The 57,671-nt window shown below is 46.1% G+C and carries 56 protein-coding genes and 2 riboswitches (1 of these 58 running past the window's edge); of the genes, 44 read left to right on the forward strand and 12 right to left on the reverse strand.

Annotation, left to right across the window (positions count from 1 at the left end; genetic code table 11):
- The first annotated feature begins 255 nt into the window (after nt 1-255).
- From thiL to tsaD, 5 genes are read left to right on the forward strand one after another with little or no spacing between them, the layout of a single operon-like run.
- Entirely contained in the window at nt 256-1,233 is a 978-nt protein-coding gene (gene thiL, locus G9F50_RS17520) for a thiamine-phosphate kinase (protein ID WP_060562936.1), read from the forward strand.
- A 15-nt stretch (nt 1,234-1,248) separates the two neighbouring features.
- Nucleotides 1,249-1,725, forward strand: a complete 477-nt coding sequence (tsaE, locus tag G9F50_RS17525) for a tRNA (adenosine(37)-N6)-threonylcarbamoyltransferase complex ATPase subunit type 1 TsaE (protein WP_007408853.1) — start codon at nt 1,249-1,251, stop codon at nt 1,723-1,725.
- Nucleotides 1,706-2,395, forward strand: a complete 690-nt coding sequence (gene tsaB, locus G9F50_RS17530; protein ID WP_060562937.1) for a tRNA (adenosine(37)-N6)-threonylcarbamoyltransferase complex dimerization subunit type 1 TsaB — start codon at nt 1,706-1,708, stop codon at nt 2,393-2,395. The genes tsaE and tsaB overlap by 20 nt, the downstream gene beginning before the upstream one ends.
- 10 nt (nt 2,396-2,405) lie before the next feature.
- Complete coding sequence (gene rimI, locus G9F50_RS17535; RefSeq protein ID WP_003155993.1) at nt 2,406-2,861, forward strand: ribosomal protein S18-alanine N-acetyltransferase; 456 nt, start codon at nt 2,406-2,408, stop codon at nt 2,859-2,861.
- Nucleotides 2,854-3,894 carry a tRNA (adenosine(37)-N6)-threonylcarbamoyltransferase complex transferase subunit TsaD gene (gene tsaD / locus G9F50_RS17540; protein ID WP_020955419.1) on the forward strand — a complete coding sequence of 347 codons (1,041 nt, stop codon included), beginning with the start codon at nt 2,854-2,856 and terminating at the stop codon, nt 3,892-3,894. The genes rimI and tsaD overlap by 8 nt, the downstream gene beginning before the upstream one ends.
- Before the next feature lie 222 nt (nt 3,895-4,116).
- On the opposite strand, the gene G9F50_RS17545 is transcribed toward tsaD, so the two are convergent.
- Nucleotides 4,117-6,045, reverse strand: coding sequence for an ABC-F family ATP-binding cassette domain-containing protein (locus G9F50_RS17545; protein WP_043021609.1), 1,929 nt, complete (start codon nt 6,043-6,045; stop codon nt 4,117-4,119).
- Between the two features lie 139 nt (nt 6,046-6,184).
- Here G9F50_RS17545 and moaC point away from each other — a divergent pair, with 139 nt between their 5' ends.
- From moaC to tatC, 4 genes are read left to right on the forward strand one after another with little or no spacing between them, the layout of a single operon-like run.
- Nucleotides 6,185-6,697 carry a cyclic pyranopterin monophosphate synthase MoaC gene (moaC, locus tag G9F50_RS17550; RefSeq protein ID WP_003155986.1) on the forward strand — a complete coding sequence of 171 codons (513 nt, stop codon included), beginning with the start codon at nt 6,185-6,187 and terminating at the stop codon, nt 6,695-6,697.
- The gene (locus G9F50_RS17555) at nt 6,694-7,341 is read left to right on the forward strand and encodes a redox-sensing transcriptional repressor Rex (protein ID WP_003155984.1); all 648 of its coding nucleotides are present in this window, start codon (nt 6,694-6,696) and stop codon (nt 7,339-7,341) included. Before moaC ends, G9F50_RS17555 begins: the two co-directional genes overlap by 4 nt.
- A gap of 18 nt (nt 7,342-7,359) precedes the next feature.
- Nucleotides 7,360-7,530, forward strand: a complete 171-nt coding sequence (locus tag G9F50_RS17560; protein WP_003155981.1) for a twin-arginine translocase TatA/TatE family subunit — start codon at nt 7,360-7,362, stop codon at nt 7,528-7,530.
- A 6-nt stretch (nt 7,531-7,536) separates the two neighbouring features.
- A complete protein-coding gene (gene tatC / locus G9F50_RS17565; protein ID WP_101536304.1) occupies nt 7,537-8,298 on the forward strand; it encodes a twin-arginine translocase subunit TatC in 762 nt (253 codons plus the stop codon).
- 37 nt (nt 8,299-8,335) lie between these two features.
- Here the strand turns inward: tatC and G9F50_RS17570 are convergent, their stop codons facing one another.
- Both G9F50_RS17570 and G9F50_RS17575 read right to left on the reverse strand, forming a co-directional pair.
- The gene (locus G9F50_RS17570) at nt 8,336-8,527 is read right to left on the reverse strand and encodes a YdiK family protein (protein WP_003155975.1); all 192 of its coding nucleotides are present in this window, start codon (nt 8,525-8,527) and stop codon (nt 8,336-8,338) included.
- Complete coding sequence (locus tag G9F50_RS17575) at nt 8,524-9,258, reverse strand: CPBP family intramembrane glutamic endopeptidase (RefSeq protein WP_003155972.1); 735 nt, start codon at nt 9,256-9,258, stop codon at nt 8,524-8,526. Before G9F50_RS17575 ends, G9F50_RS17570 begins: the two co-directional genes overlap by 4 nt.
- A 236-nt stretch (nt 9,259-9,494) precedes the next feature.
- Here G9F50_RS17575 and groES point away from each other — a divergent pair, with 236 nt between their 5' ends.
- The 5 genes from groES to G9F50_RS17600 all read left to right on the forward strand — a co-directional run bounded on the left by groES (nt 9,495) and on the right by G9F50_RS17600 (nt 15,835).
- Nucleotides 9,495-9,779 carry a co-chaperone GroES gene (groES, locus tag G9F50_RS17580; RefSeq protein ID WP_003155970.1) on the forward strand — a complete coding sequence of 95 codons (285 nt, stop codon included), beginning with the start codon at nt 9,495-9,497 and terminating at the stop codon, nt 9,777-9,779.
- Between the two features lie 41 nt (nt 9,780-9,820).
- On the forward strand, nt 9,821-11,455 hold the full coding sequence (gene groL / locus G9F50_RS17585) for a chaperonin GroEL (protein WP_003155941.1): 1,635 nt from the start codon (nt 9,821-9,823) through the stop codon (nt 11,453-11,455).
- A gap of 324 nt (nt 11,456-11,779) precedes the next feature.
- Entirely contained in the window at nt 11,780-14,065 is a 2,286-nt protein-coding gene (locus tag G9F50_RS17590; protein ID WP_060562939.1) for a glycoside hydrolase domain-containing protein, read from the forward strand.
- Between the two features lie 85 nt (nt 14,066-14,150).
- On the forward strand, nt 14,151-14,723 hold the full coding sequence (locus G9F50_RS17595) for a hypothetical protein (RefSeq protein WP_172587000.1): 573 nt from the start codon (nt 14,151-14,153) through the stop codon (nt 14,721-14,723).
- 722 nt (nt 14,724-15,445) lie between these two features.
- Nucleotides 15,446-15,835, forward strand: coding sequence for a hypothetical protein (locus G9F50_RS17600; RefSeq protein ID WP_007408864.1), 390 nt, complete (start codon nt 15,446-15,448; stop codon nt 15,833-15,835).
- Between the two features lie 196 nt (nt 15,836-16,031).
- On the opposite strand, the gene G9F50_RS17605 is transcribed toward G9F50_RS17600, so the two are convergent.
- Entirely contained in the window at nt 16,032-18,509 is a 2,478-nt protein-coding gene (locus G9F50_RS17605; RefSeq protein WP_060562942.1) for an NB-ARC domain-containing protein, read from the reverse strand.
- A 200-nt stretch (nt 18,510-18,709) separates the two neighbouring features.
- Here G9F50_RS17605 and gutB point away from each other — a divergent pair, with 200 nt between their 5' ends.
- From gutB to G9F50_RS17645, 8 genes are all read left to right on the forward strand, one after another.
- Nucleotides 18,710-19,771, forward strand: coding sequence for a sorbitol dehydrogenase (gene gutB / locus G9F50_RS17610; RefSeq protein WP_060562944.1), 1,062 nt, complete (start codon nt 18,710-18,712; stop codon nt 19,769-19,771).
- 73 nt (nt 19,772-19,844) lie between these two features.
- Nucleotides 19,845-21,221: an MFS transporter gene (locus tag G9F50_RS17615; RefSeq protein ID WP_060562960.1), complete on the forward strand. Its 1,377-nt coding sequence runs from the start codon at nt 19,845-19,847 to the stop codon at nt 21,219-21,221.
- 101 nt (nt 21,222-21,322) lie between these two features.
- On the forward strand, nt 21,323-22,285 hold the full coding sequence (locus tag G9F50_RS17620; protein ID WP_014417073.1) for a carbohydrate kinase family protein: 963 nt from the start codon (nt 21,323-21,325) through the stop codon (nt 22,283-22,285).
- A gap of 232 nt (nt 22,286-22,517) precedes the next feature.
- Nucleotides 22,518-22,835: a YjdJ family protein gene (locus G9F50_RS17625; protein ID WP_038463695.1), complete on the forward strand. Its 318-nt coding sequence runs from the start codon at nt 22,518-22,520 to the stop codon at nt 22,833-22,835.
- Between the two features lie 114 nt (nt 22,836-22,949).
- Entirely contained in the window at nt 22,950-23,636 is a 687-nt protein-coding gene (locus G9F50_RS17630) for a PspA/IM30 family protein (RefSeq protein ID WP_060562946.1), read from the forward strand.
- A 50-nt stretch (nt 23,637-23,686) separates the two neighbouring features.
- On the forward strand, nt 23,687-24,712 hold the full coding sequence (locus G9F50_RS17635) for a TFIIB-type zinc ribbon-containing protein (RefSeq protein WP_060562947.1): 1,026 nt from the start codon (nt 23,687-23,689) through the stop codon (nt 24,710-24,712).
- A complete protein-coding gene (locus G9F50_RS17640; RefSeq protein ID WP_014417077.1) occupies nt 24,712-25,473 on the forward strand; it encodes a TPM domain-containing protein in 762 nt (253 codons plus the stop codon). The genes G9F50_RS17635 and G9F50_RS17640 overlap by 1 nt, the downstream gene beginning before the upstream one ends.
- A 26-nt stretch (nt 25,474-25,499) precedes the next feature.
- Complete coding sequence (locus G9F50_RS17645; protein ID WP_014417078.1) at nt 25,500-26,504, forward strand: SPFH domain-containing protein; 1,005 nt, start codon at nt 25,500-25,502, stop codon at nt 26,502-26,504.
- A gap of 41 nt (nt 26,505-26,545) precedes the next feature.
- On the opposite strand, the gene G9F50_RS17650 is transcribed toward G9F50_RS17645, so the two are convergent.
- The 4 genes from G9F50_RS17650 to G9F50_RS17665 form a co-directional block, all read right to left on the reverse strand.
- Nucleotides 26,546-28,477, reverse strand: coding sequence for an acyltransferase family protein (locus tag G9F50_RS17650; protein ID WP_060562948.1), 1,932 nt, complete (start codon nt 28,475-28,477; stop codon nt 26,546-26,548).
- 271 nt (nt 28,478-28,748) lie between these two features.
- Nucleotides 28,749-29,609 carry an anti-sigma-V factor RsiV gene (gene rsiV / locus G9F50_RS17655; RefSeq protein ID WP_053285260.1) on the reverse strand — a complete coding sequence of 287 codons (861 nt, stop codon included), beginning with the start codon at nt 29,607-29,609 and terminating at the stop codon, nt 28,749-28,751.
- On the reverse strand, nt 29,609-30,106 hold the full coding sequence (locus G9F50_RS17660; RefSeq protein ID WP_003155802.1) for an RNA polymerase sigma factor SigV: 498 nt from the start codon (nt 30,104-30,106) through the stop codon (nt 29,609-29,611). The genes rsiV and G9F50_RS17660 overlap by 1 nt, the downstream gene beginning before the upstream one ends.
- A 188-nt stretch (nt 30,107-30,294) precedes the next feature.
- Nucleotides 30,295-31,335: a 2,3-butanediol dehydrogenase gene (locus tag G9F50_RS17665; protein ID WP_007408876.1), complete on the reverse strand. Its 1,041-nt coding sequence runs from the start codon at nt 31,333-31,335 to the stop codon at nt 30,295-30,297.
- A gap of 363 nt (nt 31,336-31,698) precedes the next feature.
- Between G9F50_RS17665 and G9F50_RS17670 the strand changes: the two genes are divergently transcribed.
- Together G9F50_RS17670 and G9F50_RS17675 are read left to right on the forward strand one after the other, a co-directional pair.
- Entirely contained in the window at nt 31,699-32,067 is a 369-nt protein-coding gene (locus tag G9F50_RS17670) for an RlpA-like double-psi beta-barrel domain-containing protein (protein ID WP_007408877.1), read from the forward strand.
- Between the two features lie 65 nt (nt 32,068-32,132).
- Entirely contained in the window at nt 32,133-33,179 is a 1,047-nt protein-coding gene (locus tag G9F50_RS17675; protein WP_060562949.1) for a TolB family protein, read from the forward strand.
- 30 nt (nt 33,180-33,209) lie between these two features.
- On the opposite strand, the gene G9F50_RS17680 is transcribed toward G9F50_RS17675, so the two are convergent.
- From G9F50_RS17680 to gabP, 4 genes are all read right to left on the reverse strand, one after another.
- Nucleotides 33,210-33,368 (reverse strand): hypothetical protein, encoded by a 159-nt coding sequence (locus G9F50_RS17680; RefSeq protein ID WP_003155794.1) that lies wholly within the window; start codon nt 33,366-33,368, stop codon nt 33,210-33,212.
- Nucleotides 33,369-33,466: 98 nt separating this feature from the next.
- Nucleotides 33,467-33,676 carry a cold-shock protein gene (locus G9F50_RS17685; RefSeq protein WP_007408879.1) on the reverse strand — a complete coding sequence of 70 codons (210 nt, stop codon included), beginning with the start codon at nt 33,674-33,676 and terminating at the stop codon, nt 33,467-33,469.
- A 204-nt stretch (nt 33,677-33,880) separates the two neighbouring features.
- Nucleotides 33,881-35,419, reverse strand: coding sequence for an outer spore coat copper-dependent laccase CotA (gene cotA, locus G9F50_RS17690; protein WP_060562950.1), 1,539 nt, complete (start codon nt 35,417-35,419; stop codon nt 33,881-33,883).
- A 108-nt stretch (nt 35,420-35,527) separates the two neighbouring features.
- Nucleotides 35,528-36,913: a GABA permease gene (gene gabP / locus G9F50_RS17695; RefSeq protein WP_007408881.1), complete on the reverse strand. Its 1,386-nt coding sequence runs from the start codon at nt 36,911-36,913 to the stop codon at nt 35,528-35,530.
- Nucleotides 36,914-37,299: 386 nt separating this feature from the next.
- Here gabP and G9F50_RS17700 point away from each other — a divergent pair, with 386 nt between their 5' ends.
- From G9F50_RS17700 to purF, 20 genes are all read left to right on the forward strand, one after another.
- Nucleotides 37,300-38,172, forward strand: coding sequence for a cation diffusion facilitator family transporter (locus G9F50_RS17700; protein ID WP_043021620.1), 873 nt, complete (start codon nt 37,300-37,302; stop codon nt 38,170-38,172).
- Nucleotides 38,173-38,310: 138 nt separating this feature from the next.
- A complete protein-coding gene (locus G9F50_RS17705; protein WP_007408884.1) occupies nt 38,311-39,273 on the forward strand; it encodes an AAA family ATPase in 963 nt (320 codons plus the stop codon).
- On the forward strand, nt 39,273-40,457 hold the full coding sequence (locus G9F50_RS17710) for a DUF58 domain-containing protein (protein ID WP_015239308.1): 1,185 nt from the start codon (nt 39,273-39,275) through the stop codon (nt 40,455-40,457). Before G9F50_RS17705 ends, G9F50_RS17710 begins: the two co-directional genes overlap by 1 nt.
- 18 nt (nt 40,458-40,475) lie before the next feature.
- On the forward strand, nt 40,476-42,683 hold the full coding sequence (locus tag G9F50_RS17715) for a DUF4129 domain-containing transglutaminase family protein (protein WP_060562951.1): 2,208 nt from the start codon (nt 40,476-40,478) through the stop codon (nt 42,681-42,683).
- Nucleotides 42,684-42,846: 163 nt separating this feature from the next.
- Nucleotides 42,847-44,388 (forward strand): glutamine-hydrolyzing GMP synthase, encoded by a 1,542-nt coding sequence (gene guaA, locus G9F50_RS17720; RefSeq protein WP_007408887.1) that lies wholly within the window; start codon nt 42,847-42,849, stop codon nt 44,386-44,388.
- A 103-nt stretch (nt 44,389-44,491) separates the two neighbouring features.
- A complete protein-coding gene (locus G9F50_RS17725) occupies nt 44,492-45,025 on the forward strand; it encodes a sigma-70 family RNA polymerase sigma factor (RefSeq protein ID WP_021495186.1) in 534 nt (177 codons plus the stop codon).
- Nucleotides 45,007-46,449, forward strand: a complete 1,443-nt coding sequence (locus G9F50_RS17730; RefSeq protein ID WP_060562953.1) for a DUF4179 domain-containing protein — start codon at nt 45,007-45,009, stop codon at nt 46,447-46,449. Before G9F50_RS17725 ends, G9F50_RS17730 begins: the two co-directional genes overlap by 19 nt.
- Before the next feature lie 123 nt (nt 46,450-46,572).
- Nucleotides 46,573-46,674: riboswitch (purine riboswitch) on the forward strand.
- 131 nt (nt 46,675-46,805) lie between these two features.
- Entirely contained in the window at nt 46,806-48,128 is a 1,323-nt protein-coding gene (locus tag G9F50_RS17735) for an NCS2 family permease (RefSeq protein ID WP_007408891.1), read from the forward strand.
- A 197-nt stretch (nt 48,129-48,325) separates the two neighbouring features.
- A complete protein-coding gene (locus G9F50_RS17740; protein ID WP_014304542.1) occupies nt 48,326-49,108 on the forward strand; it encodes a hypothetical protein in 783 nt (260 codons plus the stop codon).
- Between the two features lie 138 nt (nt 49,109-49,246).
- Entirely contained in the window at nt 49,247-49,420 is a 174-nt protein-coding gene (locus G9F50_RS17745) for a Fur-regulated basic protein FbpA (RefSeq protein WP_003155777.1), read from the forward strand.
- A 122-nt stretch (nt 49,421-49,542) separates the two neighbouring features.
- Nucleotides 49,543-50,097 carry a DUF2179 domain-containing protein gene (locus G9F50_RS17750; RefSeq protein ID WP_014469850.1) on the forward strand — a complete coding sequence of 185 codons (555 nt, stop codon included), beginning with the start codon at nt 49,543-49,545 and terminating at the stop codon, nt 50,095-50,097.
- Nucleotides 50,094-50,291 (forward strand): NETI motif-containing protein, encoded by a 198-nt coding sequence (locus G9F50_RS17755; protein ID WP_003155772.1) that lies wholly within the window; start codon nt 50,094-50,096, stop codon nt 50,289-50,291. Before G9F50_RS17750 ends, G9F50_RS17755 begins: the two co-directional genes overlap by 4 nt.
- 78 nt (nt 50,292-50,369) lie before the next feature.
- Nucleotides 50,370-50,471, forward strand: a riboswitch (purine riboswitch).
- Nucleotides 50,472-50,603: 132 nt separating this feature from the next.
- Entirely contained in the window at nt 50,604-51,092 is a 489-nt protein-coding gene (purE, locus tag G9F50_RS17760) for a 5-(carboxyamino)imidazole ribonucleotide mutase (protein ID WP_007609846.1), read from the forward strand.
- Nucleotides 51,046-52,227: a 5-(carboxyamino)imidazole ribonucleotide synthase gene (purK, locus tag G9F50_RS17765; RefSeq protein WP_059366750.1), complete on the forward strand. Its 1,182-nt coding sequence runs from the start codon at nt 51,046-51,048 to the stop codon at nt 52,225-52,227. The genes purE and purK overlap by 47 nt, the downstream gene beginning before the upstream one ends.
- The gene (purB, locus tag G9F50_RS17770; protein ID WP_007408896.1) at nt 52,227-53,519 is read left to right on the forward strand and encodes an adenylosuccinate lyase; all 1,293 of its coding nucleotides are present in this window, start codon (nt 52,227-52,229) and stop codon (nt 53,517-53,519) included. The genes purK and purB overlap by 1 nt, the downstream gene beginning before the upstream one ends.
- A gap of 75 nt (nt 53,520-53,594) precedes the next feature.
- Nucleotides 53,595-54,314: a phosphoribosylaminoimidazolesuccinocarboxamide synthase gene (gene purC, locus G9F50_RS17775; protein WP_060562954.1), complete on the forward strand. Its 720-nt coding sequence runs from the start codon at nt 53,595-53,597 to the stop codon at nt 54,312-54,314.
- Nucleotides 54,314-54,568, forward strand: a complete 255-nt coding sequence (gene purS, locus G9F50_RS17780) for a phosphoribosylformylglycinamidine synthase subunit PurS (protein ID WP_003155758.1) — start codon at nt 54,314-54,316, stop codon at nt 54,566-54,568. The genes purC and purS overlap by 1 nt, the downstream gene beginning before the upstream one ends.
- Nucleotides 54,565-55,248, forward strand: coding sequence for a phosphoribosylformylglycinamidine synthase subunit PurQ (purQ, locus tag G9F50_RS17785; RefSeq protein WP_007408898.1), 684 nt, complete (start codon nt 54,565-54,567; stop codon nt 55,246-55,248). Before purS ends, purQ begins: the two co-directional genes overlap by 4 nt.
- Nucleotides 55,232-57,460 (forward strand): phosphoribosylformylglycinamidine synthase subunit PurL, encoded by a 2,229-nt coding sequence (purL, locus tag G9F50_RS17790; protein WP_060562955.1) that lies wholly within the window; start codon nt 55,232-55,234, stop codon nt 57,458-57,460. The genes purQ and purL overlap by 17 nt, the downstream gene beginning before the upstream one ends.
- Nucleotides 57,436-57,671: the start of an amidophosphoribosyltransferase gene (gene purF / locus G9F50_RS17795; protein WP_007408900.1), read on the forward strand. The gene runs 1,195 nt beyond the window's last position; the window shows 236 of its 1,431 coding nt (coding positions 1-236); the start codon lies at nt 57,436-57,438; the stop codon falls past the right edge of the window. Before purL ends, purF begins: the two co-directional genes overlap by 25 nt.

The following is a 57,671-nucleotide window of genomic DNA, read 5'->3' on the forward strand; positions in this document are numbered from 1 at the left end:
CGGTAGTTCAGTTGGTTAGAATGCCTGCCTGTCACGCAGGAGGTCGCGGGTTCGAGTCCCGTCCGGACCGCCATTTTTATTGTAAACGAAACGATCATGTTTTCGTTTTTTTTGTGTTTTCTTTTAAATGCTGGCAGCTTGGTATCTAACCAAGCTTTCTTTTATATCGTTAAAGTCTTGGATATTGAAACATAATCCGATACACTAGAAAGAGCTGTATTTCACAAGAGCGTCATAAAGGGAGACGGGAGATATATGGATGAGTTTGATTTGATTCACAGTATTACGCCGCATTCGCATTATCATCCTTCCGTCGATGTAGGGATCGGTGATGATGGTGCGGTTTATACAGCATCACCCCATATGCAGCAAATTGTCTGCCTTGATACAATGGTGGAGAATGTCCATTTTAAATTAGAGTATTCCTCTCCTCATGATATCGGTTATAAGGCGCTTGCTGTTAACATTAGTGACGTGGCGGCGATGGGAGGCATTTCGAAGTTTTATTTGGTTTCTCTAGCGGTTCCTTCTTGCTGGCAGAAAGCTGACGTCCAGGCAATGTATGAAGGAATGGCGGAACTGGCGAAACTATATCAAATGGATTTGATCGGGGGAGATACCGTCTCCGCTTCCGGTCAAGCCGTAATAACCGTTACTGTCATCGGAGAAGTTGAGAAGGATCGCGCTTGTCTGCGAAGCTCGGCAAGACCCGGGGATGTTGTGTTTGTTACGGGGGATATCGGCTCGTCCGCAGCAGGACTGTCTCTTTTGTTGGGAGAAACACTCCCTTCTGCTTTTCATACGAGTGATTATTTTATCCGAAAACATAAACGGCCCGTTCCGAGAGTTCAGGTCGGCCGCTTCTGCTCTCAGCTTCAGCGCGCGGCTCTGAATGATATCAGTGACGGATTGGCCAGTGAGCTGCATGAAATAGCTGAGGCAAGTTCAGTTACGATAGAAATTGAAGAACAACTTCTGCCGGTGCATCCGGATTTGCCTGAGGCAGATTCTGAGTGGAAGAAATGGGTGTTATTCGGCGGTGAAGATTTTGAATTGGTTGGAACGGTTTCTCAGCAAGAGTGGATTTCTTTGCTTGATTACTGCACTCAATCGGGCATTCCGATTGCGAAGATAGGAGCGGTGTCTGAACGGAAGGAAGCATGTGTTCTTTTGACAGCCAATGATCAGAGACAAATCGTCCTTGAGAAAAAAGGATACAATCATTTTAAATAAGACGGGTGACTCACTTTGAAGACATTACAATGGAGAACGAAAAACCCCGAAGAAACGAAAGCCGTAGCCAAGCTTGCCGCTTCTTTGGCAAAGCCGGGAGACATTTTGACACTGGAAGGCGACTTAGGCGCGGGAAAAACGACTTTTACAAAGGGTTTTGCCGAAGGACTGGGAATCACGAGAGTGGTAAACAGCCCGACTTTTACAATTATAAAAGAATACCATGACGGTTCGCTTCCTCTATATCATATGGATGTGTATCGTATGGAGGATGAAAGCGAAGACTTAGGGCTTGAAGAATATTTTGAGGGACAAGGCGTCTGTTTAATTGAATGGGCTCATTTAATTCAGGATCAGCTGCCTGCTGAACGGCTGCAGATCGTCATCACAAGAGCCGGTGATGAGGCAAGGGACATTACCTTTACGGCTTGCGGAACACGGTATGAAACGCTTTGTGAGGAGATAAATAAACATGACAATACTGGCAATTGATACGTCAAATTACACGTTGGGTGCCGCGCTCGTTCGTGACAAAACGGTGATGGCGGAGTATATTACATATTTAAAAAAGAATCATTCCGTGCGGGCCATGCCTGCTGTCAATTCATTGCTGAAGGATTGCGGCCTAACACCGCAGGACCTTACGAAAATAGCGGTGGCGAAAGGACCGGGATCGTACACAGGTGTCAGAATCGGTGTGACGCTGGCAAAAACATTGGCATGGTCGCTGAAGCTTCCGGTTTCCGCTGTCTCGAGTCTGGAGGTGCTGGCGGCTAACGGACGGCACTTTCAAGGACTGATCTGCCCGTTATTTGATGCCCGGCGCGGACAGGTATATACGGGACTTTATAAATATCAGGACGGCCGATTACAATCCGTTCTTCCAGATCAGAATGTCCTTTTGACTGACTGGCTCGGCATGCTGAAAGAAAAAGCGTCTCCGGTTTTATTTTTAGGACACGATACAGCCATTCATGAAGAAACCATTCTGCATGAATTGACATCTCAAGCAGTGATTGGAACGGCTGCACAGCATAATCCGCGGCCGTCAGAGCTGGCGTTTTTAGGCTTAGAAAAAGAGGAAGCGGATGTCCACAGCCTTGTTCCGGATTATTTGCGTCTGGCAGAGGCTGAAGCGAAATGGATGGAATCTCAAAAATAGGGTGATAGGGATGAAAACGAAAACGGCGATTCGAAGCATGCGTCCGGAAGATATTGATCAAATTTATGAAATTGAAACAGCATCCTTTACTTCTCCGTGGACGAAGGATTCATTTTATCATGAGCTTTTGGAAAATCCGTATGCCCACTACCTTGTCATTGAAAAGGACGGCTGTCTGGCGGGGTATTGCGGAATCTGGATTATTATAGATGACGCGCAGATTACGAACATAGCCATTAAGCCGGAATATCGGGGCCAATCATTGGGAGAAGCGCTGTTTCGCTCTGCGATAGAATTGTGCAGAGAAAAAAAGGCAAGAAGGCTCTCTCTCGAAGTCAGGGTCTCAAATCATCCCGCCCAATCCTTATATAAAAAATTCGGTCTTCAGGCCGGAGGAATCAGAAAACAATACTATACAGATAACGGAGAAGATGCGTTATTAATGTGGGTGACATTACATGAGTGAAAAACAAGATATTTATGTATTAGGAATCGAAACAAGCTGTGATGAAACAGCGGCCTCGGTCGTAAAAAACGGGAATGAAATTATTTCAAACGTTGTCGCTTCTCAAATTGAAAGCCATAAACGTTTCGGCGGGGTCGTGCCTGAAATAGCGTCCAGACATCATGTGGAGCAGATTACCCTTGTGATTGAGGAAGCTCTTTCAAAAGCGGAGATGGGCTTTGATGACCTTGATGCGATTGCCGTAACGGAAGGACCCGGACTTGTCGGAGCCCTGTTAATCGGAGTCAATGCGGCAAAGGCGTTAAGCTTTGCCCATCAAATACCGCTAGTCGGCGTCCATCACATCGCGGGCCATATTTATGCAAACAGGCTGATAGGAGAGCTTCAATTCCCGGCGCTTGCTTTGGTTGTGTCAGGCGGACATACGGAATTGGTTTATATGAAAGAGCACGGTTCATTCGAGGTTATCGGTGAAACGCTGGATGATGCCGCAGGCGAAGCTTACGACAAAGTGGCAAGAACAATGGGGCTTCCTTATCCGGGAGGGCCGCAGATTGATAAGCTGGCTGCTGTGGGAACGGATTCCATTCCGCTTCCGCGTGCGTGGCTGGAAGAAGGGTCTTACAATTTCAGCTTCAGCGGCCTAAAATCAGCCGTGATTAACACGCTTCATAACGCCTCGCAAAAAAATGAGGTGATTCCTCCGGAGGATCTTGCCGCAAGCTTTCAGCAGAGTGTCATTGATGTACTGACGGCAAAAACCTCTAAGGCCGCGAAAGAATACGGGGTTAAACAAGTGCTGCTGGCAGGGGGCGTAGCCGCTAACAAAGGGCTGAGAGCCGCACTGCAGCAGGAATTCAGCCATTCGGGAGATCCCGAGCTTGTCATCCCGCCGCTTTCCTTATGTACGGACAATGCAGCGATGATTGCGGCTGCCGGAACCGTTGCTTTTGAAAAGGGGATTCGGGGCTCATATGATATGAACGGACAGCCCGGTTTGGAATTAACATCTTTTGATCGTCTCACGTTGTAAAACGTGAGGCTTTTTTTACTTATTAACAGATAATTCTAACATATCCACAGGATTGTGAATATATCCAGAAATCCAGGCTGGATAAGGGGCTGTAAGTTGTTAGTAAAGTAGATAAAGTCAGAAAATTTTGTGGATAGTGTGTATAACACGCTTACTTACATGGCTGACAAGGAGGATAGCTGTGGATAAAAAAGCACCCCTTAAAGAGGTGCTTGACTTTTTCTATTCTTCTGAGGAGAGTTCCTCCCATTCTGCTAATAAGTTTTCGAGCTCATGATTCAGAGCTTCATTCTCCGCGTGAATGGTCTGTACCTTTTCATGATCCTGATACACGTCAGGATCGCACAGCAGCTCCTCATTGGCGCTGATTTTCTCTTCGGCGGATGAGACGGCTGCTTCAATTTCTTCAATGCGTCTCAGGCGCTGCCGTTCTTTCTTCTTCCATTCTTTTTCTTCCTCGTAAGTTCTTTTCGTATCCTGTTTGACCTTGCCGGCAGGCTGAGCCTGCTCCTTTTCCTGCCGCTTCATTTCTTCCAGTTCCAGCTGCTGGGCTTTTTTCTCGGTGTAATAGTCATAGTCACCCAAATATTCTTCTGCATGATCCGGAGACAGCTCCAGCACCCTTGTGGCGATCCTGTTAATAAAGTAGCGGTCATGCGATACAAATAACAGTGTTCCCGGATAGTCGATCAGGGCGTTTTCCAGCACTTCTTTACTGTCCAGATCAAGGTGGTTTGTCGGTTCATCAAGGATGAGAAAGTTTGCTTTTTGCAGCATCAGCTTGGCAAGCGCGACTCTTGCTTTCTCACCGCCGCTTAACGAGCGGACCGGTTTCAGGACATCGTCTCCGCTGAACAGGAAGTTGCCGAGGCATGTTCTGATCTCTTTTTCCGGCATGTCCGGATATTCATCCCACAGCTCGTCCAACACGCGTTTGGACGAGGTCAGTTCAGCCTGCTCCTGATCATAATAGCCGATTGTGACATTGGAACCGTACGTGATCGATCCGGATTCGGGGCTGAGCGTGTTCATAATGGTTTTCAGCAAGGTTGATTTGCCGATTCCGTTCGGTCCGACGAGGGCGGCGCTTTCGCCTCTTGTAATGCCGAAGGTCAGGTTTTTCAAGAGCGGCGGCTGGCCGTCATAGCTGATGGAAACATCCTGTACGCGCAGGACGTCGTTTCCGCTCTGTTTTGTAATGTCAAAACGGAAGGCGGCTGATTTTTCATCCCCGAGCGGCTTTGCCATGACGTCCATCCGTTCAAGCTGTTTTCGTCTGCTTTGGGCTCTTTTCGTTGTAGAAGCTCTGGCCAGATTGCGGTCGACAAAATCTTGAAGCTTGGCGATTTCGTCTTGCTGTTTTTCATACAGCTTCAGGTCTTTCTCATACTGCTCAGCTTTTTGTTCTAAATAGGCGCTGTAGTTGCCGAGGTATTTTTTGCTTTCTGTCCGTGAGACCTCGTACACTTGGCTGACGACTTTATCAAGAAAGTATCTGTCGTGGGAAACGATCAGGATGGCGCCTGAATATCCCTGTAAATAATGCTCAAGCCATGTAAGCGTATCGATGTCGAGATGGTTCGTCGGTTCATCCAGAATAAGGAGATCAGGCTGGGTCAGCAGCAGTTTTCCGAGCGCAAGTCTTGTTTTCTGACCGCCGCTCAGGCTTTGCACTTTCACGGAATCGTCAAATTTTCCGAAGCCGAGGCCGTGAAGGATAGATCGGACATCCGCTTCATATTGATAGCCGCCTTTATCCTTGAAATCCTGCTGAAGCCTGTCATAGGTTTTCATCAGCGTCTCAAGCTCCGCGGGGGCGGCCGTGGCCATCTTTTCTTCAATAGAGCGCATTTCTTTTTCCATTGCTTTCAGGAAATCAAAAACGCTCAGCAGTTCTTCTTTTATGGTAAGCTGGGATTCCAAGCCTGTGTGCTGGGCGAGATATCCCATCGTTAATTCTTTCGGTTTGATTAATTCACCCTTTTCATATGAAAGGTGACCTGCGATAATTTTAAGGAGAGTTGATTTGCCGGCTCCGTTTCTGCCTACTATGGCGATGCGATCCCGAGATCTGACTTCAAGCTTTATATTGTTTAAAATAGGATCAGCGCCAAAAGATTTGGATAGCTGATTAATTTGTAAGATCATCATATTATTTCACCTCTGTTATAATAAGTTAAGTGTAGCTTATCAACCTGCTGTCAGCAAACAATACATCAGAATTGGAACATTATAGGATAAGACATCAGGGAGAAAATAGTGTATGATCAGAAGTAAGGAGAGTTTAAATATGAATGGATTTTCTCATTTTAATGAAGAAGGCCGTGCCCGCATGGTGGATATAAGCGATAAATCTTCAACAGTCCGTACTGCCGCTGCGATATCCAGCGTACACATGAAGCATGACGTGTACAGCAGAATCAAAAACCGCGAGATCGGAAAAGGAGACGTGCTGGCTGTCGCACAGGTGGCAGGAATTATGGCCGCAAAGCAGACGTCAGCGATTATCCCGATGTGCCACCCGCTTTCTTTAAGCAGCGTCGACATTTCATTCGGCTGGGAGGAAAAGGATTCCGAAGCCGTTCTTCATATACAGGCAAGCGTAAAAACGAAAGGGAGTACAGGTGTGGAAATGGAAGCGCTAACTTCCGCTTCAGTCTGCGCTTTGACCGTTTATGACATGTGCAAGGCGCTGGATAAAGGAATGGTCATCGGCCCGACCTGCCTCATGGAAAAGACAGGAGGCAAAAACGGTGATTTTAAAAGAGATGCATCTGAGTATAAAGTGGAGGACCAATCATGAACAAGGATCAATCAAAAATTCCACAGGCGACGGCAAAACGGCTGCCGCTTTATTATCGCTTTTTAAAGAATTTACACGCGTCAGGAAAACAGCGCGTTTCATCAGCTGAACTGAGCGACGCGGTAAAAGTCGATTCGGCCACGATCCGCCGGGATTTTTCCTATTTCGGGGCGCTCGGCAAAAAAGGATACGGCTATAATGTGGATTACCTGCTGTCATTTTTCAGAAAAACACTGGATCAGGATGAAACGACGAACGTCATTTTGATCGGTGTCGGGAATTTAGGGACGGCGTTTCTTCACTATAATTTCACAAAAAATAATAACACAAAAATATCTATGGCTTTTGATGTGAATCAGAGTAAAATAGGAACTGAGGTAGGCGGTGTGCCTGTCTTTGATCTTAATGATTTAGAGCTTCACATTAAGGATGAACCCGTGGCGATTCTTACCGTTCCCGCGGTTGCCGCCCAGTCAATCACCGACCGGCTCGTGTCGCTCGGAATCAAGGGGATCCTTAACTTTACGCCGGCCCGTTTGAATGTGCCGGATCACATTCGAATTCATCATATAGATTTAGCTGTAGAGCTTCAATCATTGGTTTATTTCTTGAAGCATTATTCTGTTTTGGAAGAAATTGAATAGCGAAAGGAGGAGCTGCACATGATCGGTCCTGGAAGCCTGGCGGTTATCGGTGTGGTAGCGGTGATTATTTTCGGTCCGAAGAAGCTTCCCGAATTAGGAAAAGCGGCGGGGGACACGCTTCGTGAATTTAAGAACGCTACTAAGGGATTAGCCGGTGAAGAAGAGGAAAAAAAGAAAGAAGAACAGTAAGATAGGATGACGCGTATGAGAGTGAATCAAATGACGCTTGTGGAGCATATTGCCGAACTTCGGAAACGATTGCTGATTGTGGCGTTATCCTTTACGGTTTTCTTTATTGCCGGCTTTTTTCTGGCAAAACCTATCATTGTGTATCTTCAAAAAGCCGATGAAGTAAAAGAGCTCACCCTTAATGCTTTTAACCTGATGGATCCGCTGTTTATCTTTTTGCAGTTCGCGTTTATCATCGGCATCATTTTGACTTCGCCGATTATTCTCTATCAGATTTGGGCGTTTGTCAGCCCGGGTCTGTATGAGAAGGAGCGCAAAGTAACACTCAGCTATATTCCGATTTCGATCGTGCTGTTTGTCGGCGGTGTGTCGTTTTCTTATTATATTTTATTTCCGCTGGTCGTTGATTTTATGAAGCGGGTTTCGAATGACCTCGATGTCAACCAGGTGATCGGGATTACCGAATACTTTCATTTTCTGCTGCAGCTGACGATTCCGTTTGGGCTGCTGTTTCAGATGCCGGTGCTGATCATGTTTTTAACGAGACTCGGTGTGATCACGCCGATGTTTTTATCAAAGATCAGGAAGTACGCGTATTTTGTGCTGCTTGTGATCGCCGCGATGATTGCGCCGCCTGAGCTGCTGTCTCACTTGATGATTACCATTCCGCTTTGCATTTTATATGAGATCAGCATTCTTATCTCAAAAGCGGCATATCGGAAAAGGCAGACCGGCAGCAGTGAATCCGATCAGGACGTATCAGCATAAAAAAGCCATTTCTCAATGATGAGAAATGGCTTTTCTTTTATTTTTGATTTTTTTTCACTTTAAATGAGAAAGCGAACATTTTAAACGAGATGCTGATATTATAAGCGGCGAAAACCATCAGCAGTATGGAATAAAAAGACCACATGCTTCCCGGAGAGCTTGCGGCCAAATACGTAAAGATACAGCCGACTGCGAAATAAATCAAGCCCCAAGTCATTGGGTTCCTCATACAAACAATCCTCCAATAATTAATTGCATTTGCTCACTATGCTGTTCAATATATTTTTGGGCGGGGCCGAGCTGCATGACCACGACAATGGTATTCATCATGACATGGGCGAATATCGGCACAATAATCCGTTTCGTCTGCACATACAAGAACGCAAAGGTAAAGCCCATGGCCGTATACAGCAGCAGGTGCGTGAGGTCTTGGTGCACAATGCCGAAAATGACGGAACTGATCAGTCCGGCGATAAAGAAATTCGTTTTTTCATATAATACACCGAAAATGATCTTCCGGAAAATGATTTCTTCAAGAATCGGCCCGACGATAGAAGAAACGATAATCATGAGCGGCATGGCTTTAATAATGTTGAGAATGGCTTTCGTGTTTTCGGAACCGCTGCCCACATGAAAGACATACTGCTCAATCATCCCGGCGATTCCCTGAGAAAATAAAGCGAGCCATATTCCCGCGACCGCCCAGAGAACGGACATGCCGGCGGATGCTTTCTTCCCGTTTCTTAATGTCTGCTTCGGCGCGGTTCTCAAAATCAAGAGAACGATAATCAGGCAGATAAAAAAGCTTACGACGGAATAAATCCCCTGAGCCATGGTGAGATTCGCATTCGTAGGGTGCCCGCCCGCATAGCCGAATTTGTACATTAAAGGAATGCCGATCAATGCGGAAAGCTGCATGATAACATATGTCAAAATGATATACCAATACTGTTTTCTCAAATGATATGTACTCCTTTATCCTATAAAATCAACTTATTTGTTCTTATTGTAACACAAGTGAACTTGACGTGAAAAAAGGAGAAAATCAGTGTGAGAGAGAATCATGTAAGCGTGAAAATTTTTTATTCTTATGACTTGAAATTGGAAGTGAGATTCTTTATTATAATAACTGTGTTAGCACTCTTTAGAGCTGAGTGCTAAAATTACATATTCATACTATTGAGGAGGTTATTACATTGTTAAAGCCATTAGGTGATCGCGTTGTCATTGAACTCGTAGAATCTGAAGAAAAAACTGCCAGCGGAATCGTATTACCGGATTCTGCAAAAGAAAAGCCGCAAGAAGGCAAAATCGTGGCAGCCGGTTCAGGTCGCGTGTTGGAAAGCGGAGAGCGCGTTGCTTTAGAAGTAAAAGAGGGCGACCGCATTATCTTCTCAAAATACGCCGGTACTGAAGTGAAATACGAAGGTACTGAATACTTAATCTTACGTGAAAGCGACATTTTAGCTGTTATCGGCTAAGCAAATAAATATTTTTAAAAATTCGAGGAGGTTTCGTTAACATGGCAAAAGATATTAAGTTTAGTGAAGAAGCACGCCGCGCTATGCTTCGCGGTGTCGATGCGCTTGCTGACGCTGTAAAAGTAACTTTAGGGCCAAAAGGACGCAACGTGGTTCTGGAGAAAAAATTCGGTTCTCCGTTAATTACAAATGACGGTGTGACAATCGCAAAAGAAATTGAACTTGAAGATGCGTTTGAAAACATGGGTGCGAAGCTTGTAGCTGAAGTAGCCAGCAAAACAAACGACGTTGCCGGTGACGGTACGACGACTGCGACTGTACTTGCGCAGGCTATGATCCGCGAAGGCCTTAAAAACGTAACTGCGGGGGCTAACCCTGTCGGCGTGCGTAAAGGTATGGAACAAGCCGTGACTGTAGCAATCGAAAACTTAAAAGAAATTTCTAAGCCGATCGAAGGCAAAGAGTCTATCGCTCAGGTTGCTGCGATCTCTGCTGCTGATGAGGAAGTCGGAAGCCTTATCGCTGAAGCAATGGAGCGCGTAGGAAACGACGGCGTCATCACAATCGAAGAGTCTAAAGGATTCACAACTGAGCTTGAAGTTGTTGAAGGTATGCAATTCGACCGCGGATATGCGTCTCCTTACATGGTGACTGACTCTGATAAGATGGAAGCGGTTCTTGACAATCCTTACATCTTAATCACAGACAAAAAAATCACAAACATCCAAGAAATCCTTCCTGTGCTTGAGCAAGTTGTACAGCAAGGCAAACCATTGCTTCTGATCGCTGAAGATGTTGAAGGGGAAGCGCTTGCTACACTCGTTGTCAACAAACTTCGCGGCACATTCAACGCTGTTGCCGTTAAAGCTCCTGGCTTCGGTGACCGCCGTAAAGCAATGCTTGAAGACATCTCTGTTCTTACAGGCGGAGAAGTAATCACAGAAGACTTAGGCCTTGACCTGAAATCTACTGAAATCGGACAATTGGGACGCGCTTCTAAAGTTGTGGTAACGAAAGAAAACACAACAATCGTAGAAGGCGCCGGCGACACTGAAAAAATCGCTGCACGCGTCAACCAAATCCGCGCTCAAGTGGAAGAAACAACTTCTGAATTCGACAGAGAAAAATTACAAGAGCGTCTTGCGAAACTTGCCGGCGGCGTAGCTGTCATCAAAGTCGGCGCTGCGACTGAAACTGAGCTGAAAGAGCGTAAACTTCGCATCGAAGACGCCCTCAACTCAACTCGCGCAGCTGTTGAAGAAGGTATCGTATCCGGCGGTGGTACAGCGCTTGTCAACGTATACAACAAAGTCGCTGCAGTGGAAGCTGAAGGCGATGCGCAAACAGGTATCAACATCGTGCTTCGCGCGCTTGAAGAGCCGATCCGTCAAATCGCGCACAATGCAGGTCTTGAAGGATCTGTCATCGTTGAGCGCCTGAAAAACGAAAAAATCGGCGTAGGCTTCAACGCTGCAACTGGCGAATGGGTAAACATGATCGAAAAAGGTATCGTTGACCCGACAAAAGTTACACGTTCAGCCCTGCAAAACGCAGCTTCTGTAGCAGCAATGCTCTTAACAACTGAAGCGGTTGTCGCTGACAAACCGGAAGAAAACGCCGGCGGCGCAGGAATGCCTGACATGGGCGGCATGGGCGGTATGGGCGGCATGATGTAAAAAATTATGATCCCTGTTTAACATAAGGGTTTTCCAGAGTAACGCCATATCGAAGTCTCTCACAAGTTCAATGAATTTGTGAGGGGCTTTTTTTTATTTCTATCAATCATCTCAAATTACGAATAAATTATTCTCATTTATTCAAGTTAGCATCAAGGCATATGACTTTGTTACAAATCTTTTAAAAGGATTTATGTTCATAGGCGATTTGCTGATTTTTATTCTTTGCATCTTTTGAAGTAAGAGCAGATATTCTTATTTTGTCATACGTTTGCCACCTTTAAATGAAAGTACTTTACTAACAAAAAATAAGGAGTGGAAACAATGGATGAAATGGTACGAAAAGTTCAACAATGGGTAAATCTTGTTTACTTAAACAAGCCAGGTTATGTAAAAATCGATGAAAATGGAAAAACAGGGTGGCCTGTGATTGAGGCTTTGATTACAGGATTACAAATTGAAGAAGGAATTACGTCAACTACTGGAACATTTGGACCAGCTACTATGGCAAAATGTCCTACATTATCAACTAAATCTAATTCTTCGAATGAAAAAACAAGAAATCAAATTATGATTCTTCAAGGTGCATTGTATTGCAAGGGATATAATCCAACTGGTTTTACAGGAACCTATGGTGATGGTACAAAGGCTGCTATAAAAAAATTTCAAACTGATGCAGGGTTGTCTAATCAAGATGGAATTGCAACTCCTATAATCTTTAAAGCGTTATTAAATATGGACGCTTTTGTAAATGTAGGAGATGCCAAAATTCGTAATATTCAACAAGAGTTGAATCGGAAATATTATAAGGTCACTGGCCTTAATCCATGTGACGGTAGATACTCCCGACAAACTAATGAGGCTTTAATTTATGCACTTCAGGTCGAAGAAGGAATAGCAGAACCAACTGGAACATTTGGACCTGCTACAAAATCAAAATGCCCGACAATCTCAATGGGTAGCACAAAAGCTAATTTTGTAAAGCTCTTACAATATGCTTTGTACTGTAATAATCGTAATCCAGGAAGATTTGATGGTATCTTCGATGAAAATATGAGAACAGCACTTATTAATTTTCAAAAGTTTTCAGCATTACCTGCCGATGGAGTAGCAGGAATGCAGACCTGGGCATCTCTTTTAGTAAGCAAAGGTGACGAAGATAGGAAAGGAACAGCTTGTGATTGTGCCACACCAATTAATGCTGCCAGAGCAGCAACTTTGAAATCCAACGGGTATACAACGGTTGGGAGATACCTTACTGGATCGTATCAGATGACGTTGCCTGAATTAGAGACTATATTTGCTGCAGGGCTTAGCGTATTTCCAATTTACGAGAGAAATTCAATTCAAGCTTCTTATTTTACAGAAACTCAAGGGGTATTCGATGCCAGAGCAGCTATTGGTGCGGCTAAGGGATTTGGTTTTAAAGAAAATACTATTATTTATTTTACAGTAGATTACGACGCTGTTGACGGTGAGGTTACCAGTCGTATACTCCCTTATTTTAAAGCAATTAAAAGGACATTTGCCCAACTCAATAGTGGTTATCAAATTGGTATTTATGGCGCGAGAAATGTTTGTAGCCGTGTGGCCGCAGCAGGTTACTCAGTCAGTAGTTTTGTATGTGATATGTCTTCAGGATTTAGCGGTAACCGCGGCTATTCACTTCCCACTGATTGGGCATTTGACCAAATTAAAACAAGGAGTATAGGGGATGGGCTTGGGAAAATAGAGATTGATAATAATATCTCATCGGGCAAGGATAAAGGCGTTAATTCTATAGTTTATAATAAAGAAAATAGTAACGATTATGTTTCGACGACAAATAATAAGTTCTTCGATCAATTAAAAGTTTTATATAATACAGCAGTAGATTATGTTACTAAAAAGGAAGAAAATAAACCTAATCCGGTCGGGAATATTACTCAACAGGCAAATGAATTAGTTGCCCAGTATCTAAGAAAAGATGAATATGATGGTTTATTGTGGATTTTAACAGCGGATTTTATTGACTCAGATTTTGTTAAAATAGCTGATGACGTATTGAAGGGACAAGAAAAGAGAATCCTGATAGATCCAATTTCTAAACTGACACTAGATAACGCACATATGATGGCCACTTTTAATGCAATAATTCATAGTTCTGTAGGAATGATACAAGATCTTGCAGGATGGGCAGGTGATTTAATTACAGTAGGGGGAGACACTGTCCGTTATAATGCTAATTATAAAACAACTTATGATGCTGCAATAGATTTAATAGGAGGTCAAATTGGTTCATTTGGACTTCCGGATTTATTAGGAGATGTAGACGCTGTTAACCTTGCTATGAATACAAGAACAGGGATTGCCTCACAACCAGTTTACAAGGTATTTGAAGAATACTATACTACCGGCTATAGTACAAGATACTCTCAATTTTTCAAAAACAGATTTAATAATTCATTTGAAGCAGTTACTAAGGATGCAGAGTACTATTTAAACACCAACAATCCTGTCTGTTTGGAATTTAAACATCATTTTAATGTTAAGAATTATACCCAAGAGGATGGTCAAGTAATTGCACAAGCATTTGCAGATTGCCTTAAACAAAAAATAAAATCTGAATAATTAATTCTTCCCAAAAGTAAATCGCTGTTTTGATTTACTTTTGGGAAAAGCGTTATAATGCATTATGAGGAGGGCGCATATCATTGTGATACAGTTAAAGAATTTATATAAGGCAGTAGTAGTAATTTTAATAAGTGCCTGTTTTTTATTGTTTAATGGATGGTATTTTCATAAATGTATTATTGATCCGCATTACTACCAATTAACAGATTTTTCGGAAGAAGATATTCAAATTTTTGAGCATTTTTATAATATTGATCTACCTTCAAACACGAAGTTTATTAAAGCTGAGCAGTTTGAAACAGGGATAGGTAATTATTCTGCGATTTTGTACGTATCATTACCTGCCAAAAAGGTAAAGCCTTTAGTTTCTGACTATTCTTATATGCCTATCTTTTATAACAATAGGTATACAGTATTTTATGGTGTTAATATTACAAGCAGCAATAAGGAAACAGCACAAATTACATTTGGAGCGGACGATGGCTCGCTGAATGGATCTTTATGGGGTAAGCAAGTAAGGAATCTCTTAGAATCGAAAGGAAAGTATATTGGCGTTTCAGATGAAACTTATGTTATTTCTGCGTTTATAATTAACATCGTTTTTATTGCATTACTTGTTTGGATCTTGAAAAAGGGCAGAGGAACTAGAGTTTGAATTAAGAAATATTTGAACTCACTAACCATAGAATGTTGATTAGAAATAATTAAGGGGCTTGTGCGTAATTTAAATTTGTAAAGGGAAGAGTTGAGTACTCTGCCAAAAATCGCTTACCCTTAGTTTTTTGTGTGGTAATTGTACTGACACAGGGAACATTAGATCATTTTGTAAATACTTAAGGTTATCTCGGGCAAAAAGAGTTTTCATCGCACAGATCTTATTAAATAATAAAACTAAGTCAATTTAAAATGCAGTTCAAGAGTATTATAATAGTCTTGTTTTCTCAAGATATAAGCTATTTTATAAAAATAAATTTAATAGTAATGAAATAATTCGAGACTGAATGCGAGTAATATTATGATTGGAGAGAATCCTGATATTACAGCGGCAAGGGTAGCCCTAAGGAGTTCAATGCAAATGGAAGTCCCTTATTATACGGAAGAAAAGGGAGAAATTATTGCAAATGCTTTTGCTGATAAAATATTAGACCTTTTAGCAAGTGAATAGAAAAGTTAGAGTAGAGCACCATACATTTCAAAGCTATGAAATAAACAAGATTTTTTTCAAAAGAATCTTAAATTTGCATTAATATTAATAAATTTCTATCAAACGTATTCGTTTTTCAGGAGAAATATATGGAAAAACCTCTGTTTTTTTAGGAGAATATGTTATTATAACTGTGGATTTAAAATATTAAAAAGAAAAGAGGAATTCTAAAGATGAAAAAGTTAGTAATGACCCTGTTTACAGCAGCACTTTTGGGAGTTGCCATTTTCGCAGGTGGGTCAGAAGCATTAGCTATGGATTCGAAAGGTACAATTAAATTTAAAACAGATGCTAATACATATACGAAAAGCGCTACTTCCATTGTGGTTACTGGTACTTTGGCTAGGGATTTAGATAATGGTTTTTCAGTAATTATATTAAATAAAAAAGGTAAAGTAATTGCCAGAAAAGATATTTTGCATCGTATTGGTTCACGTAATTTTCGTGTGAGTTTTTCAACGAAAAATCTTCCTGCAGGTAAGTATGATGTGCAAGTTGGACAGGAATGGGGAGGAAGATATTGGTCAGGTGAACTAAAACATTATATTACAGTACAGCACTAATACGGCTGTATAAGTATTAACCTCTTGTTGTTAAAAAGTTTAACTTTAGAAATTTGTTTTCTGTGAAATATTATTTTTCAATAAAGGTATCTTAATCAATTTACTGTACTGATAAAGATACCTTTTTATCTTTAAAAACAACAAGGTCATGAGTGTTTTTCAAAGCTCGTACCGCTAGCCGCAATGTAGTTGTCTTTTAAATGAGAATATCCATTTGCTCCACCTCACCCCGAATCCCAATCCCAGGCTCCCACGAATCAATCAAACGCATCGCTTTCTGATTCGATTCCATCGCTTTCGTTTTCTCTCCTTTACGATACAACAGCTGTGCCATTCCGTAATAATAGTAGATGAGTTCAACTTGATTGGCGTTATGTTTGTCATAGAGCATTTGTTCAAAGGCTTTTTCCGCTTTTTCGAGCTGATCACACTTTACGTAAGCCATGCCCAGGTTGAAATAGGCTTCTATCGTTTTTTCGCCGCCGTATGCGGCGCTGGTTGTGTTTGCCGCTTCGTATAATGTGATGGCTTCTTCGTAGTGAGAGCGGGCGAAACTCAGGTCGCCGCGGACCAGAAGAACCCTGTGCCGGATAATGGGCGAGACGGGCTGATCTTTGATGCCGTCCAGCATTGCTGCCGCTTTGTCCGGTTCTCCGATTTTTAACAGCAGCCTCGATTGCAGGGCGGTTCCCCATACTTTCAAGTCGTCGTGATCCGGTGCGCCTGATTGTTCGAGTATCTTCAGGCCGGCTTCTATTTGCCTGAGAGCTCCGTCTGAATCGTTGACTTCCATCAGCGCCCACCCTGCCGTGTCGATCCGAAAGTAAGCTTCCCGCGTGTGTTCGCCTGATTGACGGGCGGCATCGGCGGCTTTTAATCCGTATTCGATTCGCAGGGGCAGGTTGATTCTGCTAAGAAAATGGCTGATGCGGATGATGAGTTTGATCAGGATGTCATGTTGTCCGGTTTCACTCGACCATTCGATGACCTTTAGGATGTTCGGCCATTCCTTTTTCATTTGCTCTAAATTCCGTCCCAGCAGATAGCTCCAATAGACAGAATTGGGCCGTTCCCGTTTTAAATGGGTTTCCGCATAATCAATATAATAATGCGCCCAGCGGCTGCGGGCTTCTTTTGCAAATTCGTGATTTTCGGATAAGTGCTGTTCTCCGTAAGCGACAACGGTTTGATGGGCTGCGTATTGAATTCTACCTTCGTTTCGTTCCGGCTGTATTAAAGCATATGACCGCATTTGCTCAATCGTGTAATGAAACCGCCGGACGTCTAATCCGGCCGCTTGAGCCAAGCTTTTTTCATCAGGGGGCTTAGCGAAAAAGCAAAGCGTCTGCCATAGTTTTCGTGTGTCTTCATGACATCTGTCCCATGTGCGGCCAAAGAGAACTTCAAACAATTCCAATAATGAGTAGCCTGCTTGTTTAAGTTCTTGAATGAGCTGCGGAGCGGGGATGTCGTCGTCTGACATGTATGCAATGCTCAGTGCCATGGCCTTCGGGTTGCCGGCGGCTGCCGAGACGAATTCATTCTTAAGGTCAGGCGATAGCTCCAGCAGCTGCTCCAGCTTTTCCCGTTTTTGCGGGAGGTTGCATGTTTGCAGACAGCGGTTCACTTCTTGATGAAAAAAATCAAGGGCATCCGTTTGTTCAAGGCCGCCCAGCTGGATGGCCGCCAATTCCCCGAGGCCATCCAGGTATGTCTGTTTTACGTTTTCCCGTGCCGTAAGGAGGACTTTTACGCCTTGCGGAAGGCCGATGATAAATTCGTGAATGTGACGTTCCGCTGTATCAATGCTGTCAACGATCAGCAATACCGGTTTTTCGTTTGAATGAGCGGCTAATGCATTGCGGACGACGAACCGTTTTTCGTTGATTGATTTGTCAATTTGTTCGGTGCGTCCGAGCTGATAGGCGATCGTGTTTAAAAAATCGCTGAAGCTCAATCCTTTCCAGTCAGTGCTGATCCAGATGATGCTGTTGAATGCCGGCCAGTCTGGTGAACCGCCGGCACAAAGGCAGGCTGCTTCAAGAGCGAGCGTTGTTTTTCCCATGCCGGCCCAGCCCGTGATTAAACAGACCGGTGACGAAGACAGCATCCATTGCCGGATTGCTTCCATATCAAAGTTGCGTCCGATAAAGTTCCCCGTCCGGCGTGACGGTAAGTTATGCGTGACGGACTTTCTTGTAAGCGCATTCGTTTCGTGGCTTGGTCTGTCATGAAACAGCCGCTTTACTGCTTTTTCAACATCTTCATCACTCGGCGCTCCGAATGATCCGTCTTTCCGGAGTATTTTTGCTTTTTTTAGACAAGACGCCGTCCAAACGGGCAATGCGGGTTTGATGACGGGAATGGTTGTGGTTTCCAGAAGGCCGGTCAGCCATTCAGGATCCATATCAGTCTTTTCTATAATGATCCAGATCATGCCGAACAGCTTTCCGTCGTCAATTCGTCCGGGAATGTAGTTTGCGCCCATCTGTCCGATCCAGCTTTTGATCGTGTTAGAGGAAACGCCTATTCGGAGTGCGATTTGATCTATATAAGACTGTCCGGATTTTACGTTCTTTGTCCTTTTAATTTTGAAATCAGGATGATGTTTCAGCGATTTGACGGCAGGCGCCAGCAGTTCTGCAAAATGTGTCCGGTTTTCAAGTTCAGCCATTAGCCTGCACCTCCTATTAGTACTATTTTATCAATTCAGTGTTTTTTGTATATGAAAAAATAAAAAGTACAGTGTGGCTGTCCTTTTATACAGCAGGAAAGGCTGTTGAACGTATGGAAAAGCAGATAAAATAGGGGCAGTAATAGAGAAAACAAAAGTGTATGCACTTACATTTCAAAGCAGAGAAAGGATTTTGCCAAATGACTCACACAGTGCCTCAAAACATGAAAGCGGCGGTTATGCACAACACGAGAGAAATCAAAATCGAAACATTGCCCGTGCCTGAAATCAATCATGATGAAGTGTTGATTAAGGTGATGGCTGTCGGAATTTGCGGATCTGATCTGCATTACTATACAAATGGCAGAATAGGCAATTATGTAGTGGAAAAACCATTTATCCTCGGTCATGAATGCGCGGGAGAAATTGCCGCCGTCGGATCGTCTGTCGATCAATTCAAGGTGGGAGACCGTGTCGCCGTCGAACCCGGTGTCACATGCGGACGCTGTGAGGCGTGTAAGGAGGGGCGTTATAACCTTTGCCCGGATGTACAGTTTTTGGCGACACCGCCGGTTGACGGCGCGTTTGTCCAATATATCAAAATGCGCCAGGACTTTGTTTTCTCGATTCCGGATTCACTATCCTATGAAGATGCGGCTTTGATTGAACCGTTTTCCGTCGGCATTCATGCGGCCTCGAGAACGAAGCTTCAGCCCGGTTCAACGGTTGCGATCATGGGAATGGGCCCTGTGGGGCTGATGGCCGTTGCGGCAGCGAAAGCATACGGGGCAGGCACAATTATTGTGACCGACTTGGAGCCGCTGCGGTTAGAAGCCGCGAAAAAAATGGGCGCGACGCATGTCATTAATGTCCGGGAACAGGACGCCGGTGAAGAAATCAAAACGATGACGAATGGCAGAGGCGTTGATGCTGCCTGGGAAACAGCGGGGAATCCGGCGGCATTGCAATCCGCACTGGCTTCCGTGCGCCGGGGCGGAAAACTGGCGATTGTCGGTTTGCCTTCTCAGAACGAGATTCCGCTCAATGTGCCGTTTATTGCAGATAACGAGATTGATATATACGGAATCTTCCGTTATGCGAATACGTATCCGAAGGGAATTGAATTTCTCGCTTCCGGCATAGTGGACACGAAGCATCTTGTAACGGACCAATATCCGTTGGAGCAGACGCAAGAGGCGATGGAACGGGCCTTTCAATACAAAAATGAATGCTTAAAAGTGATGGTGTATCCAAATCGCTGAGTGAACGGGGAGGATCTTTGCATTCTCCCTCTTGCTTATCAAAAATGAAAACGGATTCTTGGGGTGGGAAATGATGATTGAAACAGAAAAAGCAGCGGCAGTAAAGACGAAATATCGCGGCCTGTCTTGGATGGAACGGATCGGCTACGGATTCGGCGATATGTCGTACAATATTATCTTTCAGTTTGTAAACGCATACTTATTATTCTACTATACAGACGTCGGCGGCATTAAGCCTGCGGTCATCGCAGCTTTGTTTCTTATCGTAAGGGTGCTGGACGCTATTTTTGACCCGATTATGGGCGTGATTTTAGACAAGACGAATACAAGATGGGGGAAGGCAAGGCCGTATCTTTTGTGGGTGGCGTTTCCTTTTGCGCTATTTACGTTCTTATGCTTCACGACCCCTCATTTCGGCGAGACGGGGAACATGGTTTATGCGTACATCACTTATATTCTGCTTGGGATGTCCTTCAGCATGCAGACGATTCCGGTCAACAGCTTAACGGGGCGGATGACGAATTCCGTGGAGGAACGGACGGTTCTGACGACGACCCGGATGATTTTGGTTTATATCGGAATTCTGTTATCGATTTCCTGTGCGACACCGCTTGCGGACGCCATCGGCGGGAAAGATCAGGCGTTTGGATTTCAGATGACGGCGCTCATCTATGCGGCTGTCAGCATCGCATTGAATCTGTTCAGTTTCTTTACTGTGCGGGAACGGATTCAGCCTGAAAAAAGAAAAAAACAAGGAATGAAAAAAACGTTGTCCGTTTTATTCCGAAACAAGCCTTTGCTCATTTTGGTTTCTGCATTTTTGGCGTTTGCGATTGGGTTTAACATTAAGCTCAGCACCATGGTGTACTATTTTACGTATAACGTCAGCCATAAGGAATTTGTGTTTTTAGGAACCATGTTGTTTTTCGGCGCAGCGCTGATCAGCAATCTGTTTATTCCTTTCTTTTCTGAGAAGCGGGGCCGGAAGCAGGTTATGATCATCACGGCGGCGCTATCGCTGATTTCTTATGCGGGCCTTCAGTTTACATCGTATTCTTCGCTTCCGCTTATTTTCTTTTGGCTTTTCGTTTCGGGATTTTTCACGACGCCTTTAAATACGCTTGCTTGGGGAATGGTTGCCGATTGTGTCGATTATGCGGAATGGAAAACCGGAGTCCGGGCTGATGGCGTGGTGATTTCGAGCATGAGTTTCATCAATAAGCTCGGAGTTGCGTTAGCCGGGTCATTTTCGGCCGTTTATCTCGGAATCGCCGGATATGCCGCGAATACCGATCAGACGGCCTCGTCATTGAATGCGATTAAAAATATGAATGCGCTCATTCCGGGATTGTTCATTCTGCTGTCTATTATTCTAATTTCTTTTTATCCTTTAACTGAAAAAAAATATCAGCAGATGATGTCTGATCTGGAGCAAAAGGCTGCCAGATAAGTATACGTAAAATTTAAAATATTCTATGTAAACGGTTGTATTTATAACAGAAAGCACTATACTGAAACTATAATCGAGAATTGATAAATGAGTGTGATAATGTGGGAAGCCAATCTGTTATTTGTATTGGAGAATTGTTAATTGATTTCTTTTGTACCGATGTGGATGTTGATTTGACGGAAGGGCGCAATTTCTTAAAAAGTGCCGGCGGCGCACCGGCGAATGTGTCGGCTGCCATTGCTAAGCTGGGCGGAGACGCGGCTTTCAGCGGAAAAACAGGCAAAGATCCGTTCGGGTATTTTCTGAAGCAGACATTGGACGCCGTACACGTCGATACCTCTATGCTCGTCATGGATGAGAAAGCGCCTACAACGCTTGCGTTTGTTTCATTAAAACAAAATGGGGAGCGCGACTTTGTGTTTAACAGAGGAGCGGACGCTTTGTTTACGCTGGAGGATATTGATCTGGAAAAGGTAAACGATGCGAAAATCCTTCATTTCGGATCAGCGACAGCATTGTTATCTGATCCGTTTTGCTCAGCCTATTTACGGCTGATGTCGATTGCGAAAGACAATGGACAGTTTATTTCCTTCGATCCTAACTACCGTGAGGATTTATGGAAAGGAAGAGTTTCAGAGTTTATAAACACCGCAAAAAAAGCCGTTGCCGTAAGTGATTTTGTGAAAGTCAGTGACGAAGAGCTTGAGATCATCAGCGGTGCGAAGGATCATAAAGAAGGTGTTGCGGTTCTTCATGAGATCGGAGCCGGCATTGTGGCGGTGACACTCGGGAAAAGCGGAACCCTTCTATCAAATGGGAAGGATATTGACATCATTCCGAGCATTCCGGTGACATCAATAGACTCAACGGGAGCGGGAGATGCGTTTGTCGGCGCGGCGCTGTATCAGCTGGCGCGCACCGATGAGATTCAGACGGCAGCCGATGATTTTGCGAAGCTGCGTGATATTGTCTCATTTGCCAATAAGGTGGGGGCGCTCGTGTGCACCAAAATCGGTGCGATCGATGCTTTGCCGAGCTTAAAAGAGGTTGAAGTATCACTGTAAAGTATGGAGGATGTTTCTTGAAAGTCATCGGACTTCGGGAAGCATCCTCTTTATTTAGGTCTGAAACCCTTTACGATATACGGTATACTTTAGAAAGGCATCCAGTAAATTGAACCGCTGTGAAGTACATACAATCACGTTTTTATCAGTTCTGAGTAAAACCAAGTTTCTGCTGCTGCCGTCATGTATAGTGTGACGGCCTATGATATTGAACCGCGGAGGAATGTTTTTCATGAAACATGTTTTTCTTATTGTGCAATGCGCGTTTTCTGTTTTTTGTTTTCTTTGTCTTGCCGCTGTCAATTGGTATCAGGGGAGTGAGCTTGTTTCTGATTCGTTTGATTGGAATTATACGGCTAAATTCTCAAAGCTTTTGAATGGAACGGATACGATTACAAGTCCGGAACAGATTTCGCAGCTGGATTTTTTTGTGTATGCGGCGAAGCATTATCCGTTAGTGAGCGGGTTGATGATCGGGCTTTTTATTTATTTTTTGTTCTCACTGTATCTGGTCATAAAGAATTTCCGCCGGCACAAATGGGCTGAATGAGACTATTTTCATATAAAAATACATAAATTCAAGAGAAAATGAAACTTTTTTAAAAAAAAACAGTATATATAACTATGAACTTGTTACTATTTAATTTTGGGAGGAAAATGAAAAATGAGTATTTTAGGAAGATTTAAAGACATCATGTCAAGCAATATCAATGCGCTGCTGGATAAAGCTGAAAACCCTGAAAAAATGGTTGATCAATATTTACGGAATCTGAACAGTGATTTAGGAAAAGTGAAAGCGGAGACGGCTTCTGTCATGGCTGAGGAACAGCGGGCGAAAAGAGCATTAACGGAATGCCAGGCTGATGCCGAAAAGATGGAAAGTTATGCGATGAAAGCGTTGCAGGCCGGCAATGAAGCAGATGCGCGGACATTTTTGGAAAGGAAAACGGCTGTTGAATCAAGACTGACTGAACTGCAAACGGCTTATCAGCTCGCTTCTTCCAACGCGTCTCAAATGCGCAAAATGCATGACAAGCTTGTCGTTGATATCGGAGAGCTTGAGTCGCGAAGAAATGCCATCAAAGCGAAGTGGTCTGTGGCAAAAACGCAGGAGAGAATGAACAAATTGGGGTCCTCTGTGTCAAACGCGGGCCAATCGCTGACAGCTTTCGGCAGAATGGAAGACAAGGTCAACCGGGCGCTTGATCACGCCAATGCGATGGCTGAGCTGAACGCGTCTCCGAAAGACGATATTGACGAGCTGACGGCTAAATATGACAGCAATCAAAGCAGTGTCGATGATGAATTGGCGGCGCTTAAGCAGAAAATGCTTTTCAGTAAAGATCAATAGACAGCGGGCTGCAGTTTTGTCCGATATAAAGAGAAAGTGAGAGAAACAGAATGATCATTTCTTATAAATGCCCGAACTGCGGCGATGATATGGTCTTTGACAGTTCATCCGGCACGCTGACATGTCACAGCTGCGGGCGGCAGGATCAGATTGAAAGCCTGCCAAAAGAGTATATAACGACGAGATTTTCCGAAAATGAGGCGAACGAGTACCGCTGTGAGAACTGCGGCGCAGTATTAATGACTGAGGCGGAAACGACGGCCACGACGTGCGGGTTTTGCGGAGGAGCCGCCGTTCTCGCCGACCGATTATCGGGAAATCTCGCGCCTTCGATGGTGATTCCTTTTACGATCAGTAAAGAAGAAGCCATGAGCGCTTTTAAAAAGTGGTGCCGAAACGGCCGTCTGACACCGAAAGGATTTATGACTGCCGATCGGGTGAAGAGCATAACCGGCATGTACGTGCCGTTTTGGATGTTTGACTTAAACAGCAAGGTTCAGGTCAATGCCGTTTGTACGAGAGTGCATCACTATGATGATGGAGAATACCGGGTGACGGAGACCGAGTATTACAACGCGTACCGCGATATCAATCTTGATTATCTCAAAATTCCGGTCGACGCTTCAGAAAAAATGAATGATGAATTAATGGACAAATTGGAGCCTTACTCATACAGTGAGCTGAAGGAATTTAATACGGCCTATTTAGCGGGATATATAGCGGAAAAGTACAATTATACCGATGACGATCTCTTTCCGCGGGCGAAGGATAAAATCAGCCATTATATTGATTCTTATATCAGATCCACCTTCTCCGGATATACGACGGCTGACATTACGGATGAGCAGATTCAGACCGATAAAATCAGCAGCTTTTACGTACTGCTTCCGGTCTGGATGGTCAGCTACGACTATGAGCGGGCTGAGCACATTTTTGCGATGAACGGGCAGACGGGCAAGGTTGTCGGCAAACCGCCGATCAGTGCCGGAAAAGTGGCCGCGTGGTTCGGCGGCATAACCGCCGGTGCGTTTGTAGCATTAAGACTCGTCTCACTTATGATAGGAGGCGGTTTTTGATGAAAGTATCGATAAAAAAAGCGTGTCTCTTCTGCTTCGTCCTTTTTCTGATGCTGTCTTTTTCTTTACATACATCGGCGTCTGCCGCGGAACAGAAGCAATATGTTTACGACAATGCTCATTTATTAACGAAGGATGAAACGAAGAAACTTGAGGAATTGGCCGGGAAGCTGGGGGCAAAGCGCCATACCGATTTTATCATTCTTACCGCAAACGGAACGGGCGGTAAGGACATCGAGCAGTACGCCGGTGATTTTTATGACAGTCATTTTAGCGGAAGTACGGCGATATTGACCATTGATATGAAAAATCGGGAAGTATTTATCTCCGGATATAAAAAGGCGGAGACGTATTTGAATAACAGCCGGCTGAATACGATCAGGAATACGATCTCGTCAGATATTTCCGCAGGCCATTATGAAAAGGCGTTTCAGACCTACATCAAGATGGCTTATAAAGATATGGGGAAAAGCCCGGACGACAAGTCTGACAATCTGCTGCTCACATGGTGGTTTCAGCTCATTATTGCCGCAGCCGCGGCCGGAATCGCCGTCACCGTGATGGTGTACAATTCCGGCGGCAAGGTCACCGTCACCGGCAGCACGTATATGGATCACGATACGTCTGAAGTGCTGAGCCAGCACGACACATATATCCGAACCGACGTTACAAGAGAAAAAAAGCCTGATAAAGATAATGACAATGACGGCGGAGTCACGAGGGGCGGCACGAGTTACAGCGGAAGCAAGGGAAGTTTTTAAATTATATGTAAAGGATTTGAGCATACATGGGTTTTTTCAGAAATCAGTTAGCAAATGTGGTGGAGTGGGAAGAATTCAGAGACGACATGGTTTTCTATAAATGGAACAACCGTGAAATTAAAAAAGGCAGCCGTCTGATCATCCGGCCGGGACAGGATGCCATCTTTTTATACAACGGGAAGATTGAAGGGATTTTCCGTGATGACGGCGATTATGATATCGAATCAGAAATCATTCCGTTTCTATCTACACTAAAAGGGTTTAAGTTTGGTTTTAACAGCGGCATGCGGGCTGAAGTGCTGTTTGTGAATACGAAGGAGTTCACCGTGAAGTGGGGCACAAAAAACGCCATCAACATTCCGGCGGCAGGTATGCCGGGCGGTATGCCGATCCGCGCAAACGGCACATTTAACTTCAAGGTCATTGACTACATCGGATTGATTGATAAGATTGCGGGTGTCAAAGACAGCTATTTAGTGGAGGACATTAAAATCCGGATTACGTCTATTCTCGATCAGCTTTTGATGAAATGGATCACCAGAGAAGGAAAAGACATGTTCAATCTGCAGTCGAATTCCTTTGAAATCGGAAAAGGGATTCAAGAAGATCTTGATATGCAGCTGATCGGAGACGGCATGTCGATTACGGGCTTCAATATTATGAGCTTTAACTATCCGCAGGAAGTTCAGGATATGATTACGAAAAACGCTTCTTACGGCATGGTGGGCGATGTGAACCGCTATCAGCAGATTTCCATGACGGACGGAATGTCATCCGGCAAAATGAACGGAAGCGGCGCCGCCTCAGACATGGCGGGCATGATGATGGGAATGAATGTGGCAAATCAAATGATGAACCAAATGAACCAAAATCAGCAGAACCAGCCGCAGCAAGATCAAAGTCAGCAGAATCAGGGGACGGCACCGGCGAACGGCTCGGAAGGAGCGGATAAGCCGAAATTCTGTCCGAACTGCGGAACGAAAACGGAAGGCGCGAATTTTTGCCCGAATTGCGGACAGAAGCTTGCCTGACGATATACGAAAAAGAGGCCTTTTTTGGGCCTCTTTTTTTGTCATGATTTCATTGTTTGAACGATGAGGGATGTCAGCGCTTTTGATCCCTCAGGTATGAGATGGACGCCGTCCGGTGTGAAGTATTCAGGGTGCTGCAATGCTTTTGCGTGCCAATCGACAAGCGTCACATTTTTGCGTGACTCGGCCTGCCGGCGCAATGATTCGTTTACTTTGCTTTCCCACTGCCGCGGTACACGCGTGTTGACAAGATAGATATCGGCTTTTGAAAAGGAGCTGATCAGTGATTCAATTTGGCTGTTTGTGAAATAGCCATTCGTCCCTAACTCGATGATGACCGCTTTGTTCGGCTGATTAAATGACGCATATTCCGAAGTGAGCTGGAGTGCTTGAGAGACTTGTCTTCCTACCTTTCCGTCGATGGTGACATGAGGGAGGGACTGCCGCAGGTATGACGCAATGTCCAGCATCACCGAGTCACCGATGGCCAGCACGTCTTGCTGAGGCTGTGTTTGTTTTGGATCAGCCGTTTTTTGAGATGACCGTTCCTTTTTCTCGTCGTTTTTCTTCGTATCTGATTTGTCTGCTGGTTCTTTCTTGTTTTTGTCTGACGCGGTATCCGTTTTTTCGCCGCCGTGTTTTTTCTTGCTGTCTTCTTCTTTTGCAGGCTGATCGTGATCGGCCGTTTTGTGCGAAGAGGCGGCGGTTTCTTGCTGATCATTCTGCGCGTATGTCCATTGCGGCTGTTTTTTCTCTTCGGCTATCCCTGACAGCCCGCCTGCAAATACGAGAATGGCGGCAAGAATGAGGCCGAGCGACATTCTGCTGATGACAGAGGACGTCTTCCATTCCAGAAAGCGGTTCAGAAACACGCGGCGTAAAAATGGCCGGAAGCCCGCAGAGCGGATCGGCTGTTCAATGAAATGGTAAGATAGCTCGGCGAGAATGAAAGTGGCGCCGATTCTGACGGCGCAGTGCCAATAAACCGGATTTCCGATTTCCTGCACGGGTGTGCTCAGTACGAAAACCGGGTAATGCCAAAGGTAGATTCCGTATGATCTCGTTCCGATCCAGCGAAGCGGCTTCCATGAAAGGACATGTCCCAAAAAGCTGCTCGGATGGCATAAACATGCGACAAGAACCGCTGCGGTGATGCTGATCAAAAGCATGCCGCCCTTGTACAGGAAGGGTTCATATTCATCCGTGTAAAAGACGCAAAGCAGCAGCGCGGCAAAAGCAGCAAGCTCCGTCCCGTGAAGCAGGTGTTTCATGCTGCTCGGCAGCCGTTTGGAAGATAATCGTTTCATCGGCCACACTAAAGCTAAAGCGCAGCCGATCAGCAATTCAAATGAGCGGGTATCCGTCCCGTAATAAATGCGGCTCGGATCTCCGCCGGGCACATACATCATACTCATTACGACTGCCGAACATAATGCGAGGAACATGACGGCGGCCGCAAGCCGGGTCCGTGTTTTACATATGTACATTCCCGCAAGCAGCAGGAAGGGCCATATGATATAAAACTGTTCTTCAATCGCCAGCGACCAAAGGTTTTTTAATGGCGAAGGGGAGCCGAAGCTGTCGAAATAAGAAAGCTGATGAAAGATAAACCACCAATTGCTTATGTAAAAAAGTGAGGAGACCGCATCCCCGCGTACGGTATGCAGGAGCTCGCTGTTAAACAATACGACCCAAATGACCGTCGTGATAATCATGAGATAAGCCGCCGGCAGAAGCCGCCTGATCCGGCGCACCCAAAAATCACGCAAATCAAGGGTGATGGCATTGCCTTGGGCAGGCAATATAATAGATGTAATTAAATACCCCGATAAAACAAAAAAGATATCAACACCAATGAAACCGCCGTCGGCCCAGTTAAAATTCAGATGATATGCGATAACTGCGAGGACGGCAAAGGCGCGAAGTCCATCCAGTCCGGGAATATAGCGGTGATGCAGTGACTTGTCTGACATGGTATTCCTCCAATAATGTGTGCGGAAATTCTCGCTGTTTTGCGGATGGCTATGGCAGATTTCTGTACAGTCTTCCATTTGTTCCGTTAATTAGACGCATTCGGAAGGGGATTTTGTTTCAGAAAAAATGAATGAAATGCTGTGATTTTCTTAAACTTTTCAGCCCCCGTCCGGCGTCTGTTATATGAAAAGGGTCCCTTGTGCATCTTGGCTGTTGCGGGACGAAAGAAAAAATCCATGATCTGCGGATATCATGGATTTTTTTCTTTCTTTATCTAATGTAGCGGTCTCCGACAAGCAGCTTGGAGATGACGGAGGTCGGTATTGTAAACTCTGTAACGCCCATATATCCGGGTGCCGCTTCATATTCGTCAAATGAAATAACAAGTTTGTGCTTATCTGTAATATAAAAATTCTGGTCGGCGCGGATGGCTTTAAAAGGCTCCGTCATATCATCATCTTCGACCCAGTATATTTTATTCGGATCTTCTTTCATCTGTTTTTTCATTTGTTCTTTAATATTTTCGCTGATGACTTTAATATAACGGTCATCTTTAAATAAACTCTTTAACGTAAGCACGGCCTCATTCTTTTTATCAATCGTGATGTAACGGCTTTGCGTATAAGATGAAGCTTGTGTTTTTTCGATATCACGGCGGATTGAGATCAAATCCGCTGTGTCAGTAACGGTTTCATAATCGCTGTAAATACTGAGGTGGCCTTTTTTGCTTTTTGAGGTCGCCTTCATAAATTCCTGATACAGCTCTTTGCTTTCTTTCATATAATGCCGATTGATGCTGTCTTCGAGTTTATGATCGGAAAGTCCGGACAGAGCGGGCGTTTTCACATCAATGCTTGATTGGTTCTTTTCTTCCTTCATCTCCGTGAATGTGATGGCTTGGACGACTTTGCCGATGACGGGGATTTTAGACATGGCTTGTGCGGCATCCGGATTGATATTGACAACGGCGGTAAATAAGACGGCCGCAGCGACTGCCGCGGATGTCGGCCACATCACGATTCGTTTTTTCTTCGGTTTCTGCCGAAGGGCTTTTTCGACAATGCTGTCCAGTTCCTTAGGAATGGGCACACTTTTATACTCTTCTCTTAATTGTTCTAATCTCTTTTCCATTAAGAAAGATCCTCCTTCGTCAGCTGAATGCGCATGAGCTTCAGCCCCCTGTAAAGGCGTGTTTTGACGGTGTTGATGTTTTCCCCCGTGATGTCCGCGATTTCTTCTAATTTCAGGTCTTCAAAGAAACGCAGAATGATAATGGTTTTATATTGATGCGGCAGGTCATCGAGCGCTTCGTGAAGGTCTGTGTCCTTGTAGTGATCTTCCTTTCCGCGGCTTAAAAACTCGATCGTTTCATCGTCCATCACTTTCAGTTTTTTCTGTTTGCGGAGAAAATCAATGGCCGTGCGCACTAAAATTTTATAAAACCAGCTTTTGATCACATCGGGGTTTTTGACGGATTCGACCGATGTCAGCGCTTTTTGAATTGATTCCTGAACAATATCTAACGCGTCATCCTTGTTCTTTACGTAACTGTACGCAAGCCGGTAAAAGTCTTCCTTGCGCTCAGTTATGCACGTCACAAGCGACGCTTTGGCTGTTTCGTTCTTCATTGCTTCAAAGGGCTCCTTTTTTAAAAATACGTATCATAGGCTGCTGCCTAAGGATAGACGGGACAGGGTGAAAAATAGTTTGCGCAGAGGGGATCATTTTTAAAAGGAAAAGGAAGGAAAGACGATGAGATGAAAAAAAGAGCCGGAAGGGCTCTTTTTCGGATGTGTCTGATATTCAGCTGAACGGTTTAGTTCGGTTTGACTAAGATTTTCACTTGGTTTTTCTCTTTGATTAAAGCGCCAAAGCCTTCTTCAATCAGATCGTCGAGCACGATTTTTTTCGTGACGAGCTTATCTGCTGAGAAGTAGCCCTCTTTCATCAGTGCAAGAACGGAAGGGAAGATGTCACGGTATCCGATAATGCCTTTTACGGTCCGTTCTTTGATGACGATATCGTTCGGATGAATTTCCGCTCCTTTTTCCCAGATGCTGACGATAACCGTTTCACCGGCAATGTTTGTTGACTGGATTGCCTGGCGGAGAACGACAGGAACGCCTGTTACTTCATAAGAAACATCAACGCCGCCGTTTGTGCGTTTAGCGATTTCTTCAACGACATCGTCCGTTTTTGACGGATCAATGATGATAGCGCCGAGTTCTTTCGCTTTTTCCTGACGTTCCGGTGAAAGTTCAACCGCGTAAATATCTGTGGCGCCGGCCGCTTTCAGGGCTTCAATCACAAGCAGCCCGATCGGTCCGCAGCCAAAAACTGCCGCCTTGTCGCCCGCTTTTAATTTGCTTTGGCGGACGGCGTAAAGCGCTACCGCTGACGGCTCAACAAGCGCGCCCTGTTCGTAAGAAAGCTCTTCAGGAAGCTTAAACAGCAATTCTTCGTCAACGGATACATATTCAGAAAATCCGCCGCCGCCTCCGGCTAAGCCTAAGAATCCCATTTGTTCATCAAGGTTATAGGCTCCCTGATGTCCGTGTGTGGCAAAAATCGGTTCCACGACGACACGGTCGCCGACGCTGTAATTTTTGACGCCTTCGCCCACTTCAACGACTTCTCCTGAGAATTCGTGACCCATCGTGACGGGCGCCATTTCGTTTGTTAACGGATGAGGTTTGCCGACCGGAATAAAGATCGGGCCTCCCAAATATTCATGAAGGTCGCTTCCGCAAATCCCGCACCATTTGACTTTAATTTTGACTTTACCCGGTTCTGCTTTAGGTTCATCAATGTTTTCGATTCGAATGTCTTTTTGATTGTGCCATCTTGCCGCTTTCATTGATTATCACTCCTAGTCTGATTGAAACGAGTATAGGTACATGATCAATATGAACCACGGTTAAAAGGAATAAAGTGCCTGCTTCCTAAAGCCTGATTTCTCAAAATATATCATATTATGCAACTATCAATAGGCCTTATAAAAAGTCCATATTGAATGCAGAAATACTCTATGAATATTATAACGCTAATGAATTAAATTTTGTAGTATAATTTACCATGGAATTATATAGAACGGGAAATTGTGCCATCGTTATGTGCATGTCTCATCACGTTGTAATGAACATGTAAAGTGATTGAAATATTATAATCGTCTTCTTGGTGTATAATTTTGCCTAGAATAAAGAATCAGGAGGACGAAAGCTTGAAGAAGTTATTCTTAGCCTTATTGATTTTAGCAGGAAGCACGCTGGGAGCGATCAGTTACTCTTCTGATGCAAGTGCTAAAAAAGTGAACGGAAATATTACATGGTATAATGGAGTCGGCAAAAAAGGATCTTCCGGTAAAAAACTGGGGCACTGGGATTGCGCGACAAAATTAGGATTTGACGTTCCGAGAAACGGAACGAAAATCAGAGCTTATGCGAAAGCAAAACCGAAAAAGGTTATCACCGTATACAAAAATGATGTAGGCCGTCTGCCGAATGCCGTATTGGATGTCAGCCCGAAAGCGTTCAAAGCGCTCGGATATCCATTAAGCAAAGGAAGAGTATCCGGACACTACAGCTATTAAAATAGACCATCTTAAAAAGCAAGGACACTGATTCTTGCTTTTTCTGATTGACGGAGAGATTGATAATGAAGAAGAAACGATGGATCTGGATGTTGCTGGCAGCCGTTTTGGCGGCGGCGGTCATCGCGTCCGTTTTACTGATTAAAGGAAAAAGCGACGGCGGCGGGAAAGCCGTTGTCTCCGGCGGCCATGACAAGCTGCTTGTTTCCATTACAGACAAAGATCTGATGACGAAATATTACGAGGACGGCCGCGTGCTGTACGAGGAAAAGCTTTCGGCATATCCGGCGTTTGCGCTGGATGACGCCCATCAGGTGCTCTATTTTGTCGGGAATAATGACCAAAATGAGATGCGTCTGTATAAGCTTAATCTGAAGACGAAAAAGAAGACGGTGCTTTATAAAGGAACGGCAAGCGCTGACAGTCTGTTTTTATCAAAGGATCTGACGCACATTTATTTCCGTCTCGGAAAAGCGGATGAAGATATTTTCCGTCTCGCATCTTTTGATTTGAAAACGAAACGTTATGAAAATCTGTATCCCGCCGCCAATGAGAAAGACGACAGTGTGAGCAGCTTCTTTTATAACCGCAGCCAAAACGATTTTGCGCTTCTGCATTATTCCGTAAAAGAGGATTATCAAAAAACGGATGAGGCAAATGAGAAGGGGATTGACCCTGAACCGACGAATATCAGGTTTGCAGCAGGAGCGGGCGAACACCTTCAGGATTTGACAAACCTTGAACAGTTTATCAGCGACGTGGCGGTGTCACCGGACGGAAAGAACCTTGTCTTTACATCTTATACACAAAAAGGGACGGAACAAAAAGCGTCCATCCGTCTGATGAATGTCAAAACGAAAAAAGATGAAACGATTATCTCAAACGGGAAGGACTTCGCTCCGCTGATTGATGCCCAGCCTCAGTTTTCTAAAGACGGCAGCATCATTTATTTTATGGCGGAAGCAAAAGGCGCTAAGCGTCTGAAGGATGAAACGGGGCGGAATGCGAAGGTCCGGACCATTTATGCTTATCATTTGGATACGAAAAAATGCGAAAAAGTCTGGGAAAATGACAACGGCATTATCAACAGTTTTTCCGTCATCCAATCATGAAAAAAACACTCAGCGCCCGCTGGGTGTTTTTTAATGAACAAAGCTGGCTGCGGCTGAGGCGAGCCATTTGAAAAAACGGAGAATCGGAACGGCAAAATGAAGCGTTTCGATGAATGACTGTGCGGCAAGGTTCATTTTCCGCCGTTTTGCCATTTCCTTCAGATCTTTCTGCTGCCGATCGTTTTTCATGTTCATTGCTCCTTTGCATCATAAAAGGACATGATAACGCAAAGGCCTCTCATGAGACATGGAGGCCTTCTCTATGTTGAGACTCGTAAAAGGGAGGTCTAACTTGATGCCGTTTGGTTATTGTTTTGGAGATTTACCAACGAACGGACGCCGTCGATCATTTTACTGCCGCAAAGGGGGCAAGTCGGGGTATCACTGCCGGCAAAATTCTTTCTGCTCCAGCCGATACAGTCCTCTTTTGTGCATTCCCACGTACTGACATCTTCTTTAGGCAGCGGTTCCTGATTACGTTTGTTGTAGTAAGACATAAAGTCACTTCTTCCCTTATGAATTTTCGTGCACTCCTTCATTGTCTCATACTTTTCCCTAATCTCCTAATTCCTTTTTCTATCCAGATTTCCAATGAGGGTGCATCGTCTTCCTGTTATTACAGTATATGCAAATAAGTGTCTTCTTATTTTTTCTTTTTGGGTAAATAAAAAATCCCCTTCTCTAAAAGGGGTGATATTTGTTTACTGCTTATCCGTGACGTCCATCGGTCTCATCATGTCGTAATCTTCATGTTCTAAAATATGACAGTGCCATACGTAGCGTCCGCTGTAAGGAGCGAAGGTCGCCGCGATTCTGATGACCTCTCCCGAGTGCGCCTGCACGGTATCTTTCCAGCCTTTCTCACTTGGAGGAGGCGGGACGGCGGGGCCTGTATACACAATGTCGCCGAATTTGTTATAACGCTCTAAGTCAAAAGGGCGCCGGTCAAGGATTTGGAAGGAAACAAGGTGCAGGTGTATCGGATGGGTTCCCCCCATCGGATTAATAATCGACCAGATTTCCGTTGTGCCGAGCTTCGGCGCTTCTGTCACAGGATCATGCCATCGCTTGTTATTCAGCGTCAAAACGGGCCGGCCGTATTTGTCTTGCGTATTTGTAAGTTTAAGCGTCCTGATATTGTGTATTCTCTTTGATGTCACATTAGGCATTGTTGAAAGATATTTAGGCTTCCGGCTTGTGTCTAATCCCTTCAGCGGTTTTGTGACGCGGAATTGCATCACATTGGCGTCTGTATCCGGATCGGCGTCGCCCCCGCAGCCGGTGCCGTTCGTTAAAATGATATGTTCTCCGTCAAAGGCGGAGAAATCGATGAGCACATCATACCGCTCTGCCGGGGCTAAGCTGATAGATTGTGTTTTGACAGAGCGGGGAAGCAGTCCGCCGTCAGAACCGATTTGGATAAACTTCCCGCCGTTATTGAGCGAGAGAGAAAATGTTCTCGTATTGGAGGCATTAAGGATGCGGAAACGATATGTCCGCGGTTCAACTTCCATATACGGCCACGCTTTACCATTGACGAGAATGGTATTTCCGCAAAAAAACGGGACGATGGAAGGGTCGGGCAGCGTTTCGGAAGGGGTAGCAGGCCCGCTCGGATAAGACAAGGAACCGTCGTCATTTAATGTGCGGTCCAAAATCATAAGCGGTACGTCGTACTCTCCGGAGGGAAGCTTCAGCTGCTTTTCTTTTCGCTCGCGGATGATATACATCCCGGCAAGCCCGGCGTACACATTGAGCCTCGTAATCGCCATGGCGTGATCGTGATACCATAACAGAGCCCCGCGCTGTTTGTTTGGATAATGGTATACCTCTCTCTCAAAATAAGGACCCGTTTCCTTAAAATCCTTTGTGAACCATGCTTCCGGGTAGCCGTCGCTGTCCGGCGGCGTTGCTCCTCCGTGTAAATGGACGACGGTTTTGACATCGGGTTCCTGATGGCCGCTTTCTGAATGGTGAATGGTATGATCCACTGGCAGAAAATGCTTATCCGGAAGGTCATTCATCCATTTAATATAGACGTTTTCATCTTGGTTCACGTCGATCGTCGGGCCGGGAAATAAACCGTTATACCCCCACAGCCGGGTCGGCGGGAGATCGCGGTGCAGCTTGTGAAAGCATTCCTTCATGGTGACTTCATAATACGTGCTGCCGTCTGATTTCTTCTGCGGCTGGAGTGTTTCGATAATCGGCAGTTCATCTGCAAATTTTTCTAGAGCCATTTTTCATCCTGTCCTTATCATTTATTGAAATCCTGTACTACAGTTAATGCTGCCTGGAACAGGTTGGTTAAAAAAACACCCGCCCTTTTTTGAGGGGGGTGTTTGCGGTTATTGCGCAATCCGGCTTTCGGAAGCGCTCTCTTTCGGTTTTTGTTTTTTGCGGAATACATATGAGGCAAGTACCAGCAGAGTAATAAATCCTGTCAGCAGAAATTCAGACCGCATTGAACTGATAAACAGCATAGATAACAAGATGGCGCAAATGGCGATGATCGTCAGGTAGGTTAAGTACGGATAAAACCACATTTTGATTTTAAGAGATTCAGGGTTTGTCCGTTCGATTTTCTTTCTCATTCTCAGATGTGAGACGGCGATGACGAGATAGACGAGCAGTGCGATCGCCCCTGATGAATTGACCAGGAACAAAAATACGGAGTCGGGAGAAAAGTAGTTCATAACAACGGCAATATAGGAGAAAAAGGTGCCGGCGATAATGGCTTGAACCGGTACGCCTCTTTTACTCAGTTTCATAAAACGCCGCGGCGCTTCATTTCGCTCTGCCAGTGAATACAGCATCCGTGACGTCGTATAAAGCCCGGAGTTCAGGCAGGACAGAACGGCTGTCAGGACGATGAAATTCATGATTTGAGCGGCTGCGGGAACCCCGATATGGCTCAAAACGGCAACGAAGGGGCTTTCCAAAATATTGGCTGAATCCCACGGCAGCAGTGTGACCACAACCGCAATGGAACCGACGTAAAAAATAATGATCCGCCAAACGACTGAGCGGGTCGCCTTCGTGACGGATTCGACCGGATTTGACGTTTCTCCCGCTGCGATTGCGACGATTTCAGATCCCATGAAAGAAAAAATGACAACGACGATGCCGAGCAGAACGGAACTTGGACCTTTAGGGAAAAATCCGCCGCTGCCCGCCAGATTTTCCAGCCCGACCGGTTTGCTGCCGGGGACGATTCCGAAAATGAACGCAAATCCCGCGATTAAGAAGACAACGATCGTCGCTACCTTCACTAAGGAAAGCCAGTATTCAAATTCACCGAACGATTTAACTGAATAAATATTCGTCAGTGTTAACAGCACGGTCAGAAGCAGACTCGTCAGCCATAACGGAATGCCCGGGAACCAGTACTGTATGATTCCGGCGCCTGCAATGGCTTCAATGGCAATGACGATGACCCAGAAAAACCAATACAGCCATCCGATCGTAAAACCGGCCCAAGGACCGATGGCGTCATGCGCGTACTGTGAAAACGAACCGCTTGTCGGGTTGACGGAGGACATTTCCCCCAGCATTCTCATAATAAAAATCACTAATAATCCTGCTAAAGCGTAGGAGACAATCGCTCCGGGTCCGGTGGAATGAATGACGGATCCGCTTCCGACAAATAATCCGGCGCCGATCACGCCGGCAATTGAAATCATAGTCATATGCCGGGTTTTTAATCCCTTTGATAAAGAGTTAGGCTGATTCATTCTTTGCCTCCTTTTGGTTTGTTTATGCTGAATATTCCGACAAGTATTATTCTATCATAAATGCCACAGGCAGTTGAAAATGATGTAAGAAAATATGACATTTTTTCTCGTCCGTACAGCAGAAAGTGCCGGAAGGAAAAGAAATAATTTTCTGTTATTTTTGTATTTTAATAGGTTTGAAAATAATTCCATGAACATGGGGTGGCGAGAAGCCTTGATACGATTGGAATGAGAGGGTTTTCGTGAATAAAGATAAGTTTCCTGGGCGCATAAATGTTCTATGCTTACTATTTTTCTGTGGAAAGTGAATCATGTTTCTATAGACCCACTGTATCTTCGCTTTGTATGATAATGAAGGAAAAATTGAACGGGAAGGAGGATTTTCAGTGGAGAGATATCATGAATTGAAAAAAGGCGAAACCGGAGCGATTGTCAGTATTGGCGCATATGCGGCATTGTCGGCTGTGAAGCTTGTAATCGGTTATTTGTTTCACTCAGAAGCGCTTCAGGCCGACGGTTTAAATAATGCGACTGATATCGTGGCATCTGCGGCTGTTTTCATCGGTTTGCGCATCTCTCAGAAACCTCCTGACGAAGATCATCCTTACGGCCATTTTCGGGCAGAGACCGTCGCGTCACTCATCGCTTCCATTATTATGATGCTTGTCGGAATGCAAGTGCTGTTCAGCGCCGCGCAATCTATTTTTTCCGTTAAAGAGGAAACACCGGATATGATAGCCGCCTGGACGGCCGCGGGGAGCGCCGTGGTGATGCTGATGGTCTACCGCTATACGAAAGGGCTTGCCAAAAAGGTAAACAGCCAGGCCCTTTCAGCTGCGGCCGCTGATAATAAATCAGATGCGCTCGTCAGTATCGGCACGTTTATCGGAATTTTTGCTTCACAGTTCCATTTGGCTTGGGTGGATACGGTTACCGCGTTTATCATCGGGTTGATCATCTGCAAAACCGCGTGGGATATTTTTAAGGAATCCTCTCATTCGCTGACTGACGGTTTTGATGTCAAACATATTTCTGATTATAAAAAGACGATTGAACAGATTGCGGGCGTCAGCCGTTTAAAAGATATTAAAGCGAGATATCTGGGCAGCTCCGTTCATATTGATGTCGTCATTGAAGTGCCGTCAGATCTGAACATTAAAGAGAGTCATGAGATCGCAAATGAGGTAGAACGCAAGATGAAAGAGGAACATGCCATTGACCATTCACACGTTCATATGGAGCCTCTCCAGCTGAAATAAAGCTTCCTTTCTAAAGGGAGCTTTTTCCTTTTTCAGACTGGAAACAATTCGCTGGAAACGTTTTTTTATACTGTTTATATTTTGTGGTAAAGTTAGGTTACGATAATTGAAATTTGAGAGATGACTAGGAGGAGAAGAATGGCTTATAAAGAAGAGCTGCATCCGCTGCTGGAGAAAGCCGTTGAGCATATTGAAAACATCATCATAGGAAAACGGGATATCGCCATACTCAGTCTGGCCGCCATTCTCGCAAAAGGGCATGTGCTACTGGAAGACGTGCCGGGAGTCGGAAAAACGATGATGGTCCGCGCTTTGGCCAAGCTGATCGGAGCTGACTTTAAGAGGATTCAGTTCACGCCGGATCTTCTGCCGTCAGATGTGACGGGTGTCTCTATTTATAATACGAAAACGATGGAATTTGAATACCGCCCTGGACCGATCATGGGGAATATCGTGCTGGCTGATGAAATTAACAGAACCTCTCCGAAAACGCAGTCTTCCCTGCTTGAGGCAATGGAGGAAGGGAATGTCACGATTGACGGAAAGACAATGCGGCTGGCTGAGCCGTTTTTCGTCATGGCCACACAAAACCCGGTTGAATATGAAGGAACGTATCCGCTTCCCGAAGCCCAGCTTGACCGGTTTTTATTTAAGCTGCGCATGGGCTATCCGACTGCCGAGGAAGAGCTTCAAGTTCTGTCTTTGCAGGAAGGGCGCAATCCGCTTGAAACAATCGAGCCCGTCATTTCTAAAGAACAGTTTATCAGCCTTCAGCAAAAATTGGAGCAGGTGCGGGTGGATGATGGAATTAAAGCGTATATCGTCGGCATTACTCAGCATACCCGCCGGCATCCGTCCGTACATCTGGGCGTAAGTCCGCGCGGTTCAATCTCATTAATGAAAGCCGCGCAGGCGTACGCGCTGCTTCATGACCGCGATTACGTCATTCCTGATGACGTCCAGTATTTGGCTCCATATACGCTGCCGCACAGAATGATCTTGACCGCCGAGGCGAAATTTAACGATGTGACCCCGGAAGCGGTTATAGAAGACATCATGCAAACGGAAAAAGTCCCCGTTCAAAGGATGTCGGTCCGCTAATGAGAAAGAAGATGCATTGGCTTCTATATGGCTGGAAGCTGCTTATGTTGGCCGTACTGACGGCGGCTGTCTTTTCTTATGCCATGTTTCAGGGCGGATTTGTGAGCTGGTTTTTATTTTATGCGTTTTTGCCGTTTACCGTTTACGCCGGGCTGGTCGCTGTGTACCCGCTGCGGGCGTTTCAGGTGACGCGTGACGTGTCCTCCGCCCAGTTAACCTCAGGCGACAGGCTGTCTGTCACCATCAGGCTGACGAGGCGCCTGCCGTTTCCGCTGACATATATGGTCATTGAAGATGTGATGCCGGAAACGCTTGGCGAGAGGCGCAGTGCGAAACAGCTCGTGTTTCCGTGGTTTCAAAGGAAGCTGACGTTACAATATGAGCTGCCGCAGGTGCCGCGCGGAGAGCATCATTTACATACGATAAGAGTGCGGACGGGAGATGTTCTCGGGCTTTTGGACAAGACGGCGTCGTTTTCCGTTACGGATACGGTTCTGGTTTTCCCGGCGTACGGGTCTGTTCACTATAAGCCGCAGGCTGCCTCCGGAGAAGAGGGTGCGGCTGCCGGCGCTCCGTTTCAGGTACACCGCTCCGCAATGGCTGCGAGCGTCAGAAATTATCAGCCGGGCGACCGGTTTTCCGCACTTGACTGGAAAACATCGGCGCGGCGAAATGAGCTGATGACGAAGGAATTTGACCCGCTGCAGAGTGTGAATATGATTCTCCTTTTGGACTGCAGGCCGTCCCCATCGTTTGAAGCCGCGGTATCAGCTTCGGCATCCCTGCTTTACACGGCGCTTGTGAAGGGCTCTCCCGCAGGGTTTATTTCATTGGGGAGCGACCGGACCGTTTTTCCCGTTCGGGAGGGAGACCGGCATTTCAGAAAGATGCTGCGTTACCTGGCATCAGCTTCAGAATCGGAAGAAGCCGATGCAGGCGGGCGTTTAGGAAAAGAGCTGGCGGATCCGCGTGTCCGCAAAGCTTCCATTGCCGTCGTGACGGGCAGTCTTACAGAAGACCTTCTCAAACAGGCTGAGCCCGGCCGTGCTGACATGACGGTGTTTTTGGCGAAAGAAACGAATGCCGCGCTTTCGGAGAAAGAACGGAAACTCGCTCTCATCTTCGCTCAAAAAAATATTAAGGTGCAAATGATCAGGGACAAACGGGTGTCCCATGTTGTTTAGAAAGAGAGGTGGCGCGCCATGCCGCATGACGAGAACCAGGGAAGCAGGCTGAGTCTGCTGCTGTTTTATTTTCTCGCTTTTTTATTGTTATGGGAATGGCTCAGGCCGCTGCACAATTTTACAGATACAAAACATACCGGTTTTTTCATCGTTTTTATCGGTTTGGCATTTCTGCTGTCATTCTTCCGGATGAGGTGGTACGTCACCGTGCCGTCCTGCATTCTGTTTACGTTGATCAGTATTCACATCCTGTTTTATAAAGGTTCGGTTTTTCAGCCGGAATGGCTCGTTTCTTTTTTGCGGGACGTGATGCAAAATGCCCGCCACATCGGGACCGGAAGATGGAATGATATGAATCCGTCATTCCGCACATTGCTGTTTTTTGTGCTTTTATGGCTGCTCGTGTATTTGCTGCATTACTGGGTGATCTATCAGCGGAAAATATTATTCTTTTTTATCATGACGGTGGCGTATATCACCGTGCTTGATACGTTTACTCCTTATGATGCCGCGTACGCCGTCATCCGGATCGTCTTTATCGGCTTTTTGATGATGGGGCTTTTGTATATGGAGCGCATCCGGCTTACGGAACACATAGCGTTTAAAAAAAGATTGATACTCAAATGGTTTCTGCCGCTGATGCTGTTTATCTGCGCTTCCGTCGTGTTCGGTCTGGCGGCTCCGAAATCAGACCCGAACTGGCCGGACCCCGTGCCGTTTCTTAAAAAAATAACAAACCACAAAGAAGTGCCCGCCGCCGAAAGCAAAATCGGCTACGGCAATCATGATGAAACATTGGGCGGCCCTTTTCAGCAGGATGATACGCCGGTTTTCACATGGAAGGGAAAAGAACGGGCGTACTTCCGGGTGGAAACGAAGGATACATACACGGGGAAAGGCTGGGTGGAGACCGATCAGGGCATGTCCTATAAACTGAACGGCGGCAACGTGGAAGATATATGGTTTGACCGGAGTGTGCAGACGAGACGGTATACGGCACAGGTGTCCATTGATGAGAATTATCTCTATAATCACGTCATGTATCCGATCGGCGTCTCCAATATTAAACCGAAGCACTCGATTCAGCTTGAAATGAACGGAAACACCGAGCAAATTACGCCGGTCAGTGAACAAGTGGGCAACATCCGCAATATGGGACGGTACACGGTGACTTTTCAGGCGCCCGTCTTTAAGCTGAATGATCTCAGAAAAGTGAAAGTGAAACGATACCGTGAGCAGAATCAATTCAATGACCGGTATTTACAGGTCCCCGACAGCCTTCCGAAAAGAGTGAGACAGCTTGCGGACAGACTGACGCGGGATCATCATAATATGTTCGATAAAGCGAAGGCGATCGAGGATTATCTCGGATCTTCCGCATTTTCGTATAATACACAGGATGTCGCGGTTCCGGAGCACAATCAGGATTATGTCGATCAATTTCTGTTTGAAACGAAAAGAGGATATTGTGATAACTTTTCATCGGCAATGGCCGTGCTGCTCCGCTCTGCGGGAATTCCCGCCCGTTGGGTGAAGGGCTATACATCCGGCGAATATAAAGGGGCAGGCGACCATAACGGCCACATTTATGAAGTCACAAACAACAACGCCCATTCGTGGGTAGAAGTGTATTTTCCCGATCAGGGCTGGGTGACGTTTGAGCCGACGAAAGGCTTCACCAATCCGACGGAGTTTACGTCAGAGCAAAATCATACCGCGGCAAAAGACAGCGGAGGCTCAGCGGGAAATTCGGATGAACCGTCTGACAAGCAGCGTCAGGAAACAAAGCCGGAAAAAGAGGAAACACCGAAAAAGCGGGATCACAGCGCGGCACCGCAGCCTGTGATCCGCAACAAAACCGCGGCACAGCTATGGTCGTATGCAGCCATCGTCATCGTGATTTCAGCCGCGGCGGCACTCGCCTGGCTGCTCCGGGCGCGCTGGATTCCGCACGTTACAGCAGCCAGATTGAAGCGGCGTACGGATGAAGACGTCTTTTTCGACGCATATGCCGCGCTGCTCCGCCAGCTGAAACGAAAAGGATTCAGCAGGGGAGACGGAGAAACACTGCGCGATTTTGCTGCGAGGATTGACGAGGCGCACCATACAAACGACATGTCCGAGCTGACGCTACGCTATGAGCGTGCCTTATACCGCAGCGATAATGCCGCAAAGCTTTGGAATGAATCGGGACAGTTGTGGGAAAATATAATTAAAAGAAGATAGTCTTGACCGCATATCGTCCTGTTGTTAGAATAAATGAATGTTAAATGGGAGCCCGGGAGCGTTAAAAAGCCGGGCTTCCGGACAAGTCTTGCGCGACAGAGGGCTGAACGTTTGTCCTCCGTTTTTTCTGTGTCAAAAACTTAGAGGAGATTAGGTGACAACCATGACGAAGTTAGTGAATGAAATGATTCTTGTTCTTGATTTCGGCAGTCAGTATAACCAGCTGATTACCCGCCGGATCCGTGAATTTGGCGTATATAGCGAGCTGCATCCCCATACGTTGACAGCTGAGGAAATCAAAGAAATGAATCCAAAAGGAATTATCCTTTCAGGCGGACCGAACAGTGTATATGATGAAGGATCTTTCCGCTGTGACGAAAAAATCTTTGAACTCGATATTCCTGTATTGGGCATCTGCTACGGAATGCAGCTGATGACTCATTACCTCGGAGGGAAAGTCGAGGCGGCAAGCCAGCGCGAATACGGAAAAGCCAACATTCAGATTCAAGGAACTCCTGACTTGTTCAAAGATCTTCCGGAAGAACAAGTTGTCTGGATGAGCCACGGCGATTTGGTTGTAGAAGTTCCAGAAGGCTTCACTGTTGACGCAACAAGCCATCACTGTCCGAATTCAGCGATGAGCAAAGCGGACAAGAATTGGTACGGCGTTCAGTTCCACCCGGAAGTGCGCCACTCTGAATACGGCAATGATCTTCTGAAAAACTTTGTATTCGGCGTTTGCGATTGTGAAGGCAAATGGTCAATGGAAAACTTTATCGAAATCGAAATGCAAAAAATCCGTGAAACAGTCGGAGACAAGCAGGTTCTTTGCGCGCTAAGCGGCGGTGTTGATTCCTCTGTTGTGGCTGCTTTAATTCATAAAGCGATCGGCGACCAGCTGACTTGTATTTTCGTCGATCACGGCCTGCTTCGTAAAGGCGAAGCGGAAGGCGTCATGAAAACGTTCAGCGAAGGCTTTAATATGAATGTCATTAAAGTTGATGCGAAAGACAGATTCTTAAACAAGCTGAAAGGTGTTTCTGATCCTGAGCAAAAACGCAAAATCATCGGCAACGAATTCATTTACGTGTTTGATGATGAAGCGGACAAGCTTAAGGGCATCGATTACCTTGCGCAAGGAACGCTTTACACGGATATTATCGAGAGCGGTACTGCAACGGCGCAAACGATCAAATCGCATCACAATGTCGGCGGACTTCCTGAAGATATGCAGTTTGAACTGATCGAGCCGCTGAACACCCTTTTCAAAGACGAAGTGCGCGCGCTCGGCACAGAGCTCGGCCTTCCGGATGATATCGTATGGCGTCAGCCGTTCCCGGGCCCTGGACTTGGCATCCGCGTACTCGGCGAAGTAACGGAAGAAAAACTTGAGATCGTTCGTGAATCAGACGCGATTCTGCGTGAAGAAGTGGCGAACCACGGCCTTGAGCGCGACATCTGGCAGTACTTCACGGTTCTTCCTGACATCCGCAGCGTCGGCGTCATGGGAGATGCGAGAACGTATGATTACACAATCGGTATCCGTGCCGTAACATCAATTGATGGCATGACATCTGACTGGGCGCGTATCCCTTGGGATGTGCTTGAAGTGATTTCGACACGGATCGTCAACGAAGTGAAACACATCAACCGCGTCGTGTATGACATTACGAGCAAGCCGCCTGCAACGATTGAGTGGGAATAAATGAAGATAAAAAAACGTCTCTTTTAAAAAAGAGGCGTTTTTTTTCATCTTTTTGAAACCGTTTTGCCCTGATTCATATCTAACAGCATAGGAGGTGGATAAGGTGAAGGAAGAACGATTGATCAAAAAGGCGAAAAAAGGTGATGCCGCAGCCTTTGAAAAACTAATCACAGCACACCAGGATACTTTATATAAAACAGCTTATCTCTATTTGCATCACAAGGAAGATACACTGGACGCTGTTCAGGAAACGGCTTACAAGGCTTTTCTTCATATCGCGCAGCTGAAGGAGCCGAAATATTTTAAAACGTGGCTGATCCGGATTTTGCTTCATACGATTTTTGCGATGAGGAAAAAGCACGGTGACGTCATCCCGTTTGAGCCGCAGCATGATACGCGCGCGGAGAATAAGAACATTGAAGAATACATAGATCTTCGGAATGCCCTGGAAACGCTTGACGAACATATACAGCTGACCATTCAGCTTTATTATTTTCAAGATTTCTCGATTGCTATGATCGCTGAACAGACCGGTATGGCGGAAGGCACTGTAAAAACGCATCTCCACAGGGCGAGAAAAGCATTGAAGCAGGAGCTGGAAAAGGAGGATAAACATATATGGAAAAGCATCAAATGAAGCAATTGTATCAGGACATTGACGTGCCGAAAGCTGAATTGAAAAATGTGATACACAGCGCCGCTGTCCGTGCCGGAAAAGAAGGCGCCGTCAGACGGAGATGGGGAAGAAAACTGATAAACGGCCTCGCGGTTGCTGCTGCTTTGTTTATTCTGTATCTGTCCTCAGGCTTATTCATGCCCTCCGTTAATACGGCTATGGGAAACATTCCTGTTGCCGGACAAATTTACAGTCTGTTTCAGGATAAGGCAGGTTCTGCGCTGTTTAAAAGCAATTTGGTGACAAAACTGAATGAGAAAGCGGAATCACGCGGAATCACGGTGACAGTGAAAAGTGTGTATTACGACAGCGGACAGCTCGTTTACAATTTTACCGTTGACAATTTGAAATCAGATGAGGAGAGCATCTCTTTTCAAGTTGATTATAAAGACCCACGGAATATGTTAGCAGAGGATTATGACAGCAGTGATATGAAAAAAATGAAAGACGGGCGGTACGCTGGGCAGCTTCGCCTGTTCACGGACGGCTCAAAGCTGAAAGACGGTGATAAGCTTCCGCTTGTCATTACACAAATCAAGGATATCCCCGGAAACTGGCGCTTTACACTTCCGATCAAAAAACAAAAGTCCGTTTCTCTTGAAGGAACGAAAGCTGTGAATGTAAATCACGGATTATACCGCTTTTTCGATATCCGGGCGGAAAATGGAACGATGGGATCGGCTCTCCTGTATTCTATAGACTTCTCTGATGCAGCCAAAAATGATGCCATCTCGATTTACGAGGCAACGGATGATGCCGGAAACCATTATGAAATGACGATGTCGAATATTGAACTTGGCAGCAGAAAGAACCTTCCCGGCGGCGGGAAAAGAATACGCGGCCAAACTCAATTCAGCAAACCGATAGACCCGAAAGCGAAAACACTTTTCATAACGGGAGATATAAAATCAGAATCAGAGCCGGGAGAAATCGTCCCTCTGAAAACAAAACTGCCTGTCAGTTATGAAACGAAACATCATCATGTCGGCATTACCGTGAAAAAGATCAAACAGCAAGGCAGACGGGTGATCGTCGATTATCAATTCACAGGAATTAATTACAGCAAAGCGGATAAAGATCAGCTGATCAATGTCGGTGAATCAATCGGTCTCGGCAATACGAAAAAAATGAAAACCTGGCCATCGCTTAATGAGTATGAAAAAGGCTATTATCTGAAAGGGAATAAGGCGAAAGTCACGAACCTTAAAACGGGTGAAATGGAATCTGTTTTTGAATTAGATGATTCATCAGATAAAGACTATTCATTGCGCGATTTTTCATTCGATTCATATGCTTTGTACGTCAATCAAACGGTTATGAACTTGCTGGCGGATGACAGCGGAATCACATTCGCGGTGCCGGTCCGGCCTGCGGACGGAAAATGATGTCTGGAAGGCGGGTTTTGCCGTCTTCCATTTTTGGTCAATTAACGAATAAACCAAATTTTTTTAACGGGATTGTTCGTTTTTTTTATTGAGTTTTCAAAATTGAATTGATACAATAGACTCAGAAATCAAATATGCAGATATCGTATAATGGCGGGGATATGGCCCGCAAGTTTCTACCAAGCTACCGTAAATGGCTTGACTACGGATCAATCTCAATCGTTTGATATAAATAATCCATTCTTATTTATTCAGACTGAACGTATGTAGTCAAGCGTCCCAAATGTATTTGGGGCGTTTTTTATTTGGCGGATAACGGGCAGAATAAATGGGAGAGAATGAAGGAGGCAATTGGCTTGAAGCAATTTTTTCAGTTTGATGAGCTGGGGACAAGCTATCGTAATGAAATCATCGGCGGTTTAACGACCTTTTTGTCAATGGCGTACATTCTGTTCGTCAATCCGCTGACATTGTCTTTAAACGGTGTGAAAGGATTTCCCGAAGCATTAAAAATTGATCAGGGCGCGGTGTTTACCGCTACAGCCTTGGCGTCTGCGGCCGGCTGTATTTTAATGGGGCTCATTGCAAAGTATCCGATCGCGATTGCGCCGGGTATGGGATTAAATGCGTTTTTTGCTTTCTCTGTCGTCCTCGGCATGGGGATTTCATGGCAGGCTGCGCTTTCCGGCGTCTTGATTTCCGGAATTATCTTCGTGGCGCTTTCGCTGACGGGATTGCGGGAAAAAATCATTAATGCGATTCCGCCTGAGCTGAAATTGGCGGTCGGCGCGGGTATCGGTTTGTTTATCACATTTGTCGGTTTGCAGGGTTCGGGCATTATTGAAGCGAACTCATCGACTTTGGTGTCTATCGGTAATATTCACAGCGGCCCTGTGCTGCTGACGGTTTTCGGTGTTATTGTGACGGTCATTCTGATGGTGCTTCGCGTAAACGGCGGCGTATTTATCGGAATGCTTCTGACGGCGGTTGCCGGCATGGTCTGCGGACTGATTCCGGTTCCGACGCACATTGTCGGCAGCGTGCCGAGTCTTGCGCCGACTTTCGGACAGGCGTGGATGCATCTTCCGGATATCTTCTCCGTCCAAATGCTGATTGTCATTTTAACTTTCTTGTTCGTCGGGTTTTTCGATACGGCCGGAACGCTGGTGGCTGTAGCGACACAGGCCGGGCTGATGAAGGAAAACAAACTTCCGCGTGCGGGAAGAGCGCTTCTGGCAGATTCGACATCAATCGTTATCGGAGCCGTACTCGGTACGTCTACAACGACTTCTTATGTTGAATCCAGCTCAGGCGTTGCGGCGGGGGCGCGCTCCGGCTTCGCGGCTGTTGTGACGGGCATTCTCTTTTTGCTGGCGATGTTTTTCTCGCCGCTTCTGTCAGTTGTCACCACGAATGTGACGGCTCCGGCTTTAATTATTGTCGGCGCGCTGATGGTGGCGCCGCTCGGTAAGATCGCCTGGGATAAATTCGAGGTGGCTGTGCCGGCATTCTTAACGATGATTATGATGCCGCTGACGTACAGCATTGCGACGGGGATTGCGATCGGTTTTATATTCTACCCGATTACAATGATCTGCAAAGGAAAAGGAAAAAGCGTTCACCCGATTATGTACGGGCTGTTCGTCATCTTTATCCTGTATTTCATCTTCTTGAAATAACGGAAAAACCGGCTGAGTTAAGCCGGTTTTTTGTTTTTGTCCTATTCCGTAAAACCAATACATACTATAAAACGTCATGTGGGTGTCCGGGTGAAGAAAACCGCTTGACTGTTTAAGGACGCTTCGGTACCTTATATAAGTGTTTTATTTTCTTGTTTAACAAATTCCGCCGTATTTTTTTGATAGGAGTTGCTGACATGACGGAAGAAAGAAAAGAAACGTTGGAAGAAGAAAAACAGCATCAGGGAACTGATGAAGAACCGCTGTCGAGAATGTCCAGAAATGCGGGACGTTATCAAAAGCAAAAGAAAAAAGAAAAGGAACGGCGCCCGGCTCCGGCTTTTACGGAAAAACTCGCTTCTGCATGGGCCGCGGTCAAACGTTATTGCCGTTTCGCGCTGCGCATTTTGACATCACCGGTGAAGGTCGTTGGGGAAGACGGCTTTTCCCGCTTTAAATATGCTCTTATTTCAATGCTTGTATTCAGTATCTTTTTCTCAATCGGAAATTGGTTTCAGCTGAGGGCAAGCCAGCAAAGGCCTCTTGGATACGGAGAGCGGCATCATACGTTTTTTGACGGCTTTACCGTTGTTCTCGTGTATACGCTCGTCTTTTTTGCCGCTGCGGCGGGCGCGGTCTGGCTTGTATCACGCTATATGATGAAACAGAAAATCACGATGCGGGATGCGGCCGCGGGGGTCGGATCGCTTTTGGTTCCGGCTGTCGCCTGCTCTATCGTGTGGATGATTTTCGCGATATTGAATCTGCCGGTCATCACCGTGGTGTTTACGGCGCTGACCTTGTTTCTGGCCGCCTCGGCGATGGTGCAGTTTGTGCAGATTCTATACAAATCGGCTGAAAAGCCTGCGGCTGACGTGATGTACTGTATTTCCGCGGCGGTTATCATCATGCTCGTTTTTACGGCTGTGACATGGCCGCTTATTTCAGAGTACTTTACTGCTTCGCTGATCCCTTTATAAGTCGAAATTTGTCTTTCACAATGTTTACAAATTTTTCTAATGAAGCGTATTGTTTTGAGGACCCGGCCGAGATATGATGAGAGCAACAGCAATTCGAAAGCGGCACTACTCTTTATGATTCGGAAAGGGATGATGAAGATGGCCCCGTTGTTGCGAGAAGCCATTAATCGGAAAAAACAGCACCTGAGGACAAAACTGATCCGCTCAGGGTTTTATCAAGACCATGTTCAGGAACTGTCCGGGTACACGCTGAGTGAACTTGAGAAGGAATATGAAGCCGTCAAACGATTGAAAAAAGCCGAGCTTCACTGATAAGAGCTTGAAAGTCTGCCTTGCGGGGCGGGCTTTTTTTTCTTTTGAAAATGATGAAAAGAGGGTAAACTATCCTTAATTGAAGGATTGATGCTTTTCAAAGTATCAGAGGAGGGGAATCAGTGATGCAGACGATTTTATCCAACAGTATAGGTATGGTTCTCATTATTCTCATCATTAACATTATATATGTCTCTTTCTTTACGATCAGGATGATTCTGACATTAAAGGGACAGCGCTATTTCGCCGCAGGCATCAGTACGATTGAAATCCTTGTGTATGTGACCGGCCTGAGTCTCGTGCTTGGCAATCTGAATCAAATTCAAAACGTCATTGCCTATGCGCTCGGCTACGGCCTCGGCGTCATAGTGGGAATGAAAATTGAGGAAAAACTGGCGCTCGGCTATATTACAGTCAACGTCATTACGAAGGAGCTCGATCTGGACCTGCCGAAACAGCTCCGGGAAAAAGGATACGGGGTTACAAGCTGGGTTGCGGGCGGACTTGAAGGAGACCGGACCGCCATGCAGATTCTGACGCCGCGCAAATATGAGCTTCAGCTTTATGATACGATTAAAACGCTTGATGAAAAAGCGTTTATCATCGCCTTTGAGCCGAAAACGATCCACGGCGGATTCTGGGTGAAAGCAGTGAAGAAGAGGAGAATTAAGGAATGACAAAGCCAAAAAAGAAACGGTTTGAAGTAACGGAACATGAAACGATTGACACCATTCTCACTTTAATGAAGGAAGAGGGTTATATGCCCGTCCGGCGGATGGAAGAGCCGATCTTTACAGAAAAGAAAGAAAATGGATCAATTCAAGTCGTTCCTTGCGGGAAAAAAATCGTATTTGAAGGGAAATTGATCTAAACACGAACATTAAAAGAAAGAATTTTTATATCGTTCGATAATGTCGTTGACATTATCTAAGTCCGTTGTTAAGATAAACATGAAATCAAAACACGACCTCATATAATCTTGGGAATATGGCCCATAAGTTTCTACCCGGCTGCCGTAAACGGCCGGACTATGCAGGAAAGTGATAAACAGCTGACATGGATATCGCAGAAGCGAACGACTGACGATACGCGCGCCATGCCCGGTTTGTATTGCTTCCTCATAGTTGCAATATAAGCCGGGCTTTTTTTTCTGAAAAACAAAGCATGAGAAGGTGGGAACAGAATGCAGCCGCTAGCAGGAATCATCATGGGAAGCACCTCCGATTGGGAGACAATGAAACATGCATGCGACATACTTGACGAACTTCACATTCCTTATGAAAAACAGGTGGTATCCGCGCACCGGACACCTGATTTGATGTTTGAATATGCAGAAAGCGCCAGAGACAGGGGCTTAAAAGTCATTATTGCCGGAGCCGGAGGAGCGGCGCATCTGCCGGGAATGACGGCGGCCAAAACGACGCTGCCGGTGATCGGCGTACCGGTTCAGACAAAATCGCTTAACGGACTTGATTCTCTTCTGTCTATCGTACAGATGCCCGGCGGCGTGCCGGTCGCGACGACTGCGATCGGGAAAGCGGGCGCAGTGAACGCGGGTCTGTTAGCCGCGCAAATTTTGTCGGCATTTGACGATGACATTGCGGATAAACTAGAGGCGAGAAGAAATGCGACAAAACAAACGGTGCTGGAAAGCAGTGATCAGCTTGTCTGATAAAAAAACGATTTACCCCGGAGCCGTCATCGGCATTATCGGAGGCGGACAGCTCGGAAAAATGATGGCTGTCGCCGCAAAACAGATGGGCTATAAAGTCGCTGTCGTCGATCCCGTGAAAGACTCGCCATGCGGACAGATCGCCGATATTGAGATTACCGCCCAGTACAACGACCGTGAAGCGATTCATAAATTGGCCGGAGTCAGTGACATCATTACCTACGAATTTGAAAATATCGATTACGAGGCGCTTAACTGGCTCAAAGAACATGCATATCTTCCCCAGGGAAGCGAGCTGCTGCTCATCACCCAAAACAGGGAAACGGAAAAAAAGGCGATCCAGTCAGCAGGCTGTCAAGTCGCGCCGTATCGGATCGTAAACAGCGGACGGGAGCTTGAGGAAGCCGTTCAGGCATTGGGGCTCCCGGCGGTGCTGAAAACATGCCGCGGCGGATATGACGGCAAAGGCCAATTTGTCATTAAGGAAGAAGGACAGACAGATGAAGCGGCTGCGCTGTTAGAAAACGGCACGTGCATACTTGAAAGCTGGGTATCGTTCCGGATGGAGCTTTCCGTTATCGTGACGAGATCGGTGCACGGTGAGATTTCAACCTTTCCGGCTGCTGAAAATATCCACAAAAATAATATTCTGTTCCAAAGCATCGTGCCCGCGAGAGCGGAGGAAACGGTTCAGAAGCGGGCAGAGGCGCTTGCCGTTCAGCTCGCGGAGAAATTGGAGCTTGTCGGGCCGCTTGCGGTGGAAATGTTCGTCACGGAAGACGGAGACCTTTTGATTAATGAACTGGCGCCGCGTCCTCACAATTCAGGGCATTATACGCTCGACCTTTGTGAAACGAGCCAATTCGAACAGCACATCAGAGCGGTCTGCGGACTTCCTCTCGGCAGAACCGATCTTCTCAAACCGGGAATGATGGTGAATCTGCTCGGTGATGAAGTGAAGCTTGCGGAGGAGCATACGGAGCTTTTAAAGGAAGCCAAACTGTACCTGTACGGAAAACATGAGATTAAAAAAGGCCGCAAAATGGGGCATATGACATTTTTGCGGAAGCCTGATGAAACATGGATTCAGGACATCACGAACATATGGATGAAAAGAGACGGAGGACGAGCATAATGATCGAACGTTATTCAAGACCTGAAATGTCCGCGATCTGGACGGACGAAAACAGATACCAGGCATGGCTGGAAGTCGAGATTTTAGCCTGTGAAGCCTGGGCTGAGCTTGGCGTCATTCCGAAAGAAGACGTCAAAGTCATGCGCGAAAACGCGTCTTTCGACATCAACCGCATTTTGGAAATCGAGCAGGATACGCGCCATGACGTCGTTGCATTCACCCGCGCGGTTTCAGAATCATTAGGCGAAGAAAGAAAATGGGTTCACTACGGCCTGACGTCAACAGATGTCGTGGATACCGCTCTTTCCTATCTATTAAAACAGGCGAATGAGATCTTGCTCAAGGACATTGAGAGATTTGTTGACATTATAAAAGAAAAAGCGAAAGAACATAAATACACGGTCATGATGGGCCGCACGCACGGAGTACACGCGGAACCGACGACATTCGGCCTGAAACTCGCGCTTTGGCACGAAGAAATGAAACGCAACCTTGAACGTTTCAAGCAGGCAAAAGAAGGGATCGAAGTCGGGAAGCTTTCCGGCGCGGTCGGCACATATGCAAATATTGATCCGTTCGTAGAACAGTATGTCTGTGAAAAACTCGGCCTGAAAGCGGCGCCGATTTCCACTCAGACATTACAGCGCGACCGACATGCGGATTACATGGCGGCACTGGCTTTGATCGCGACGAGCATTGAAAAATTCGCAGTGGAAATCCGCGGTCTGCAAAAGAGTGAAACACGTGAAGTGGAAGAGTTTTTTGCAAAAGGACAAAAAGGTTCATCGGCTATGCCTCATAAACGGAATCCGATCGGGTCGGAAAATATGACGGGCATGGCGCGCGTGATCCGCGGGTACATGCTGACGGCATACGAAAATGTACCGTTATGGCATGAGCGTGATATTTCTCATTCATCAGCTGAGCGCATCATTCTTCCTGACGCGACAATCGCGCTGAATTACATGCTGAACCGATTCAGCAATATTGTCAAAAACTTAACGGTATTCCCGGAAAATATGAAACGCAACATGGACCGCACACTCGGTTTGATCTATTCTCAACGCGTGCTGCTTGCTTTAATCGACACGGGTCTGCCTCGTGAAGAAGCATATGACACGGTTCAGCCGAAAGCGATGGAAGCGTGGGAAAAACAAGTGCCGTTCCGCCAGCTTGTCGAAGCGGAGGAAAAAATCACGTCCCGTCTCACACCGGAACAGATTGCCGATTGCTTTGACTACAATTATCATTTGAAAAACGTCGACTTGATCTTTGAGCGTTTAGGTTTATAGAAGAAGCCAGCCGGAGGCGGCTTCTTCAGCCGCCATAGATTGAATATTCCCAACATTCGGGTTAGGAGGCCTTCCGTGAATATTGTGAACAATAATCTTCTTTATGAAGGAAAAGCGAAACGGATTTATCAAACTGAGGACGAACAGATTCTCCGCGTGGTCTACAAGGATTCCGCAACAGCCTTTAACGGTGAGAAAAAAGCGGAGATCAGCGGAAAGGGCCGTCTGAACAATGAAATTTCAAGCCTGATTTTCAAACATCTGCATGCCGAAGGAATTGACAACCACTTTGTGGAGCGTGTTTCAGAATCAGAGCAGCTTATCAAAAAAGTGAGCATCATTCCCCTTGAAGTCGTGGTCAGAAACGTTGCCGCCGGAAGCATGTCGAAACGTCTCGGCATCCCGGAAGGAACTGAGCTTCCGCAGCCGATTATCGAATTTTACTATAAAGATGACGCACTCGGCGATCCGCTCATCACAGAAGATCATATCTGGCTTTTAAAAGCGGCGGCTCCTGAGCAGGTGGAAACGATCAAATCGATTACAAAACAGGTGAATCAAGAGCTGCAGCTTATTTTTGAAGACTGCGGCGTCAGATTAATAGATTTTAAGCTGGAATTCGGCTTAGACGCAGAGGGACGGGTGCTTTTAGCGGATGAAATTTCTCCTGACACGTGCCGTCTGTGGGACAAAGACACAAACGAAAAGCTCGATAAAGATTTGTTCAGACGGAACCTGGGAAGCTTAACCGACGCATATGAAGAGATTTTCAAAAGACTAGGAGGCATTTCATAATGTATAAAGTGAAAGTTTATGTCAGCTTAAAAGAAAGTGTGCTCGATCCTCAAGGAAGCGCGGTGCAGCATGCATTGCACAGCATGACCTACAATGAAGTGCAGGATGTGCGCATCGGAAAATACATGGAGCTGACGATTGAAAAATCTGACCGCGATCTTGACGCGCTCGTGAAAGAAATGTGTGAAAAGCTCCTTGCCAATACAGTCATTGAAGACTACCGATATGAAGTTGAGGAGGTTGTCGCACAGTGAAATTTGCGGTGATTGTGTTACCCGGCTCCAACTGTGATATTGATATGTTCCACGCCGTAAAGGACGAACTCGGCGAAGAAGTCGAGTATGTCTGGCACGAGGAAACAAGCCTTGACGGATTTGACGGCGTGCTCATCCCCGGCGGGTTTTCATACGGCGACTACTTGAGATGCGGCGCCATCGCCAGATTCGCAAACATCATGCCGGCTGTGAAAAAAGCGGCTGCCGAAGGAAAACCGGTTCTCGGCGTCTGCAACGGATTCCAGATTCTGCAGGAGCTCGGACTTCTGCCCGGCGCGATGAGACGCAACAAAGATTTAAAGTTCATCTGCCGCCCGGTTGAATTAATCGTGCAGAACGGCGGCACGTTATTCACATCTTCCTATGAAAAAGGACAATCGATTACGATTCCGGTTGCCCACGGCGAAGGCAATTTCTACTGTGATGACGAAACGCTTGAAAGATTAAAAGAAAACAATCAAATCGCCTTCACATACGGCGGCGATATTAACGGAAGCGTCAGCGGCATTGCCGGCGTCGTGAATGAGAAAGGCAACGTATTAGGCATGATGCCTCACCCCGAGCGCGCAGTCGATGAACTGCTCGGCAGCGCAGACGGTCTTACATTGTTCCGGTCTATCGTGAAAAATTGGAGGGAAACTCATGTCGCTACTGCTTGAACCAAGTAAAGAACAAATAAAAGAAGAGAAACTCTATCAGCAAATGGGTGTCAGTGATGACGAGTTCGCACTCATTGAATCTATTATCGGAAGATTGCCGAACTACACGGAAATCGGGATTTTTTCCGTCATGTGGTCAGAGCACTGCAGCTATAAAAACTCAAAACCGGTTTTACGCAAATTCCCGACTAGCGGCGAACGCGTGCTGCAGGGTCCCGGTGAAGGCGCGGGAATCGTTGACATCGGTGACAATCAGGCGGTCGTGTTCAAAATTGAATCTCATAACCATCCGTCAGCGATTGAGCCATACCAAGGTGCTGCGACGGGAGTGGGCGGCATCATCCGTGACGTTTTCTCAATGGGCGCCCGTCCGATAGCTGTATTAAACTCTCTTCGATTTGGTGAGCTCACTTCACCTCGTGTGAAGTACTTGTTTGAAGAAGTAGTGGCGGGAATCGCGGGATACGGAAACTGTATCGGAATTCCGACGGTCGGCGGAGAAGTGCAGTTTGACGCAAGCTATGAGGGCAATCCGCTTGTCAATGCAATGTGCGTCGGCTTAATTGATCATAAAGATATTAAAAAAGGCCAGGCGAAAGGTGTCGGCAACACGGTCATGTACGTCGGCGCTAAAACGGGCCGCGACGGCATACACGGCGCTACTTTCGCATCGGAAGAAATGTCAGATTCATCTGAAGAAAAACGTTCCGCGGTGCAGGTCGGCGATCCTTTCATGGAAAAACTTCTCCTGGAAGCATGCCTTGAAGTCATCCAATGCGACGCCTTAGTCGGCATTCAGGATATGGGGGCGGCCGGTCTGACAAGTTCGAGTGCTGAAATGGCAAGCAAAGCCGGCTCAGGCATTGAAATGAACCTTGATCTCATTCCGCAGCGGGAAACAGGTATGACCGCTTACGAAATGATGCTTTCCGAGTCTCAGGAACGCATGCTTCTCGTCATTGAACGCGGACGTGAACAGGAAATTGTCGATATTTTTGATAAATATGATCTTGAAGCGGTTTCCGTAGGTCATGTTACGGATGATAAAATGCTCCGCCTCCGCCATAACGGAGAGGTTGTTTGCGAGCTTCCGGTCGACGCGCTGGCGGAAGAAGCACCTGTATACCACAAGCCGTCAGCAGAACCCGCGTACTACCGCGAGTTTCAGGAAACGGAAGTTCCCGCGCCTGAAGTAAAAGATGCGACAGAGACGCTTTTTGCCCTGCTGCAGCAGCCGACAATCGCCAGCAAAGAGTGGGTGTACGATCAATATGACTACATGGTGCGCACAAATACGGTGGTCGCTCCGGGCTCTGACGCGGGAGTGCTCAGAATCCGCGGCACGAAAAAAGCGCTGGCAATGACGACGGATTGCAACGCCCGTTATTTATATCTTGATCCAGAAAAAGGCGGGAAAATCGCAGTTGCCGAAGCGGCGCGCAACATCGTATGCTCCGGTGCCGAACCGCTTGCGGTCACGGATAATCTGAATTTCGGAAACCCGGAAAAACCTGAAATTTTCTGGCAGATCGAAAAAGCGGCCGACGGCATCAGCGAGGCGTGCAATGTTCTCAGCACACCCGTCATCGGCGGAAACGTATCACTTTATAATGAATCGAACGGAACGGCGATCTACCCGACGCCTGTTATCGGCATGGTCGGCTTAATTGAAGATACCGCTCATATTACGACACAGCATTTCAAACAAGCGGGGGATCTTGTATACGTGATCGGCGAAACAAAACTTGAGTTTGCCGGAAGCGAACTGCAAAAAATGACAGAAGGCCGCATTTACGGCAAAGCGCCGCAAATCGATCTTGATATAGAGCTGTCACGCCAAAAAGCATTGCTTGACGCGATTAAAAAAGGCTTCGTTCAATCAGCGCATGATGTGTCTGAAGGCGGCTTAGGCGTAGCGATTGCAGAAAGCGTCATGACGACGGAAAACCTTGGCGCCAACGTGACTGTAGCAGGAGAAGCGGCATTATTATTCTCTGAATCTCAATCTCGCTTCGTCGTTTCGGTGAAAAAAGAACACCAAGCGGCGTTTGAAGCGGCTGTGGCTGATGCGGTTCATATCGGCGAGGTAACGGCTGACGGACTTCTGGCGATTCAAAACCAGGACGGACAACAATTGGTTCACGCGCAAACGAAAGAACTAGAGCGCGCGTGGAAAGGAGCTATTCCATGCTTGCTGAAATCAAAGGCCTGAATGAAGAATGCGGTGTGTTTGGCATCTGGGGACATGAAGAAGCTCCGCAGATCACGTATTACGGCCTCCACAGCCTCCAGCACAGAGGACAGGAAGGCGCCGGCATCGTGGCGACTGACGGTGAAAAACTGACGGCGCATAAAGGACAGGGGCTTATTACCGAGGTTTTTCAAAACGGCGAACTGAGCAAAGTGAAGGGAAAAGGCGCGAT

The sequence above is a fragment of the Bacillus sp. EKM206B genome (assembly GCF_011066015.1).
GTDB classification, from domain to species: domain Bacteria; phylum Bacillota; class Bacilli; order Bacillales; family Bacillaceae; genus Bacillus; species Bacillus velezensis.

Excerpts from the sequence above, each read along its gene's own strand:
- thiL (WP_060562936.1), top strand. The coding sequence starts at position 256 with ATGGATGAGTTTGATTTGATTCACAGTATTACGCCGCATTCGCATTAT.
- tsaB (WP_060562937.1), top strand. The coding sequence starts at position 1,706 with ATGACAATACTGGCAATTGATACGTCAAATTACACGTTGGGTGCCGCG.
- rimI (WP_003155993.1), top strand. The coding sequence starts at position 2,406 with ATGAAAACGAAAACGGCGATTCGAAGCATGCGTCCGGAAGATATTGAT.
- tsaD (WP_020955419.1), top strand. The coding sequence starts at position 2,854 with ATGAGTGAAAAACAAGATATTTATGTATTAGGAATCGAAACAAGCTGT.
- G9F50_RS17545 (WP_043021609.1), bottom strand. The coding sequence starts at position 6,045 with ATGATGATCTTACAAATTAATCAGCTATCCAAATCTTTTGGCGCTGAT.
- moaC (WP_003155986.1), top strand. The coding sequence starts at position 6,185 with ATGAATGGATTTTCTCATTTTAATGAAGAAGGCCGTGCCCGCATGGTG.
- G9F50_RS17555 (WP_003155984.1), top strand. The coding sequence starts at position 6,694 with ATGAACAAGGATCAATCAAAAATTCCACAGGCGACGGCAAAACGGCTG.
- G9F50_RS17560 (WP_003155981.1), top strand. The coding sequence starts at position 7,360 with ATGATCGGTCCTGGAAGCCTGGCGGTTATCGGTGTGGTAGCGGTGATT.
- tatC (WP_101536304.1), top strand. The coding sequence starts at position 7,537 with ATGACGCGTATGAGAGTGAATCAAATGACGCTTGTGGAGCATATTGCC.
- G9F50_RS17570 (WP_003155975.1), bottom strand. The coding sequence starts at position 8,527 with ATGAGGAACCCAATGACTTGGGGCTTGATTTATTTCGCAGTCGGCTGT.
- groL (WP_003155941.1), top strand. The coding sequence starts at position 9,821 with ATGGCAAAAGATATTAAGTTTAGTGAAGAAGCACGCCGCGCTATGCTT.
- G9F50_RS17590 (WP_060562939.1), top strand. The coding sequence starts at position 11,780 with ATGGATGAAATGGTACGAAAAGTTCAACAATGGGTAAATCTTGTTTAC.
- G9F50_RS17600 (WP_007408864.1), top strand. The coding sequence starts at position 15,446 with ATGAAAAAGTTAGTAATGACCCTGTTTACAGCAGCACTTTTGGGAGTT.
- G9F50_RS17605 (WP_060562942.1), bottom strand. The coding sequence starts at position 18,509 with ATGGCTGAACTTGAAAACCGGACACATTTTGCAGAACTGCTGGCGCCT.
- gutB (WP_060562944.1), top strand. The coding sequence starts at position 18,710 with ATGACTCACACAGTGCCTCAAAACATGAAAGCGGCGGTTATGCACAAC.
- G9F50_RS17615 (WP_060562960.1), top strand. The coding sequence starts at position 19,845 with ATGATTGAAACAGAAAAAGCAGCGGCAGTAAAGACGAAATATCGCGGC.
- G9F50_RS17625 (WP_038463695.1), top strand. The coding sequence starts at position 22,518 with ATGAAACATGTTTTTCTTATTGTGCAATGCGCGTTTTCTGTTTTTTGT.
- G9F50_RS17630 (WP_060562946.1), top strand. The coding sequence starts at position 22,950 with ATGAGTATTTTAGGAAGATTTAAAGACATCATGTCAAGCAATATCAAT.
- G9F50_RS17635 (WP_060562947.1), top strand. The coding sequence starts at position 23,687 with ATGATCATTTCTTATAAATGCCCGAACTGCGGCGATGATATGGTCTTT.
- G9F50_RS17640 (WP_014417077.1), top strand. The coding sequence starts at position 24,712 with ATGAAAGTATCGATAAAAAAAGCGTGTCTCTTCTGCTTCGTCCTTTTT.
- G9F50_RS17645 (WP_014417078.1), top strand. The coding sequence starts at position 25,500 with ATGGGTTTTTTCAGAAATCAGTTAGCAAATGTGGTGGAGTGGGAAGAA.
- G9F50_RS17650 (WP_060562948.1), bottom strand. The coding sequence starts at position 28,477 with ATGTCAGACAAGTCACTGCATCACCGCTATATTCCCGGACTGGATGGA.
- rsiV (WP_053285260.1), bottom strand. The coding sequence starts at position 29,609 with ATGGAAAAGAGATTAGAACAATTAAGAGAAGAGTATAAAAGTGTGCCC.
- G9F50_RS17660 (WP_003155802.1), bottom strand. The coding sequence starts at position 30,106 with ATGAAGAACGAAACAGCCAAAGCGTCGCTTGTGACGTGCATAACTGAG.
- G9F50_RS17665 (WP_007408876.1), bottom strand. The coding sequence starts at position 31,335 with ATGAAAGCGGCAAGATGGCACAATCAAAAAGACATTCGAATCGAAAAC.
- G9F50_RS17675 (WP_060562949.1), top strand. The coding sequence starts at position 32,133 with ATGAAGAAGAAACGATGGATCTGGATGTTGCTGGCAGCCGTTTTGGCG.
- G9F50_RS17680 (WP_003155794.1), bottom strand. The coding sequence starts at position 33,368 with ATGAAAAACGATCGGCAGCAGAAAGATCTGAAGGAAATGGCAAAACGG.
- G9F50_RS17685 (WP_007408879.1), bottom strand. The coding sequence starts at position 33,676 with ATGTCTTACTACAACAAACGTAATCAGGAACCGCTGCCTAAAGAAGAT.
- cotA (WP_060562950.1), bottom strand. The coding sequence starts at position 35,419 with ATGGCTCTAGAAAAATTTGCAGATGAACTGCCGATTATCGAAACACTC.
- gabP (WP_007408881.1), bottom strand. The coding sequence starts at position 36,913 with ATGAATCAGCCTAACTCTTTATCAAAGGGATTAAAAACCCGGCATATG.
- G9F50_RS17705 (WP_007408884.1), top strand. The coding sequence starts at position 38,311 with ATGGCTTATAAAGAAGAGCTGCATCCGCTGCTGGAGAAAGCCGTTGAG.
- G9F50_RS17710 (WP_015239308.1), top strand. The coding sequence starts at position 39,273 with ATGAGAAAGAAGATGCATTGGCTTCTATATGGCTGGAAGCTGCTTATG.
- G9F50_RS17715 (WP_060562951.1), top strand. The coding sequence starts at position 40,476 with ATGCCGCATGACGAGAACCAGGGAAGCAGGCTGAGTCTGCTGCTGTTT.
- guaA (WP_007408887.1), top strand. The coding sequence starts at position 42,847 with ATGACGAAGTTAGTGAATGAAATGATTCTTGTTCTTGATTTCGGCAGT.
- G9F50_RS17730 (WP_060562953.1), top strand. The coding sequence starts at position 45,007 with ATGGAAAAGCATCAAATGAAGCAATTGTATCAGGACATTGACGTGCCG.
- G9F50_RS17740 (WP_014304542.1), top strand. The coding sequence starts at position 48,326 with ATGACGGAAGAAAGAAAAGAAACGTTGGAAGAAGAAAAACAGCATCAG.
- G9F50_RS17745 (WP_003155777.1), top strand. The coding sequence starts at position 49,247 with ATGGCCCCGTTGTTGCGAGAAGCCATTAATCGGAAAAAACAGCACCTG.
- G9F50_RS17755 (WP_003155772.1), top strand. The coding sequence starts at position 50,094 with ATGACAAAGCCAAAAAAGAAACGGTTTGAAGTAACGGAACATGAAACG.
- purE (WP_007609846.1), top strand. The coding sequence starts at position 50,604 with ATGCAGCCGCTAGCAGGAATCATCATGGGAAGCACCTCCGATTGGGAG.
- purK (WP_059366750.1), top strand. The coding sequence starts at position 51,046 with ATGCGACAAAACAAACGGTGCTGGAAAGCAGTGATCAGCTTGTCTGAT.
- purB (WP_007408896.1), top strand. The coding sequence starts at position 52,227 with ATGATCGAACGTTATTCAAGACCTGAAATGTCCGCGATCTGGACGGAC.
- purS (WP_003155758.1), top strand. The coding sequence starts at position 54,314 with ATGTATAAAGTGAAAGTTTATGTCAGCTTAAAAGAAAGTGTGCTCGAT.
- purL (WP_060562955.1), top strand. The coding sequence starts at position 55,232 with ATGTCGCTACTGCTTGAACCAAGTAAAGAACAAATAAAAGAAGAGAAA.